Below are 57,671 nucleotides of genomic sequence, written 5' to 3'. Positions count from 1 at the left end.
TCGTTTGGCTCTGCAGCCCTTGAATTGATGGCGTTGTTGTTGGCATCGGTTACGATGGCGATGAAGCTCATGTTTTCGGCATTGCTCACCTTGGCCGGAACCGGAACCGTAAAACTGGTCGTCACGGTCTGGTCGAAATTGGTGCCGTAAATCGGGTTGCCCAAAACATGCGTCAACGAAGCACGCAATACATGGTCGTGCTCGAAATTTTGGATTACGTGCACATTGTTGTAATAGGTGGTGTAATTGATTTGGCGATAGTACAGGTCATTTTCCAAAACATAAACGACCAATTTGAGGTTCGAGTAATTCTGGGCGCATTTGACTTTGACATCCAAATCGATCTGTCCATCGGCGACAGTAGAATTCATCGCAATACCAAGTCCGCAGTTGTTGCTGGTCAGGTTGACGGCGTCTTGTGTGTTCGTATCTGGATCAACCCAAGTGATGGTGCGGTTCAATCTGGCCTGTGGCAATTCGAGGTCGTGATCTGGGGAAATCAAATCCTTCAAAGGTTGGTAATCGGCGAAGTGGTACGGATCGTTTCCGTTGTGGATGGCAACAATGTTGACTCTTTCTGTAGCGGCTTCTACCTGTTCAATTCCAAAAGAAACGCGCGTACAGTTGCCGCACCAGGTTCCGGTGTAATCTTCAATCAAAACATGTTTCTGGAATTGGCCTGAAACCGGCGGGGCATCAACGGCATCATTGACCGGGATTTCAGAGTAGATGGCGTTGGTGTCGTTGCAGGAAACCGTTACCGCCAAGACTGAAAAAAGCCCCAAAAAAGGTAAAAATTTCATAGCGTGCGTATTTGTAGTTATAGCTTGCAAATAAAGCAAAAAAAATTTTATTTTCATCTATATAATTTATTTATTTGCACTTCACAACCCAACTATTATGAGAAAAATACACTTATTATTGCTATTTATTGGATTTAGTGCATTCGCCCAAAAAGAGCTGCCGAATCTGAACCTCACTTCACTCGAAGGCAAAACAGTTTCGCTTAAAAACGACTTCGTCGAAAAAGACAAAATCTATATCTTTTCGTTTTGGGCTACTTGGTGTACGCCTTGTATCGCCGAGCTGGACGAACTGAATGATCTCCAAGCGGAATGGAAAAAAGACGTCAATTTTGAAATCGTAGCCATCTCGACCGACGATTCGAGAACCCAAAAAAGGGTCAAGCCGCTCGTCAATGGCAAGGGTTGGGAATTCAACGTGGTGCTCGACAGCAACCAGGACTTTAAAAGAGCCTTGTCGATCGTCAACATTCCGTACACGATTGTCGTCAAAAACCAACAGATCGTGCACATCCAAAACGGTTATGTGCCAGGCAGCGAAAGCGAATTGCTCGCCAAGCTCAAAGCACTCTAAGAATCAAACAACACCAAAATATCTCCATCTTGAACAAACAAATCGCTTTCTGTTTCGGGGCATTGCTCTCGCTCTCGGCCTACGCGCAGGAAAATCAGGAAAATAAAAATAAGGTAACGGTTTCGGGCGGATTCGAGACCAACTCGCAATGGTACATGAACGATCCCGGACTCGATGTTACGCATCCCGAGCCGGCCATACGATCGAACAATTACCTTTTCGTGAACGCCAAATACAAAGGCTGGACCGCCGGAATCCAAGGCGAAGGCTACGAAGATGAAGCCTTGCTCAACTACAATCCAAAATACACCAAGACCGACGTGGCGACCTATTTTGTCCAATACAAAAATGAAATGGTCGATATTACCGCGGGTTATTTCTACGAACAGTTCGGCAGCGGTTTGCTGCTCCGGAGCTGGGAAGACCGCCAACTCGGGATCAACAACGCCTTGCGTGGCGGGCGCATCATTTTCACGCCGGTCAAATGGTTTACGATCAAAGGCGTTTACGGACGTCAAAGAACCGGTTTCGATGTAGCCAATTCAGACATTTACGGCGTGGACACCGAATTTGGCATTTCAGACATTTTCAAATTGCAGACCACCGAATTGTCATTGGGCTTGAGTTACGTAGCCCGTGACGAAGAAATGCCCGCAATTCCAGACCCGAATTTCGAAACCCGTACCGACGCTTTTGCCGGCCGCATCAACTTCGCGCACCAATCGTTTTATGCTTCGGCCGAATACAACTACAAATCGAAAGACGCCGTGGTCGAAAAGCAAGACCAGGTCAAGAACAATTTTGTCAAGCCCGGGAACGCTTTGCTCGTCAATGCGGGTTATTCCAAAAAAGGCTTTGGGATTGACGGAACCTTCCGCCGTCTGGAAAACATGAGCTTCTATTCGGAAAGACGCGCGAACAAGAACGCGTTCAACGACCGCATCATGAATTACATTCCGAGTTTGACCAAGCAGCAGCACTACAACCTGGCCAACATCTACGTCTACCAGGCACAGCCGGGTGTTAACCTTCCGGATTATACCGTGCTCAAGGCAGGGGAAATTGGCGGACAAATCGATTTGTTCTACAATTTCAAGAAAGGTACGGCGCTGGGCGGCAAGCACGGAACCAAGGTTGCGCTCAACTTCGCCGAATGGCACGCGCTTTCGGGCGATTACTATTTGCCGAACAAAGACTATGATGTCGATTTCTTCGGATTCGGCAAAAGATTCTTCACCGAATACAACCTCGAGATCACCAAAAAGTGGAACGAACAATGGCAAACCGGTTTCAGCTACATCAACCAGTACAACAACCTCAAACTCGTCCAGGAAACCTATGGCAAAGTCAACACGAATATCGTGGCCGCCGAAGGAACCTTCAAGTTTTTCAGCGGTAAACGCTCGGTGCGATTGGTATTGGAACACATGTGGGCCGATGCCGACAAAAAGAACTGGGCCGCAGGAACCGCCGAATTCAACCTCAATCAAAGGCTCTCGTTTTTCACCAACGACATGTGGAATTACGGCAACGACGATCCCGATGCACGCGACGTATACTACAATTTCGGAACCGCTTACCGCTGGAAATCGCTTCGCGCGGCGTTAAATTATGGCCGTCAGCGCGGTGGATTGGTCTGTGTAGGAGGCGTTTGCAGATTTGTTCCGGAAAGTTCTGGAATATCTTTGTCGGCGAACATCGCTTTTTAAAATTAATTTATATATTTGCGCAAGCAAACGGGGATGTAGCTCAGTTGGCTAGAGCGTTTGGCTGGCAGCCAAAAGGTCGTGGGTTCGAGCCCCATCTTCTCCACAAATACAAAGTAAAGCCTGTCGCGGAAAACGCGACAGGCTTTTTTCTTTGCTAAAACAATGCTGAAACATTTATAGCTTTAGATGGATGGCAGGCATTTCCCCTTGATCGGATAAAGATACATATCCGTCAGCAGTCAGAACAAGATGGTCAAGGATGTTTATGTCGAGCAGTTTTGCGGCTTCGGCAAACTTTCTGGTCAGACTTTTATCCGCATCACTGAATTTTTTCGCCCCCGATGGATGATTGTGCGCCAAGATAATACCGCTCGCTCTCGCTTTTAAAGCCGTCGCGAACAGGATTTTACTGTCAACCATACACTCGGAAACGCCGCCTGTTGCAATGAGCGAAACACCAAGACAGCTATTTTTACGATCAAGCAGCATTATTTTGAATTGCTCCTGCAATTCCATTTTGCCTTTATCCCAAGAACTATCCAGCAACTCGTAGGCATCCAAAGATGAACAGATTTGTCTCTGCTCGCTTTGAGGCATTTTGTTCCGATAGATAAGCTCGACTTCGGTAACCTTATTAAAGCCGTCTTTCAATTTTCCCATCTTATTCCTCGCCCTTCTTTTCTTGGTTAAATAAGTGCCACTCGTTAACGCCACGATGCGGCGCGTATTTTTTGTTCATCGGTTTTAAAACAAGCTTGTTTTGACGTAGGCAGAATTCGCGAAGTGATTGTGTTGCGCGACTTCCAGCGAGGTTGTTTCCCAACCAAGAATACAAGGTGTCGTAACCGTAGCTATTCACGTAGGGATAAATTTGTGGCAGACAGGCTATAGAGTTAAGAATTATTACGTCTCCTTGCAAGATTGCAAAATCGTCATAAGATAGGGCAGAAAGGAAATCGAAATACTTTTCAAATATGTGGATGTGCTTAACTGGGAAGCTTTTTGAGCGAACAAACGAAATATTCTTCGGGCTGATATGCCCCGACACAAAGTCGTTCCAAAACTCATAACCGTTTCCCGCGTTCGGCGCACCAATCGCACAAATAACACGGTTATTCGTCGCGTCCTTTACAAGTAACTCTTTGAGCTGTTGCTTCGCAAGCGTGAGATTTATTCCCTTGTTCTTCAAAGTCTGAATTAAAGACGGGTGTTCCAGATCATAAACCGATTTCAGGCTGTAGTTCGGCATCGTCTCAATTGGTTGCTCGCCGGAGAGATAAAGCACGGAGGCGGGCGACATCATCATATTGGTCAGCCACCGTAGAGCATCTACGACCGTGTGGCTTTCGTCGCAGCTTTCAAGATAAGTGCATACAAATTCGACTACCGAGCCACTAGCCCCTGTTGAGAGGTCTTGCCAAGTGTTGGCTCCTGTGTCGATCATCAAGCTTGCAGTTTTATCGATGCGAAAGGGCGAATGATACCAATGATGAGATTTTTTATCCTTGATCGGCTTGCAGCCGAGTTTTTGCAGGATTTCAGGCATGGGTATATCGTTGGCTTGTTGCAGGTTCATAACAACACCTTTCTTGGTTTCTACGATTTTGGATTTAGTTTTAAGGTTTTAGGTCGGCGTTCAGGAACTCATCCAGCACGGATTTGTAATAATAAACCCGACCTCTAATTTTGACTGGCTTTAGATCAAAATTTTTGGTGCAGTCCAGCACAGCAAGATAGCCCGGTGACATTCGTACATATCTTGCAGCTTCTTTTCGTGATAACAGTGGGTCTTCACGTGAGTTAAAATAGTTATTCGAAGTATCTGTATCAGTTTCAGCTTTGCTTGCGTTCAACATTCATCCCCCTTGACACTCTAAGTTGTGTCCATACTTTTACTATACCGCACGTTGAAAGATTTTTTTCAAAATTTTGAGTTTATTAATGACAAATAAAGGTTCCTAAAAGAAAGATTCTTTTTTGGAAAAATTTATCCGAGAAGTTGTGAAAATTTCAGTTGGGGGGCTTGCTTTTTTGCAGCTTGGTTAAATATCAATCCGATTTTCTTTCCCTTCGCAGCAAAGTAAATTGCTTTTGTCGCAGTGCCTACGGCTGCACGTACTGGCTCTAGGTCAAGTCGTGAATAAATCGCGGTAGCATGTGGTGTTTTATGCCCCAGCGATTTGCCTATAACTAATAAGCTTGCGCCGGTCTTTGCTTGCCAGCTTCCTAACGTTCTGCGAAGGTCATGCAGTCGTAAATCTTTCAGTTCTGCCCTTTCTAAAATCCGAAGCCATGCCTTACGTGGATCAGCAAGATAACCTTTCTTACCTTCGCCGGGAAAAACGTAACTAGAGGATGCGCTGTGCTGGATACGCTTTAAAGTTGCTATTGCTTCATCAGAAAGGACGACAACTTGCGGCAATCCGTTTTTCGTAAGCGGTATAGTCCATTCTTTCCGCTGGAAACTGATCTGTTCCCATGCCATCGCCTCGACGTTAGAGCGTCTTGCGCCCGTCAAAAGGCACATCAAAATAAAATCCTTCGCGACGATATTTTCTTCCATTTCTAAGGCTTTAAAAAAGCGCGGCAGTTCGTCCGCTTGCAAGAAACGTTCTCTACTGTATTCCTTAAACTTCTTTATCCTGGCTGCGGGATTTGCTTGGCATAATTCTACGCTCATGCCCCAATTAAAAATCGAATTGATGAGTGCCAAAATACGGTTAGCCGTGACACCCGTAGTTAGACGCGTATCACTTTTTATAACGCCCTGCTTTCTTTTAACTGCCTTTCTAAATCGCGGACTTTTAACAATGTTAGAGTGAAGAGTAATAATATCACTCTTCTTAATTTCGGAGAGGCGCACTTTTCCGATTGTATCTCGCAAATAAAAATTGTACCGCCCGACATCACCTTTCCAAGTGCGCTTTCTAACCTTTGCATGTTGCTCTAAAAACGCCTGAAAGAGATCGTCGAAAGTTATCTCGTTCTTTATCGCTCTCTTTGCAGCAGCCGGGCTATTTCCTTCTGCAATGGCATCATTTACTCTGGCTGCAAGCTTTCTCGCCGACTGAACGGAGATTGTAGGAAAACGGCCTAGCGTGATTCTCTCTTTTGTGCCGTTACTTATGCGGCGAAGGACACTGAAGGTCTTTACACCCGATGATGAAATTCTGCATTCTAAACCTGCGATTTGGCTATCCTGCAAAACTATTCTTCCCTTTTCAGGAAGCTTAATTTTAGTAAGTAGTGATGTGGACAGATTGTATTTTTTCAAAATCAACTCTCCATCTGGGGTACCGCCGGGGTACCATTTTTCGCTAAAGCAAGCTAAAACGGTATAATTACTATTTTACCCCAAAATGAAAAAAAACCCTTGTCACACAAGGGTTTTCTATACAATTATAACGATGTCTAAATACTTATAAAACAACCTTTAGCAATTTGAAAATCCGCGTGTCGTTGGTTCAAATCCGACTCCGGGCACCACTTTTCAATGACTTAGCAACTTTTCTCTGTACTCCTAAATTGTCTGGGTACCGCCGGGGTACCATTTTTCAATTCGCAAAAAAAATTTTTCATTTTGTTACCATAGCGCAAAAAACTTATCATACATGCTTCGGACAATATATGGCTTTCAGAACGTATCAAATATTCCTGTTCTGGATTTTAAATGATCTTTTTCATTATATTTACATCGCATTTTCTAAAATAATGACGATTTCTTCTAAGAAACAACTTGCGGCATATTATACGCCAATTGAAGTAACTAAAATACTAAGTAATTGGGCAATTAGAGAAGGTTCTGATAAAATATTAGAGCCCAGTTTCGGCGGCTGCAATTTTTTACTTTCAAGCATTGAAGCTCTTCAAAGTCGAGGTTGTAAAACACCGGCAAGTAATATTTTTGGATGCGATATCGATCCAAACGCTTTCAAGTTTCTTAAAGAGAAAAAAATCAATAAGAGAAATTTTGTTTTAGGTGATTTTTTAAGTGTCGAATTAAAGAAGAACTTCTTAGCCGATGTAGTCTTAGGCAACCCTCCATACGTGTCGATTCATAAAATGGATAAGGAATATAAAGAAGAATTATTCAAAAAATATCGGAAAAACGAATTTCGGATAGCTCACCGTTCTAGTCTTTGGGTCTATTTCATCGTTCATTCTCTTACTTATCTTAAACCCGGCGGCAGAATGGCATGGGTTGTTCCCGATGGTATAAGTTTTACTCATTACGGCGATACGTTTTTAAAACAATTAGAGAAAAAATTTTCTGAAGTAAGAATCATTAGAATTCAAGAGAGATACTTTACCGAAACAGGAACACATGAAAAAACCTCTTTATTACTATGTGATGGTTATTTAGAAGGCAATTGTAGTGTTAAAACTTATAACTATAACGATCTTGATCAAGCATTAAAGTCTGTCGCAAACTTCAATGACATCCCATCACCAACAAATTTAGTTGAGGAACAATACGAAGATGAAGGAAGCATCCAAATATATCCTCTAAAGCATTTTTTTACTATTCATATTGGAATTGTAATAGGTGATTCAAAACGCCTAATTTTAAACGAAGAAAAGGCTTTAAATTCTCCGTACTTCCCTAAATATTTATACCCGATAATTTCAAAAGGGAAACAATTGACTGGCCTCTCGATAAATCGGAAAAAGTTACGTCATTTAAATAGTCATAGTCCTATTTATTTGGTCGATGCGATTAAAATGGAAAATGAAGATGGTGAGATGTTTGAAAAATTTTTGCTAAGTATTCCAACTGACGTATTACTAAATCAAACATTTCAAAATAGAGCAAAATTGTTTGGATATGATGACTTTAAGCATCCCGACGCATTTCTAACTTATTATTCGCAAGGTGCTCCAAAAATTATTATCAATGAAAATAAGGAATTAAATTCAACAAATTCTGTTCATCGTTTATACTTAAATGCAGGTATAAAAAACTCCGATACTATACTGAAGCTGTTCGCGCTCCAAACATTTTGTGACTTTCTGGGAGATGAAGCTATGGCGATTTCTCGCCAGTACGGAAATCATATGTACAAATTTGAACTAAGCGATGCCAGTAACATACCGCTTTTGCTTCCAAAAAAAATTACTAAAAAATTCTCCGACAAAATTGCAAACCTTTATGACGACGTTTCCACAAAAATTCGAGACGAAGAGACTGAAGTAGGCAAAAAAATGGCACGAACATTTTTCCAAAAATTATGCTCAAGCGCCATAACAAAAGTCTCTGATTAATCTTTTATTGGTATAGTTAGAAGAAGTCATATGTTGATGTAAATTATTCAAATAATTCGCCGTCAACATTTGCTCGTTCCGAAGTATGTGTGATCTCCAGTGAATATCTTCGACAATTTTATTTGTATCCTCTGACCAAAATTCGCAAAAAATTGTATCAAGAAGAATTGCCAAATTTACTGGGTAGAAATTTAGTCGGGGTAGAGAGAGCCAACTATCCAGCCGCTCGTCGCTTAACCCGGAATTTTGTATATTAGGACTTAGCTTACCTCCATATTGACAATGGTATGAAGGCACGCGCTGTTCAGTTTTGATCGACGGAAGAGCATAGTCAAAATGAAATTTTCTAATCAATTTATCTTTATTCGCCTCTTTACCGACAACCGCTAGGAAGTACGAGCATTCCGAAAATTCATGTTGTACGTTTGCACCGATTATAACACGGTGTATATCGTTCTCGAACTCCATATCAAATGAAGAATGGAACTCAAATTCCTTGAAATTATCTTTACGATTGGCTGTAAAATAATGCAGATATGCTTGCCCTATAGATTCTGAGAGATCGCCATAATTCTTTAGGAGATTCCCTCTCGAATTTAAAAATGCCAAAGTAGCATATTCGTTTTTACAAAATTCGCTAAAACTAAGATGGTTATCACTTATTTTCATTCTGCTGGTCGCATTAATCTTAAATCTTCAAAAAATAGCAAACTAGGAAAGTCCGGATGTAAATCCGACTCTCGTATTTTAATTGGTACAGCAGCGGCGTTTGGGTCGGAATCCACAAAAGCAACTGTTTCAGGAAAACTTTCACCCGTCGCGTGACAAACACTGAAATCTTCCTGTGTTATATCCTTTAATCCACGTCCGCGCTCCCATGGCAGTCCTTGCAAATCAGAATTTTCGTAGAGTGCGATTAAGGCATCGCTCTTCCACCAGCGACGCTCATTTTCGTTTGAAAAGATCCCTGTGTATTCAGCGTCGGCAAATAAATGTTCAACTTTATGAAAGCTACTTTCTTTTATACCGATTAAAGTTGACAGCCATAGCTTGTCGTATAAAAAACCTGCTCTTGCCATTAACGTAAATCTCACCCAGCGAGAAATACTAACAGCTAGAGTTTTATCGAACCAGTTGTGAACCGGAAGTACGGAAACGAAATTTATTCTATCAATATCAGGAACATTTAGCAATTCCGCTAAATCTTCACCCTTTGTAGGTCTATTAGCCCTGACCTGCTTGAAGCCGTCCGCAATTGATAATATTTGTGGGTAGTGCTCTGATATTGCATCTATAGAAATAATATCTTCGTACAAAACCTTTTGCTGATGGTCAACTTCGGAAATATTTACGCCAGAAACACAAATGATCGGACACTCGGGCCAATTATCCCTAATCGATGCAGCAACTGACGAACCCTTTTTAAATACACCAGTTGCGACTTCGTGCAAATTGTGGTCAATCAATATCAGATCTGGTTCGGGATTCGACACAATTTCAGTTAAAATTTTTGAGATATCTTGGTCTTCGACATCAATGAAATTGACATCCCATCCTTGCGAGTTTTTTAAATTGTTAGCCGCTTCTCTGCGCTCTTTTTGATCGTCTATCCAAATTACATTCACCTTATAAAACTATTTTAAGTTCAGCCTTCCAATCTTTAGAAGGTTCTATAAATTTTACATCACCGCTATGCGCCATGACGATTTCTCTAATAATACCCAGACCCAGACCACTGCCATTTCCGACAATAACTCGATCTCCTGTATCCAATCGCTTTTCTAAATTATCATATAAATCATTGTCTGGATCAGAAACAAACGGAATGAACACTTCTTCAAATTTTTCTTTTGAAATTCCAATTCCAGTGTCGCGTACAAAGATCACATTTTTACCATCCTCTCGAATAGCCTCTATTTCAATTTTTCTATTCTTCCCTGCCGCTATTACTGATTTTATAGAATTCGAGATAACATTTAGCAGTATTGAATACACTTCTGCTTCCAAGATATCTTTGATTGCAATATTGTTTGGAACCTTCGAGTAATCAATTTTAATATTGTATTTAGCAGTGATAAGAGCAAATACATTTTCAACTCTCTCAATTTTGTTTTTAAGCGCAACCTGACCTGGTTTTGCCTTCTTTTGATTAGAGCCGACGAGAGATGTTAATTGTAATAAATCGTTTAATCGATCTTTTAAGCTGCCAAAATTTGATGTTATTTCAAGAACCTTTGTACGTTCTTTTTGATCAAGCTTAGCCGCTAATAGAGTTAGTGAATTTTTACTGGTTTCCAGCATCCCCATAAGAGACTTTACCTCGTGCGAAAAAATAAGAAGTAATGTAGAGGTTGATGCTATTAAGCGCAAGTGTAGGAGTTCTGCTTGATTATTGGCGTTATGTGTTTTAATTACATCCGTCGCTCGTAAAAGGTTTTCCTGCCTTTGCTGTCTTTCGTCATCTGGCAGACCTTTTGTCAGGTTTTTGACTTCTAATTCTAAGTAGTCTACTGCCGCTTCGATATATTTTACAGGCTCTAGCTTTTCTTCTAATATGTGCTCGAACCCCTTTAATGCGTTTTGCGACTGCTTACGAGCTTCTTCTCGGATACTAAAATCACGATAGATTGTTGACCAATCGATCGCCAACCTCACGAAGTCACGCAACTCTTCGATAGCCGGGGAATCAACAAACCCTTCACGGCTTAATTTCATTTCAAATCCAGTTGCGTTCTCACCAATCTCTACTGTCCCTAAGTAACTACGCATTGACAAAAGATTTAAAAGTGACCTGGTTGGATCGACCCCCCTGAGCGTTGATGCAAAAGCTGTTAGTTCAGTAATTTTAGATGAATGTTTACGTAATCCCCTGTCCTTATCAATATTCAGCCAATCATCATCACCGTATGGGAAAACACGAAAACTTCTATAACGGACTTGAACTCCACCCCATGTAGGCAGAATAGCTTGCATACTCGCCAATGATACAGTCGAAGTATTTCTCATTTGGCTGCGGTCACCCACCATAATTCCAATTTGCAAAGAAATGTCAGTGAGATGCGGAAATTTTACATTTGATATAAATGTTTTTGTTCCGATACCTAAAGCTTCGAGCTTGCATACGGCCTGATGCTTATCATTTATGTGTGCTGTCAAAGTTCCCCAACCTGCATTAATGAAATCTTCTCTAACATCACGAACGCCTCCCTCAAAGTCAGGAGCAATAATCTTTATTGTAAATCCAGGATCATCTAAAAATCCCTTTCTACGTGTGCCTCTATTTGCAGATAACACAGACAGTTGTCGTTTAAGCCAATTCCAACCACGGACGTTCCACTCTTGTGATATTATTGAGATAATCAAAGTGGTGCCAGTTGCGCCATTTTTAATAATTTCTCTCGTTCCCTCACATTCGATTTCAGTTACATCTGTTCCGGCTTTAAATTCTTTCCACGGAAATTTTACCGTGGTTCTTTCCACCTCATCTTGCACTCCGACAAGATTTCCATCTTTTGTACCACAGCTAATAAGTTCAAGATGAGCCCCCAGTCTTCTACAAGAAAAACGTCCTATACCTTTCGCTCCCGTTAAGGGACGACCGAACACTGTAGATGTATTTTTAACTTCTTTATTTGTCGTTGCTATTCGCATCCAAAAATTCTGGATGGCTTCATAATTCATGCCTTTACCATTGTCGATAACTTTTATTTGATCATTGCCGTTTTGGTCTGTGGTAAAAACAATGTCAACTTCAGTTGAATCAGCGTCATAACTATTTTTTACTAATTCAACTAACGCGATATGAACCGTCTCAACCAGTTTCTCACCTAGTTCTTCTAATAGAGCACTATCGACAGTAAAATGCAGAGTACTTAATTTTTCTTTTTCCTCGTTTTTATCAGGCATGGTTTTGAAAAATCATATTATGTTCGGCTAATATAAAATAATCGATTAAGAAAAAGTCGCTTTCTAAGAATATTTCTACTAATCACAATAAGAAAGTCAGAATTACCTTTATTTAGTAATCCAACCTTTTGTTGCTATAGATACTTTTTATATCTCCTCAATATTGCATCCAATCGATGAATCCTGGCGCAAGTTGAGCAAAGCCGTCCGGCAGTCAATCACGCTGCCCGCTCCATTCACTGTGCTCCCGTGTTGGTGGTGACTTTCGGCCTAACGCTTTTCTCCTTGATTGCCCCGTCTCCACGGTGGAGGCAATTAAAAAAGGAGTAATATCATGAAAACTAAAACACTTACAAAAGCAGACCTCGCACAATTCACAGGTACGGAAAACTGGTACAGGCATGGACTTAACCGCAATTGTCTTTATACCGACGGCGTTAGATACATCGCTGACAAAGGCGAAGCTTACTGGCTTATCGATGAGGTTGCCTTATCTCAAATGCTAGGGACAATTCGGTATCAAGAATTTCAGGTCTGGACATTGAAAGTTAACCTGGATGAAAGCAAAGGAGTATTGACCTGCGATGATGGAAACGACAAAATTCTCTTGTCTAAACCAATTCACTTTACAGACTTTCCAATGGAAGAAATTCGTCTTTATTTCGTCGGTAATGTCATTTTGCTACCAAGTGAATACTGATAAGAAAGCCCCGCTTTATGCGGGGCTTTTATTGCTAATTATATTTCGACTTTCGTAAAACTTTTAATAACATTTCGCGCCATTGAAATCAAACATCATATCCTTTGATATTTGAATTGTTTTACCAGGATGGTTGTAACTACTGTTAACCGTATCTACGCAGAATCCTATTTTGTCGTTACTCACATCGTTGACTACTGTGCTTATTCGTTCTCTTGAAACAAGAATCCAATTTTCATTCTTTGCAGTAAAAATCAGCGAGTATATTTTAAAGCCTTCGCCGTCATCTGGTTGCTTAAAATTGATTTTTAAACAATTTACAAAACTACCCTTGTAATCTCTGGAGGCTTCCTCAAGATCGATATGGCCTTCCCGAAAGGAAAACCCATCATCATTCAAATTAATAGGATTTTCCCATTTCCAAATAGGGATATTTTTTTTGTCTTTTCTTGCAATACTGATAGTAGTCACCTTCCTAAAATTCACACCTGCATTCTTATTGATGCTTTTTGCAAACACAATTGCTTTTGGAATGTTTTCAGTAGCTCCAAAATTACTATCATTAACCATGATAGTGTTCACCACTAGAAGATCATTTAATCCTTTTTCGTCAAAAAAATAATCCTTTTTGGCATCATCGACCACAGTAAGCTTATAAGCTATGCTATCCGCTCTGGGATTAACAATTGATGGTGTTGTGCTGAATGTAGTTTTGCAACAAGAATTTAATGTAAGCAAAAACAAAATTGGGATTGTCTTAATCGCAGTCCTCATAATTAAATATTTCTTTTAAATATTCGTAATAGTTCTTTCTTTCAACCAAGCCGTTAACTCCACTAGCGGAAAAAGGCTTCTTGGTCAGTAGGTTTGGATAGTTTACTGCCGCCGAGACTTTTTCGACATTATCTTCATCTGCATATTGATTGATGTTTTCCTTGTCCCAATAGTTGAAGTCACTCATGATCTGTAAGAAAGCCGCACAGTAGGGAGCGGCTTTCTTACAGAAGTTTCTGGGGCTGAAAGTTACTTTATTGAGTAAACGCGAAATTTATCCAACGATTTATCTTTACTATTTGCTGAGTAGTTTTAGAATCCTCACTTTTGCTTTCAATTATTTAATAATTTGATAAATATAATCTGGGAAGTTTTTTCTGAATTCATCTAAAACTCCAGCACGATAATTATTTGTGTTAATTTGATTGAATTCAGGCAATTTTAGCGATTCAATGGGGTATTCATCACCAATTGTTGTTTGCCTAATAATAATTTTATATTCATTTAAAATATATTGATTTTTATCAATCTCAAAGCGGAAAGTAAAATACTCATCTACCGCTTCGCCCTTTGTTTTAGTGCAAGAAGTTTCCATTATTGTTATATCGTAATCGTGTAAAACAATTTTCTTAAAGGCGTCCGATGGATCACAAGCCATAGATGAATTTTCAGGATAAATTAAATCTTTATTTTGAGTTATAATTTTAAGTGATCCTTTACCTACTACATTACAAACGACAAATAAACGGTGTTTCGAGTAGTCTTTATCTGAGATATTTTTCTCAAAAACATAAATTTTATTTTTCATCTTTTTATAACAATGCTTTTTGTTATAAATGACTTTGTATCCCTGACTTTCATACTTACTTAAAAATTGACTTTCGGAAATAATTGAATCTGTTCCTATACGGATACCTTTATAATCTTTTGAATGAATAATTTGACTAATCAAACAAATAAATAATGCTACAAACAATTTTATTGACTTCATATTACTTTAATTCACATTTTTCAACATTAAAAACTTTCTTTGTTATTTGAGTATAATTGTCCAATCTTCGCTTTTTATTTGAAGCATCTTCCCCACTATTTATTAGGTTGGTTACTTTCCCGACAACACTATCTGCTTTATCCTTTTTAATTTTATCATTGATGTTTTTCGCTTTCCAAAACGCCATAGCAGAAAGAACAGCTAATCTAACATCAGAAATTATTTCATCAGGATCTGTAAGTATGTCTAAATCTTCGTCAAATTTCTTAAGTTCTGCATCAACCATTTCGTAATTTGTCCTTCCCGTAAGTTGTAACATTCCCTTACCTCTAAACTTGTTTCCGTCGCCAGTTTCCGGGGCGCCATTTCCCAAACGGTTAGCATATACATGATTTGCAAGCATCTCAGAATTTGCAGATTGAATCCCACGGTCATTGTATTTGTTTAAGTCTTTCCTTCCATAAAGTTCAGCAATTTCAGGATGCCTTTGGGTATACGATAAATCAATGTAGGCTGTTTTACCCTTCGTATAGTAACCGCCTTTGTTAGTTCCTACATCTCCCTTAACCCAATCTTTCGTTTTTCCTTTAGCTATCCAAGAACCATTTATTAGACCATCCGCAGGATAATTAAGGCTTTCTGGTCTTTTAATATTTATATTGGATCCGACTTCTTTTAGTACTTGAGCAAAAAAATGAGCTTTTCGTAAACAATTATCAATTTTGAAATAGTCAACTCCCTCATTAAAAGCATCTAAGACCTCTTCCTTAGTCTCTTCAGTTGCTGTCGTGAAAATTAAACTGAGTTCATCCATAGTTATTGCATTATCAGAACTTCGAGCCGACGATTGCTTTTCGTCCTTTATCTTTACAACAACAGACTTTTTGCCAATCAACTTTTCTACTTCAAATAGCTGAACAATAATTTCGTAATCTTTTTCCTCAGAAGGAATATCTAACTCTATAATAACTTCAGAGTAGTAGATATTCAATTCTTGAATTGTTGCGTTCGAATTCTGATAAATTAAATAAGATTTATCTTTGCTCGTTACTTTAATTGATTGCTTACTATTAATTTGTGCAGTTAGAGTGATCTTTACTTCAACAGTTGCCACACGATTTTCTAACGATTTAATTTTGCTAGAAACATTAAGAATTGATAATTCCTCAACTTTATCTTTTGCAATTGTGTCGTAAAATTCATCGAACGGAAAACCAAGATTACGCCACTTTTCTAATTGTTCTTTCGTCATAATAAAAATATAAAGGAGCCGCCATAAAATGGCAGCTCCAAATTAAAAATTAATTCTTATTCTCGCGCTCAAGAATATTGTCATTCTTGTCGAACTGATGATCGACTTCATCATCGCAATCATCGCTGCAAGGCAAGCCTTCCACATTCAACGCCACACCGCTTTTCTGCAATGCAATAAGGTTCGTTGGCAAAACCGTAGTCCAAGTTTCTTCGATTTCGTACTCCTGTTCCTTAAGTTCATCGACAATCGATAAGTACAACGGATCACCTAACACTGGCATTTGTCCTCCATTCCAAATTTGACCGAAAGCCATGTAATGTAACACCGCATCTTCAAATCCTGGCTTCACTGATACAACTACGCGCGCCATACCAGCCTGCATAAAGTTTCTAAAAACGGCATCATTGCTATCGAATTGATAAAGTTTTACCCAATCAGTGTCCGAAGCCCAATAGTAAGGGTAGAAGTTATAGGAAATGAGATTCCATTCGAACGCTTGCTCCATGAATTTCGCCAAGCTGCTGTAATCATCCATCTTTTGATCAAGGTTGACTTGCAGGTTTGTAAAAGATTGCGCAGGAATTGTTTTGTACATTTCCTGTCCAAAACGCTGCGGGCTGTTCAGGCTGTTATCGATAAGGTAAGAAATGCAATTTTTTCTCAAAACCATTTGCTCGATTTCACGGTAAAATAGAGGATTTGAATCTAAAATTTGTACACCGCTTGCTTTTTTCTCCTGATCCTTTTCATTGAAAATTCGCAACTGCTCTTCATATCCTTTGATGATTGCCTCAAAAGTATCTTTTTTCCATTGCTGAACGCCTTGCTGAGACAGTTCACACTCAATCGTGATTTGAAGGTTAAAGGCAAGGAAATTAGTCATGGTAACGGACACGGGAACCTCTTTAACATATTCCGCAATGTCATCATCTCGATCGCTACTGCCGCCATCCCACTCCGTGAATTGCCATGTTATTCCTCCCACGGTGAGCCAAATGGATTTGCCCCAGCCTGTCTCCCCGCCTGGAGGCGCACCTGTAAAGTTGACCATTGCGCGTTTAGAAGTATAGCGCTCATCTGGAATCTTTATGGTGGAACTTTTAGCCATTGCCGTATTTACGGCTCCAATGGCATGATCGATTGAGGAACCGACATAAATTTTGTCCGCGGGATATAATTCGACTTGCGCATTATATTCCGCTGCCAGGTGCTGGTAGTTTGCAGGCGTTATCGCGCTAAAGTCAGCATACCCGTTTTTCCTTGGGTCAAGAGGCTCAATGATATTGTTTTTGTCCTCGCCAACCAGCGTCATTCCCATCCTGTGCAATTTGCTCGGCTGGGGAACCATAAACTCATACATCAACCTTTTGCCGTAGTTGTAAATCTGGTTCCTGTATATTGCGTTGATGAAGCGGTAAACGCCGGAAACATGCTTGTCGTTTCCACGGTTATCAAAGATATGGCTGTTAATGTCCTTAAAGCTTTCGGTGATTTTTACGGTCTTTTCCTTTTTAATCCTCGACACAATCCGCTCTGTTGCTCTTTGTGTTATTTCCTGCGCTTGCATTAACGCTTGGCGATTGGATTGCTCTCTCGTGGTATTGCTGGCAAAGCTCGCGCCTGTATCAAGTGAGGTATTCGTATAATTGGCCTGGACATTGACATGCCCCTCGGCTTGCTGCTGCTGCTGCATGATTTTGGCGATTTCCGTCTGCATTTCGAATCGCTGTGTCGATACAACGTCAGACAAAGACTCTGTCTCGGTTTCCTCTGATTCAAATTCCGTTGTCTCGCGAATGTAATTTTTTTCAGTCGTCTTTTCCTTAAATTCGCTAGCCATGATGTTTTCGATGTGGGCAACTTCTCCCGCATCATAACAGCAGACCTCAGAAACAACTTTTCGATAGTCTGCAATTCCAAGCTGGCGATAGCCAAATCCTTTTGGGACAAAATTGCCAGCAGGGTCTTTTACAGGCGCAGCATCCTTATCGACAAGTTTGCCCAACTCGCAAGCAACCCCGACTTTGAATCCAAGGACATTGAATGTCCTTACCATTCCGTTAGCGAATGTTATTGTGCCAGACAATGATTTTATATTGCTGTTTGCCGAGATCGGGATTGCATTTGCAACGCCGAACATTTTGGAAAGCGTAATCGTGTTATTACTTATGGTTTGGTTGTAAGATGTGCCCGGCAGGGGAGTGGTGCTGTCAACATAAGTTAGTAAATAACTAAAGGCAACGACGCTATATGAGCTGTCTGGCATGGGGATGGTCACATATGGGTTGTAGTTGCCATTCTCGCCATTCTTGATCGAGCACAGGTTAAAGGCCATGCTTGGCCCCCTATTCTCGACAAGAGGAAAAGACACGTCACCAATCGATACAACTTGTCTGGAGAACTTGGTATTCTTAAAAACAAACTTCGTGTTTTCTGAAACTGCCTCATTCAATATGTCTTTTGCTTTCTGGAAAGTTGTTACAGGAACGTCTTTATTTAATTCATTGAGCAAATTCTTTAAGGATGAATCCACATTTTTATCAAAAAAGAGCTTTTCGTCATCCTCGGTGTATTTGAAGTCAAAATCAGGCAAGGTTGGGTAATCAATCGCAGGCTGATTGCAGAAGTCGTCCCTGTCATATCCGGGTTTCGGCGCTGTTGCGCATAGCAACCTTTTTGCATCCAAATAGTCTTTATTGTATGGAACAAGGAGCGATTTAACCTTTGCCCTATGGGTTGCCTTTGCTTCTTTATATTTTGCTGATTTATCTTTAGCAAGCAGCCCCTCTACGGTTTTTATTTTTTCAAGTGTTTGCGTGTAAAGCTCAACGTTGTGTTGCGACAGGAAAACATCATTCGCTTTTTGAAAATTATATGCTGCTAGTACCGTTCCTTCTTCTTCGTCACCGGGACTGCTTTTAGAAGCGATATTTGCATTGATTTCTTGATCGAATAAAATATTTGGCAAAACGACGCGCGCTTTGGCTAGTACAGGTATCAAGGCGATCGCCTCATCTTCGGTCTTTCCTGCAATGCCTCTCAAAAGATTTTGGAACACCAATACTTCAAGGATTGCGTCTTTAATGTAGAAGTCCTTTTGCGTGATAACCTGATAAAATAAATTGTCCCAAACATTGACAAGGTTTTCGTCCGTAACGGGCGTGTAGCCGCTTATTCTAGTGTAGAACTCCGGCACATCGAGCGACATCTTATTTTTCGCCAGGAAAATTGCATCCTCGTAATAATGGTCTGGAACAAGATTTTCAATTTCTGAAACCGACTGATAGGCTGTGAAAGTTTGAGAAGCAATTTTCATGGCCTGCCAATTGCTTTGATCAGATGGTTTGCTCGCGACAGCGTTGAAATAAGCACTGGTTACTTCCGATGGTTCGGTGACGAGATAAGGGTGAAAAACAAACCTCTGGGCTTGATTGTTTTTCTCAACTAATTCCGGGCTTCTTAGGCTGGTAAATCTAAAAAGAGTGTTTTGGTCTTTTGGACTACTCATAGTAAATATAGTTTTTAAATGTTAATTCAAATTTTTCGACTGGCGATATAAAAAGAACAAAAACATTCAGACAACCGTTACAGATTTTCTGTATTTAATGTTAAAGTTCTCCCTGCTGAAATTGTTCAGGTAATCCGTCCCAATTCCAGTCTTTTTTGGCATTTAAAAACGTTGCTTTAGAATACTCTAATGCAAATAAGAAAAGCTGAAGTGGTATTTGCTTTTATTATTTCACGTCCAAATATAACGAAGAAAGTTTTATAAAATTTTACTGACAACAATAATAAATTGTCTCCAAAAAGTAATTTCTATTTGAAGCAAGAATTTAGGCATTTTGAGATAGAATTTCTTGCAGCCGCTTTTTCATTTCCAACGGCAACGTCATCCCTTTTTGCTTACTGGATCGGTTTCTACGCCAAACAAAAATGATGAAAATTAGAGCGGTAATACTTGTCAACGCGCCAATGTCCTCGCTCTTCGTCACGGTATACGCAATTGTCGGAAACGCAATGGCAATAATTATTGCAAACAATAATCGTCCCTTTCGATCAGTTTCATTTTCAATCCTGAAATATTTTTGAAGGTAGCCACAATACACGCGGTCGAGTGTTTTGTTGTAAATCATGGCATATCCGCTATGCTGCGACGATTGCGTATTTATTGCGATAAGCGTATTGCCCGACATAGCTGAAAGATTCCAATCAGCCAAATCGATAGCAAATGCCTTACCCTCTTCATCCTCAAGGTAAATCTTTTGGTGATGAATAGTCCGCGACCTTTCAAAGCTGCTTTGAAAGGTTCCATTAACGACATGCACGCCATTATGACCAGATACCGTATTTTCGGAACGGCTTTCGATGTTCAACACTGTTCCTTTTTCAATTTTGTAATGAATCGTTTCCGATCCGATTTTCATGCTCTGCATAAATTATTCTTTAATAAAACTTTCGCTAAAACTCTCACTCCCAGTCTCAATCCGAAGCATATATAATCCTGCCGCCAGTGCCGATATGTCTAAAGCATTCCCTTGTGGTATAAGGGGAAATTGCCTGCCACCAATATCATAGGCAGCGGCAGCCTTGACATCGACACCGGATATATTGAGCCTGGCAGTGGCAGGATTTGGATAAAGGATAACCGAAATTATATTGTTGCTTTCAACCTTCAAGGGTGTGCAAGCATATTGTATCGCGCTTACTGATGGGATGCCGCTATCACCCACAAGAGCCGTATCGCCCCAAGCCCAAAAAGTGCCATCCTGCTTGACCGCCCCGCCTTGTTGAAATCCAGCGAAAGAATCAACCCAATCTGTCTCATCGCCAATTTGCGTAGGAACGGAGTAATCACCGTTGCTATTTCCATTACCGAGTTGCTGATATGCATCATTTCCCCACGCCCACAATGTGCCATCCGTTTTGGTCAGCATGGCAAATGAAGACGCTTCATAACGTTTTACGGCTATGTTCAGCCAATTTTCATCTGTTCCGACCTGTTGCGGTATTGAGCTATTGATACCAAGCCCGGTCGTGGTATTTCCCCAAGCCCAAAGCGTGTTATTCGTTTTCAATGCGAAAGATAATCTCGTTCCTGCGTCCACATGCCGCCAGTCCGAGACCGTTCCAATCTGCACCGGAATGTTGCTGTCGATGATCGTCCCAATGCCAATCTGCCCGTTATTGTTCCAACCCCAGCCCCATAACGTGCCATTGGTCTTTAATGCCAGACAATGCCTGCCATTCCCTGAAATATGATTCCAGTCCGAATCCGTGCCGATTTGTACCGGAACATTGCTAACATAATTGACGTTCGCGCCATTTCCGAGATAGCCGTTGTCATTCGTTCCCCACGCCCACAAAGTACCATTTGCCTTGATCGCTAACGTTCCGCGCTCACCCGCCGCAACTTCCTTCCAGTCATTTGCTGACCCGATTTGCACAGGCGAAGCAGCATTGCCGCCGGAGCCGTTACCTAGTTTTTCGTGACTGTCGCTGCCCCACGCCCAAAGCGTGCCGTCGGCTTTAATGGCGACAGTATGTGTTGCCCCCGCCGAGGCGTATTTCCATGAATCAGTGCTGATCGATACAGGCATTGGTCGGTCTGTTGTTGTTCCGTCCCCAATTTGCCTTTGTCCGTTTTCGCCCCAACCCCAAAGCGTTCCGTCTTGGCTGATGGCGATAAAATGCTGTTCTCCCGCAGTGATTTTTTGAAAACATTGCGCAGATAAATACCCTGACACCGCGAATAACGCGGCGGTAATGATTGCTTTCATATCGTCTTGGATTTTAGAATGATAGCAAAGATATTATTTTCGGAGAAAACTCCGAATAAAATTTTAAGTTTTTAATCATGCGATTTTGACTTTTGCTACATGCAAGGTCAATTAAATGAAATAAAAGCAGAAGTCACGCGTCGTATTCATGAAAGATTCATGGAAAAATACGGTGGTAATAAATTAAGGTTTGCAAAAGACGCAGGATGTGACGAAAAAACTTTAAGACTGCTTTTTGATGAAGGATCAGGAATGACTTTGAATCTCCTTTTTAAACTTGCAAAAGCATTGAATGTTAGCGCGAGCGAATTACTGTCAGACCTGGCCTTAAAAGACAAAATCTCCGACCTTTAGACAAAATTGTAGTCGTTAAACGTTATTCCTATTATTATTTATATATTGCATCCAATTAGACAATTGATCTAGTGGAAGTGTGACTTTTACGACATCTTGTAGATACAATAATAATCCTAAAATATAAACTATGAATTATCTTTTATTCGGAGGCACACAAGCTGTGGGCAAAAGCAATGCTATATATCGATTGGCACTATGGTTAAAAAATAAAAAGAATTTTAAGGTTTTGGCGGGCATACTTCCGGCAAGCTTTAGCGACTTTTCGGTTATAATGAGTGGTCTAGACAAGAATGGAAATGAAATCATCGTTATCATTAACGCCGCTACAGACACAGAAGAATTAATCGATCGTTTTAAGAAATTTATGACCGATCATAACTTTAAATATCATGCCGTTATATCATCGATACGTGATAAGAGCTACGACTTAAGACAATACTTTATCACAACGTTCAATCTGTCAAAAACCAAAGATGTTATCGCAGAAATCCCTCTAGCAAAAATTAATAAAAATGGAAATAACTATGATGACCGCTTCAAGTGGTACGAAGAACAAATAGACGAACTGGCAATATACCTATTAGCAAACAATCCTTTTAATATCTAAAAAATGGATATAATTATAAATAAAGGTAGAAACGCTTCCGGTGCCTATACACTGAACTTGTTGGCGAAAGATGGGAAAACTTTCGTGATGGATAATCATCTTGCGGCTGGTTGGTGCTGGCTTCAAAAATTAGACACTGAGAAACAATATAATTTATTTCACATTGATAGACATTACGATCTTCTAAATAGTCAAACAGACTGGTGGATAAATGCGCTTCAAGCGCAACAAGTTGATATTTCAACTATCAGTATTGAAGATTTGCTCACACTTCAGTATGTGAATGAAGATATGCCCACGATGGATCCTTATCAGATTTTTAGATGGGATAATTACATCACAATTCTTAATCGTTTATATCCATCACTATTTGGATATTGTAAGTTTGCCACGCATAAAGACGGAAGTACGATTGATGAAATCGAGATGTATGAAACTGATCCTTGGGATTTAACAGATAACCTATCGTATTGGATTAATGAAGGAGGCAATTCAGACTGGATTGTGAATCTTGACATTGATTACTTTTTCACAAGCTACGGAAATGGAAAATTCATCCAGTTGTTCCATGATGAATATATAGTCAAAATAGCTAAAGAGATTAAAAAAAGCATGCCACGAATAGCTGTCTTCACCATAGCACTCAGCCCTGAATTTTGCGGTGGTTGGAAAAATGCGTTTAGAGTTTTAGAAATAATTGCAGATATATTAGATTTGGATATTTCAAACTTTGATAAATAAATATGTGGAGCTTGGATAATATAATCGAAATCTGTGTTGCGATTGATATTGCAATCCTAGGTATCGCTTATCCGATTCTGATTGATAAAATCTCAGGCATTGGTGAGAAATACCAGTCAAATTATCTATCCAACGTCTTCAACGCTGAATTCCCTCAACGAGCATTTAAATTTAAATGGCGAAAAAGACCACGAGAGATTTCGGTATTCAAACTCATCCTTTACGCAACGATATGTTCATTTTTATTGCTTATAATCAACGCCAAACCTTGGTTTAGCTGGGACAACCCAATCATCAATAATTCTGCGAAAATTATTGTCTTTATTCTCTCTGCCTCCCTGACAATCTGCTTTTTCAAATGGCTTGATTTGGTAATTTTGTTCAACGGCAAAGCGACTTCCGTTTTGCATTACCTGACTTCACGCTATCAGGCAAAACCATCGGCACAGGAAGATTATCATTTAAAGACAATCAATGAGTTTGCGGTCTATGCCATCGACAGGCAGGACGAGCATTTGCAAGAAACGCTCTTGGAATTTTACTACCTCGTATTCTCAAAAATAAGGCAAGATCACGACCGGAGTAAGCCAATCGTTTACCCCTTTGATTTATATGAAATGGTCTACCGCCTTTGTTATAAGCTCAACAGCATCGAGAACAAATATTTGCTTGCGTTGGAACACCGTGCGGTAAGTGGCATCTGGTTACTTGGCGAAGACTTTGAGGAGATAGAAATTTCAGAAGAAACCTATTCATGGCTATGGCGAATTCTAAACACAATCCATGAAAGAGAAAAATTCGTGCGAATGTATTGGTCAAGAGCGCACCAGTATTACGAAATGCAAATGCCTTACATCATGTCTGAATATGACGAGGCTTTTCAAATAACGAACGAAGAAGAAGTCGAAAAAAGAAAGCGGGAAAAAGAAAGATTTCTTGAATTCCATTTTGCGCTTGGCGGCCTGTTGCTCTACCGGAAGCAGTACAGCACAATAGACTATATCTTTCACTATACCCAATCACAACCACCTAGATACGTGTTGCTTCCCGAAAGCATGACACCGATTTTTAAATGGTTTGAGCTTTTCTCAAACGAGTTCAAGCATCGGGGAGAACCGCTCGACTATAAATATTACTTTCCCGAACTGGATAATCTCGGCAATCGGAGAGCTGTGAATTACTGGATGTGTAGTTACATGGCGTTACTTTTCGTACGTCTCTACTCAATGAATGAATATTTCACCTATCAAAACTTCACCGCGCAACCGAACCTCCCTGATAAAATATATGAGTTGCGCGACTGGCTGGATGCTGTGCCCCACTTTGAACGTTGCTTGAAGAACTTGTTGGAAAATGAAGATCTTATAGAAGCACTTGGCTATGAAACCATCGTCGCAGAAAAAAGAGAAAGCTTTTTTAAATATCTTGATGAACTGAAAGCGAGTATCGTGGCGAAACTCGGCGAGCAAAAGCTCAATGCACCGTTATCGGTTGAAAAACTGAATCAGTTCAAGGCATCTTCCAGAGAAATCATTACTAATGCTTTCACAGAATATAATCAAATTGCCAATACTGGCGCATATGTTGAAGAAGACAACGACCTTAAGCTTACCATTATTGGACAGACCAATCTTACCAATAAGTCATCGTTCCTTGATGATACGGGCGTTGCGCATTTGAATTACGACACAATCCTCGCCAGTACGATTGCCTCACAGAGCATCCGTAAATACATTCCGAATTCCTTTGTCACAGCGAGAACCAGACGTTATCTCCTTAATCCCGAAAATATTGTTCAAGGCATCCAGAAACTTATTGGGAACAGGAAAGATGTCGTTATCGTGGCAATTAATTTGACATGGAATACAAGAGAAATTCTTCAAAAGTTCCAGCCTCAACTTAAGGAAATCCGAGGCTCCGAACACAGGTTGCAGGATATGCTTTTTGTCTTGAAAAGAAGCGACCTCCCTTATCTGGTTCACAAAGAACTAGGCGCAAATGTTGTCGAAGAAAAACGCTTCGAGCGCATTGATGAAGACCTGAATATTTACACGGCAGTCCTCGATCTGAGTCAGGCTGAAAATGCCTCGGTACGTGAAAAATGGAGCAAGGAAGATTTAGAAGATGAGGCTAAAATTCAGATTACGATTGCGTTGCTGACGCTCATTATCTATAAGAATAGCCGTGATATTGTTCAACTAAATATTGCGTCAAGGTATAAAGAACAAGGGATTCAGAATAGTTTAGAAGACATTGATTCATTTAAGTAGCATATTGTTTCGTGTGAAGAATTGACCATATAAATAAGTGCACTAAAAACAGAGTACTTATAGACTAAGAAACTCAATAATATGTGTAAACCATGCCTTCTTTTGATTTAAAAATTATGTAACTTTACAAGAATCAAATAATTGCGTATTATGATGACGAAGGAAAAAACTCAAGATGCTGATCTCGGAGAAAATGACGTGCCGAATAATGAGAAATCGCCAAAATCCTATAGTAAACCCACTGACCCCTATGGGTCTAGTCTTGCCTACTTCTTTAAAAAAGTTATGCCAACTAATGAGCGGCAACGAAAGCTTTATGCTGAGTTTACAACGTATGCTGATTTGAAACCCTTTATCAAAGTAGAGAAAGATAATGACGGCATTTTAATTAGCTTAGAAATTAAAAAAGACTCGGAAAATGACTATGAAGCGACAAGAGCTAGACTAATTTCTGAAGGCGTGCAACTTCCTTAAATTTTATCTATTGGATATCTCAAATACATTATTAGCTACCTCAATTTTTATATTTTTTTTGTTTCCCGGGTTTGTATTTCTGCGATCATTTTGGGCAAGCGATAAAGGTACACTGACAGCAAGTAATTTTTACAATTACTTACTATACTCAACTTTTATCTCTACAGTAATTTATCTCCTTGCCCTTAGCGCATTCAATTTATTCTCGCTAATATTATGGCCTTTATTAGATAGATATGTTGGGATTTCACTAACAAAGTTTGCAACAAATATTGCTAGTAAAAAAGTCGATTTCGACGCTCTATTTGTCGGAATTTATAAATTATTGACTTGTTCTTTCATAGCATATTTTATTGGATTTTTTTTGGGGAAATATTTTCGGGAATTAATAATTAGAAAAAATTGGGATTTAAAATTTCCAATGCTGGAATTTCAAAATCACTGGTTCTATTTACTAACAGTCAGAAAATTTCTTTATAATAATTCTATAGTTTCAAACAGCTACACCGTTGTAGTCTACATTTTATATCAAGCGGGACAGTCCTTGATACTTTACAAAGGAGAGGTGAAAACTTTTTTTCTTAAAGATGAAGAATTGGAACACATTGTCATTGATAATGTCTTTAGGACATCTATTACCCAATGGGAAGAAATAAGATTAAGATCCATTGGCCTTCATAACCCTATAACATTCGATCTTGGACTTGTTACAGCATCATGCCAATTCGATAAACATAAGGTTAGTCTGGATGGAAAAATACAAGCCATTAATCACAAACATGATGTTCTAAAAGAGATTGATAAAATCAATAACGAAGTACCTAAATACATTATTCCCAACTCACTAATCTTAAAAGCATCTGATATTCGTGGTCTAACAATTTCATATGTAGATCGACTTTCGTGATATCGCGTTGTATACTGGGGATTCATTGCAAATTATTAGGCGATTGTTTCAATAAAGAATATAAAGAAGTCCAAAAAACAGTCCCAGTGCAAGTGAGGCCATTATCATTCTTGTAAGCCTTTTTGCAGGTAGTGTTCCAATATCATAATTTCCCTCGTCAACCCGCAAAATAAAGTATTGCACTCCAACAATACAGATAATAGAACAAAGAGCAAAGCAAATTACAGACATAAAAAAACTCGCCTTAGTGACGAGTGAAGTTTGTGTTTGACCGTAAGATAAGATTCCCGCGATCATTATGGCGCTTAAACCTGCGTAAAGCTTAAATGTTTCGATAAGCAGGTTTAAAGCTCGTTCTTTGTGATTTGTTGTTTCCATTAGTGACATAAGCCAAATATTTTAAAGTTTTCGCAAGCCGTCAAATTATTCTTGATCTCTTTTAAAGTACCTCGTCCTTCTTTCTTTACTTCAGCACGTTTTTCGATAATGAGTTTGACCAGTTCTCTTGTAGCTTGTTCGGCATATTTTTCAGCTTTTTGTAATTCTAAAGCTTTAATTTGCTGACGCCGATTTTTGCTCAACCCTCTTAATCTTTTAGAGTATATTTTTGCATGAACATTTTTCTGCAAATCTTCTACGTGAAAGACATCTTCTATCTCTTCACGAAGGCCCAATATAAAAATTACACTTTTACGTTCTTCTTCAGTTAATTCGTTTGTCAATTTATCAAATTTGCTTTGGAACACTCTCCAAAGGCGTTCGGTAAAGTTTGGTTGCATCTTCTACTTGGTTAAGGCTAATTTATAAAATAACTCGATGTGTCGCAGAGCGCGATATTTTTAAGTTCCTAACAAACTTACTAACAATATTATAAAAATCAACATTAACTGCAAAGAATTTTATTACTTTTTGCAATAATTAGCATTATTTACTTCAATTAACGTCTCGTGACTACATTATATTGTATGAAGGTTACACTTGTGTTTCAGTAATCGTAATCTCTTCCACATAAATTTCATCTTCCAATTTAGTTGCTTCATAACGTTTTTCCTTACAGGCAATCTTTTGAGGAATTTGATGCAAAAGCTTGTCGTAAAGTAAATCCAGCCTACTTCCTTTAAGTGTTATCGCAGCTATACCGCGAAAGTTCAGAACAAGCGTATTTTCCTCCGGCGTAAAGATGCCGTTCGTCAGATCGCTATAATTGAAGAACTGCTTTTGACCATCAGCCAAAACGAACGCAAGATTGCGGATATGACCTGGCTTAACGAAGTTTTCGTTTTCGACTTCGCTTTCCTCTGACGGTTTTTGCGGGCTGATCTTGCCCAGCTTCCGTTTTTTATGCTGATCGAATTTATCTGTCAGGCTCATGGTTACGGTTCTTTTGAATTGTTATTGTTTGCTGCTGCTTGAATTCAAGCGAAAGGTTTCTATCCCTGTGCCTGCCGTCCATTAACTCCAGAGCGGACTGGCGGTCGCCGGGTTCCTTTACCTGTTCCAGTAGTTCTCCCTTGTTATCGGTAAACAGATGCGCCTTTTGTTTTCCGCGCGAGATAGAGACGTAGAATTGCTTTGCGTTGCTCGCATTGAAGGTCGTCGAAGGTTGGTAGATAAAAACTTCATCCACCGTTTTGCCCTGCGACGCATGTGAAGTAACGCATTGTCCGTAATTGATACAGCCAAAACCTTTATCGATGTGATAGGTGTTTTTGCTTTTCTCATGCTGTAATTCGATCTCTCCGTTTTTTAAGACGCGTGTAACGGTGAGGATTGTGCTGTTTTCAAGTTTCTTGCCGTTTCGGTCAGTGCTTCCCTCGGTAATCACCACCCGGTCGCCTTTGGATAGCGAAATTTTCTCCAAAGCATAAAGCTGAAAATCCTTGCTTCTTTTGGTTGGCACGGGCTTTCTCTCGCCGTCGCTATTGACAAGCAGAACTTCATTGCCGTTCTTTTCGACCGTCCAGAGGCTTCCCCGCGCAAATCCTGGCACATTTTGCTGAAACTTGACGATTTGACCATCTTCATAGTTGCGGGTATCTGCACGCTCGGCTTCGGTCAGATTCAGGTTCTTCAGGCGCAGGACATCGATTTCCTTGCGCCCAAGCATTCCGTCCTCTCTCATCCGCGCCCGTATGCGCCCGGTAATCTCTGACCCCTGCGCGTGGGTCGGGCAGACGACCAGTGCCGACTTGCCGGACTTCAACGCATCCATATAACCATCGACCAGAGCATCGTCTGCGGAATCCCGCTCAATGGCCTTGATGAAGCCGAGTTTATCGAGTTTGCTGAAACCGTTTGCGACTTTGCCATCCGACAAATCCTTGACCGCGCTTTTATATTCCCGGCTTTCCTGACGGTAAATTTTGGTGACTTCGGCAACACGGACATTGGCGAATTTGTTAAGGATTCGCAATGCATCGCCCCGAACCACGCTTGCATGCTGCCTTGTATCACCGCCGAGGATAAGCTGCGCATTTTGCTCGGTTGCGATCTCCAGAAGAGAAGTCATGTCCTTTGTGCCGAGCAAACCCGCTTCATCCACCCATAGCACTTGCCCCTTAAGCCGCGCCTGCATTTCCTTGTCCATCAGCAGCCGCGCAACGGTGTCCGCGCCGGCAATACCTTCGTCCTCTCTAAGAACACCGCGGGAAGCCTGTGCCGTTGGTGCAACTACGGTAACTTCCTTACCCTTTGCCTCGAATTTTTCCATCGCTTCGCGCAAGATTGTTGTCTTGCCAGTTCCCGCCGCCCCGCGAATAATCGAGACGCGGTTAGCCGTTGTCAGGATATGCTCGACCGCCGCCGCCTGCTGTCCGAACAAGGTCAGTTCCGGCGCGGTGTCGTAAAGCGGTATCAGCTTGCCCTGACCTTGCTTCGCCAGTTCGACCATGCGCTTTTCTTCGCCGAGCACGCCAATTTCCGTACACATGCGGCGCGATCCTTCCATGACATGAATCAGCTTGTTATCGGCATCGAAAGCTGCCCTGATTTCGCCGCTGCCTATTTTTGTGCCGATGCTGTGGCGGCAGGCCGTTTCCAGCATCTTCCGCTCCGGTACGACCGAAGCCCGCTCGAAATGATGCCGCTTCGCATGTTCAAGGCACAGTGTCGCCGTCAGGACAGGAATCGCGGCGGGGCTGGGTGCAAAGCGCACAACCCCGCCGCTTTTCCCGTCTTCTCCAAGCCGCTCGATTTGCTGTCGCCATTCGCCTCTAAGCTCTGCCATATCGCGGCCTTTTTGCTTGGAAGCACGGCTTCGCGCACCGAGCTGATCCAGTTCCTTAGCAGTGCTGATGCCCTTTTCCTTGGCAATGCGTCCGATCTCGTCCGTGCGCTTGCAGAACAGGTCTATGACCTTTTGCGGCACGCCGTCGATTTCAAAGGATTTATCGGTTTTGCGGATATTGTAACCTAAATCCGAAAGTCGGTCGGAAAGCGACTTGTGGAACATGGCTTGGTAATAGGGCATATCCCGTTTGATGTCGCGGAATTCGCCCGCCTTAATGCGTTCTTCCGTCGCATCCCAAGTTGCATTGAAAACGAAGCAATGACTATGCAGATGCGGGTCTGGCACTTGCCCTTCGATTGGCCTTGCCGTCTGATGGGTAAAATGCGCCCAGGCAAGCTCGCTGGTGTCTCTCGTGCCTTGTTGCCCCTTCATGCGCACCAGCGTCTTTGCATCGTCCTGTATGGACTGCATTGCCTCTGTGACGCTATACTGAAAAGCTTTGAGGATATGGTCATCTTGGCTAAAGGCGTGAAGAATGGAAACCGACTTCGGGCAATGGAAATTGATGTCATAGCCGATCTTGCGGTTTTCTTTGGTACGTGGCGTGAGGTTATCGCCCGTTCCCGGATGCTGATTCTCGCAAAGCGCAAAAAACGCATCCTTCATTTCGAATGTGTCCAAGCCCAATCGGTCAGCCAATCGTCCTTGCCAAAACCCCGGCAATTCCTGATCGCTGACGTAATAGTCGGATTTCGCCAACGCATCCTTGAAATAGGATTTGGCATGTCCGGCAGACTGGCTTTGGATCATTCGTATCATATCTTAAGCTTATAACGACTTTACGGAAATCGGCCTCGATTCCCTCCGCCGTTAATGACAAAGAAAGGTCGCCATTGCCCGAAAGCTGTCCTAAGCACAGCCCCCGACACAAACCGCCCACCCCTCATTTAAGTAAAATTAGTATCAGACATCTCGTCTAAGCAGAGCTTGAGACTATTCAGCGACGAGCGTTTCTTCATTTTCCATCATCAGAGGCATAATCTTTTGGAGGTATTCCTTCGAGTCCGGGCGACGACCCCGGAAGCGAAAACCGCGTGTTTCTTCTTCGGTTGCGCCGTTGATGAAGGAGTTTTCAAGTTCCTCGTTACAGATGATTTCGTCGATTTTATCCATGATAAAATTATCTCCGCTATCCCATGCAGCAATATAGCTCGTGCTGTATGCCATGCTGCAAATAACCAGAAGCCATCCCAGATATTGCCCGATAAGAAGAAAAGCGCAGCCTGCTATGAAGAATACTGCGGGTTCAAGCAAACATTCTGTTAGGCGATAATTTTTTGACTTTTTAAAGAACGGCAACCGATACATGAAAGGGTTCAAAGTACCGTCGCTAAGGCTGAAGCGTTTAAAATAAAAAACGCCGGGCTTCCGTTGTTGATCCCTGTGATGCTTTAAGGACAGTATTATGAATGCCACTAGAAATACATACCAAAGGATATAATGTGTCCACAGCGAGCCGGAGGATTCCACCATAGGTGGTTGGGAATATGTGTCTAAGCTTTGTATGTCGAAAACCTCTTCCTTATTGCCGACAGCAGCCAATTTAGCGGCAAAGCGCATTAAAATGATGGGTAACGCGCCGACAATTACCGCGACTGTAATGGCGGATGATAGCCTGAAATAACGCTCTCCAAAGTTATGCCGGATGAACACTTCTAAGAGCAGCCGTGCGTATGATGATATATAGCCGAAAGTTGAAAGAATAAGCTGCCGGATGATATTTTCTCTTTTGTGGACAGAGCGGTAGTAAAGATTTTTCTTCATGTTTGTTGGTTTTTGGTTGGACTATAATTTTGGTCAAAGCTGACCTTAGAGAAATTCTGATTATCCTTGAATGCGTCGCCTTGAATATGCAGAAAGGCTTCGACCTTGAAGTTATTGGTTGGACTGCCTGTTTTTAGGCGCACAAACGCCTCTGGTCTTACTGCGCGGTCGATTTTAAGGCTTCGCGTGCGGGAAGAGGAGAAGTTGCCTGCTGCCGTCGCCGACCGTGATGTTTCTTCGTAATATTCATCACCAATCAATTCGGAAGCGTAGCGATTGGTTTCCACATCGGCATTGGCGTGGAAAATCTTTGTCGCCAATGTGCCGAGAAAGCTTTCCACCTTGAATTTGGACTTTGCGCCGCCCATATTGGCGTGATAATTCGGCAGGTTCTGCGAGATATAAACCGTTGCGATCCGGCTGCTGCGTGCCGTCGCCTGATAATCCGCGTCATGCTCATGGAGGAAATTTTGCGCCTCGTCCGCCCAAAGAAAAAGTGGACGTTCATTGACCTTGATGTCGCGCCTTTCCATTGCCCGCTGCCAGATATATTTAAACATGATCTGGCTGTCGCGGCCTATCTTTTGATGCAGCTTTACGGGCAGATTTATCAAGATAATCTTCCCGTCAAGGCAGACCTCTGGCGTGAATGTCGATGCACGGCTGCAAAAGAGCGTATAAACGGGATCGCGCAAAAGCCGATAGAGAAACCCTGAAAAAGAAAAATCGATGATCGAGCGCGTTTTTTCGCTTAGATTGAAATATGTCTCGCCAAAGAATTCATCGACAAGTTTGAGCGTTCGGGCATCGGATATTGCCTCACAAGTAGCCTCGTCATGTTCTCGTTCGGAAGTAAGGCGCTGCAAGTTTTCCACTGACAGTCCGTTTTCCCATTCATCGACCTGCTTTAAGACATTCTTCTTTGCCTCTTCAAAAGCATGCTCATAAGCCGATACTTGTTCATCACTAACGTTGTCCGGCTTTGGTATGGATTGCACGATGTCATACATGCGCCGCACTGATACTTTGCCGTAGGCCAGTTTGCAAAGGTCAATCACATTAAAAATCAGCATGTCGAGCGCATTTTCCCAAAAAGGATCGTCGCCCTTGCCGCCGCCCTTCTCATCCGATGCACGTATGACGGTTTTAAGAACCTCTACAATATTTTCCGTCATGCCGTCGCCCCTGCTTTCATAGTCGAGGAAATTGAAATAGTGCGGGCATCCGGGTTCGATAATCATCAAGTCCTGTTCGCGTCCGGCAAGTCTGCAATATTTCTCCCAAAGTTCTTTCTCGTCGGGCTTTACCGTGAGGACAAGGCCGCCGAATCCGGCGGAGAGATATTTAACAGCAAGCATCCGACCGGAGCCGGAAGTCTTGCCTGAGCCTATGCCACCAAATATTTGAACACCTTCTACGGCATTTCGTAACGTCCAGCGGCTATGTGCCGACTGATTCCCGCTGAAATTGATAAGAGTTGTGTCCAGATCGAATGCCTCCATGTAATTTTTATTCTCTGTCAAAATCCCTTTCTTGGGATTTTTCTGCTTTGCTCGGCGTTTCCTTTGCTGCCCACTTCGCGCGATTGTTTCTTACCTGATCGAGCGCATATTGCTTTCGACCATCCTTGAAGCCGCCGACACGCGGCACATCAGTTTCGATTGTCGCCAGTCTGTCGGCTAGGTCAGGTAGATGCTGCGTTATCAGATAGCCCTCATTGAAGCCCTTGATGTATTCCGATGTTTCTCTGTCTTGTTCCGGCATGGTCAAAAAGTGTTGCGCGCATGTTTTTCGAGATAGTCATTAATGCTATCCCGATCATACGAAATGAGTTTCTTTTGCGGCTGTGAATAACGTATCTTTCCCTCGTCGCGAAGGTTTTGCAGCGTCGTTTTGGACTTGATATTAAGAAGACGCATGGCTTCCTCGTCGGAAACCCATTTATCTTCCTTTAAACCGTTTTCTTTTTTGAGACGTGCATAGACCTCCTCAACAAGCGCGTAAAAGGCCGCTTCTTGCAAGCAGATGACTTCCATAAAATTTTAAAATGTGAATAGGAATCCTTTTAAAAAAAGGACAACTAAAATTTTGACGAGCAGCATGTGTGATAAGACTTATATTAATTTTAATTAGCACTACCAGTTAAAACATAAATTAAGGGGTTGAAGTGGCAGAAAATAGATTGCGTACAATCATAATATCCAGTTTAACTCCAAATGCCGTTGAAGTTTTCCATCTATTATTTTGATAAAACGCAAACTGTTCGCTCGTAACGGGCGTCACTCCAGCTACAAAATTTGGCATTTCGAACGTATTTACCTTACCGTAGTGCCATCCACCAAAAATACTAAGCCCTCTTGCTAACTCCCAATTAATACCGTAGAAAATATTTTCAAAGGATTTATCGCTAACCCCAACTCCAATTGTTGGATAAAATCTTTCATAAATTTTATGGTCATCCAAAAAATTTCTACCTGTAAGTTTATAAAATGGTATCTTGTCTTTATCAAAAAGACTTTCGAGCAAAATGATTGGTGACACATAAAATGAAGCCATCACAGTTACTACACCTTTTGGACTTTCATCAGTTGCCTTAACGACTTGATCTGTTGAACCTGGAAGTTGCACAAGGTTATAAGTCGGATTCGAGAGTTCTGTTTTAACAAGACCAACATCAAAAGAGCCATGATAGGTGGGACTCATTTTTATATCATAAGTATTTAAAACAGTTTTCTCTATCTTATCATCTTTTGTAACAGCGACGATATCAAATGTTATATCGTCGGTCGATGTGGCAAGTAAAAATTTCCTTTCAATTACTTTGTCAAACTTTTCACCACCTTGAAGACTACCCAAGTTCGAACGTATATTGGTATTGTTGAATAACAATGCAGAACTAAATGATCCCGTTTTCTGCTTTATTGAATAACTTACCTTATTAGGTTCAGAAAGTGTAATTGGGTAAATTATATGTACCATGTATTGAGCATTTGATATGCCGGAAGGTACCGTGCCTAGTAGGCTGTTGCCGAGATAATCAAAAAAAACATGTACTATTTTTTTTTCAGCACCTTTAGCTTTGGGATTAATATACCCAAAAGGTGTAATCTCAAGATGGGAATAGTACTGTGCTAAATAGAAATCAATCGAACCTTCCACGCTCAAATTTCCTTTATCGCCTTGTGGTATATCAATCTCTTTTTTCTCCAATATAAAGCGAAATTTGATTAGATCAGTGCGAATTTCAGTTGATGTTGCGTCGAAATGTTTAATAACCATCTCTTTGTCTAAAATATTGATGCCGAAATCTAATTCTGTTTTATTTGCTGTTTTTAGCTCCACAGTTTTACCTCCTACCGTGAATTCTACTTTATGATTCGCAAGCAAATTTGCACATCTTACTGTGATTTTTTTTAAATCCTTATTTTCCTCTGGAACCGGAACATCTTTTCCCTTTACAAAAATGCTGGTAGTCTCCATTTCATTTTCAATAGAAATATACTCAATCTGAAATTGTGAAAATGAATGTAGAGATGTTAAAAGAATAATGCTTAATAGTAACCATTTTGTTCTCATATCATAATATTTAAATTAAAAATAATTGCTTAAAGTCTTCGATTTTATAGAATGGGATAGCAAAGCTACTTTGATCGTCTCCTCCGACAACCAAGCCTAAAACAGCAAATCTTGGTGTTAGAACAAGTCCCCCCGAATCGCCGGATTGAGTAATTTTTGGCGTAATCCGAATTAAATCCTCAAAATAGATATGTGGGTTTTTAGTGTAAAAAACTGCCGAATTATCTGCAATGAATCCGTTTCTCCCGTTTTTATTGTGGAAGGAATAGACTATCAATGGCTTATCTTTAAAAGCTGGTGGATATGGTCTTGCGGTAACTTTCCCTCTTACACGATTACCACCGGGTAAAGCATTCATTGATCCATTAGGCCGCACGGGCAACTCTACGAAGGCAACATCAACTTCATGTGAAATGATACCTTCTTCAAATCGTCCATCTAAATGCGTCGTTGAATTCGTTCTAATACGAACATTGCTTTGACGTTGATCGTCAGGGCGTCTGTAATAGTAATCACCATTTCGAATCATATCTTCTGCAACAACATGATAGTTGGTTATCATAAAAACTCGGCCTTCATTATCCGTTACAAATAATCCTGCGGAACCATATAAGTTACTAAATCTACTATCTACTTGGCTCGCAATACCGTATTGCAATTCAAAATCGCCTGTCATTACTACATCTGTTTTTATGACCCTCTTTTTCCCATCGGGAAATTCAATTTTGAAATGTGGAGGAATTTGTGCATTTACAGATAATTGACTATTATCCTGCTTTTCTCTTACGTGAAAAACAATTGAATAATTTCTTCTTTCAATTTCACCAGTTTTTTTCCTCGCTATTGTAAATCCCACAATATTTTCAGGATGCTTTTTGTGCCACTCTTTGTGCCACTCCTTGATATAATTTTGAAGAAATTTGATTTTTGCGGATGTGGACAGTCTTTTCATTGTAAATATTTATTAAGTTGTGAAAATATGTCGAACAAAAAACCGATAGCCCAAATTTTTCTATGCCGTAAAGCACAGTAAATCAAGGGTATCGGTGGTATTTCAAATAAATATACAAAGAAAAAGTTCTCTTTGAAAAATATTCGTTAAAACGCGAATTTAATCGATGAAATTTAGTTTCAAATTATTCATTTTGAGAATAAACTTTCATTTTTAAATATAATCACAAGTCTAATTGAGAATATTTATCATATCTGCGTTTCATAAGGTTATTTTAAAGATGTGTTTGGAAAATTAAACTTATCCAATCACAAACATAAGGGCGTCATCCGCATCTTTATGAATGAAATTGTTTTGATATCCAACAGTAGTTCTCAAATCACTATGGCGATATAATTTTTGCAACATCTGTACAGGGATTTTATCGGCGGCAATTGTCGCAAAACTATGGCGGGCAATATGTGTCGTGATCTTTCCGTTAATTTCCGCAGCCGGAGCAACTATATCTTTCAGGACTTTGTTTGTCCGGTTAACATGATAGGCGATTTTCTTTTTGACTTCAAATTTGTCTTTGAAATCTTTCACGCCTGTTAAATTGGGGAATACAAGGTCATCATCTGATTTTTTCTGCGCTTCGTATTTGTCCAAAATCAATCTGGCCTTTTCATGGACGACGATAGAGCCAGGCTTATTGTTCTTGCCCATTGTATAATACAGCCTGCCGCTTTTAATATCTGCCCACCGGAGGCGTAAAACATCGGATATACGCATTCCGGCGAAATAATAGGAGGTAAGCCATAAATTGCGCGCGAGGTCATGGGCAGAGTTGTCTAAGGCTACCGCTTCCAGCTTGGCTATATCGTCAAGATCAAGTCCGATTTTGGCTGATGATAGTCTTTTGATCGAAACCTTGTCGGCTCCGAACGGGTAAAATTTGGCATCAATGACGTTTTCTTTGATAGCTTGACTATAAATAGCCCGAATGAGCATGAGGTGATTTGCGATTGTTCTTTCGCTGTTTTTCCTGATGCCTGATAGGTAACCTTTATATCTTTCAAGAAGTGATATTGTAATATCAGAGAAAGCGACATCTTTATCGCCAAGAAATTCTTTAAAAACTTTGAGGCGCGACGTATTGGCGAAATAGGCGTTATAGCTTCCCGCCGCCCTGTTGGTTCCCAAGTAATGTTGCGCTTGCGCAAAAAATGTTGCCGTTGCTTTCGGCTTGATTTTTTGTCTGATAGCGGAAACCGAAACCTGATTTTGCTGTGTTTCCGTTTCAATGATCCTATCGTTCGCTTCGGCTTTTTTTTGGAGGAGAAAATTATTTAGTTGCTTTGAATTTGGATGCGAAGACCTGACGGCTTCTTTTTCTTCATTCCAATCTTCTTCTTTGATGGCATATTCGAGGAAGATATAAGACGGTTTCCTGTCTTTGGTAATTCTTAGCGCAAGCGGGAAAGTGCCATCTTTTTTTGCGCGATATTTGTAAAGGATAATCTTTAAAGTCGCCATAAATGTTCAGTGTTTACAGCAAATATAAGAAACCTTGCTAAAACAATGCTAAAACAAAAATGCTTTTTTTGTGATTTTTGATGACGAGATAAAATATAAAATCCTTTATTTGTAAGGGTTTTAAAGCCAAATCAAACCATATAGATATATAAAATTTGGGTTCGAGCCCCATCTTCTCCACAAATCCTGGACTTCGGTTCGGGATTTTTTGTTTTTAGGGCGTTCCCTTCGGGCAGTCGGCTTGCGGCCTCGTGTCCGTTCGGGTCGCGCTTTCTGTTGCAATCTTTTTATCGTATTTTGGTATGTCATTTCGACCGCAGGGAGAAATCTCATAAATTATAACGCTATAAAAAGGATTTCCACTGCAAATGCGTAGCATTCACTGAACACCTCTAAAGAATATCGACTCAGTGAAGTAATCGCTAACGTGCCCAATACTAGAGATGTTTCTCAAAAATTGCCATTTTTTAACACGCAAAAAATCAATCAAATCGTAACTTAGAGAGAAATCTACCGGTTATGAAAAAATTATTCCTTTTGTTGATACTGTTTGCAATTTCCGCACACGCACAAACACCCGAAACCAAGCGCTACACCAAAGTCCCCAAAGGCTATTTGATGGTGCTCAAACAAGGCGACGACCTATTCAAGGAACTCGAAAAATTTGCCATCACCGAAAACATCCCATCGGCCAATTTGACCGGAATGGGTTTCGCTTCGAGTGTCACTTTCGGCTTCTTTAATTCCCAAACCAAACAGTTCGAGCGGCAGGAATTCAAGAAAGTCGAAATCGCGAGCTTAAACGGCACCATTGCTCAGAAACTAGGAAAATATTCGATCCACGCGCATGGCGTCGTTACAGGCCGTGATTTTACCGCACACGGCGGGCACATGTTGTTTGCGACGGTCGGCACGGGTTCGGTAGAAATTATGATTCTCGTCCACGACAAAACCTTCGTGCGCCAATACGATCCCAAGATCGGCGCCGATGTATTGTGTCTCGAGAATTGTAAGTGATTATTCTGCCTTCTTTTCGGTGGCCGGATCGCTGACGGTAAACTGCGATTCAGTCGTCTTGGCTGGCTCGGCTTTCTTTTCCTCGGTTTTTGGCGGTGAATTCAATGGCGCACCCACGGCAATATCGCAACGGTGACCCGGTTGTCCATGCGGCGGATTCATCCCTGGAGCTGTCGCTGCCACGGCGGTATTGGCATTGGGAGCCAAGATGGCCGGCGCTGCACCGGTTCCGGCAGGCGTAATCCTCGTGCCGGTTTGGGTGGTTTGTCCAGGTGTGATGGTCATCGGCTGGGCTGGTGCTTTGCCCGGAGGCGAATTCAATGGGGCGCCCACGGCAATGTCGCAACGGTGACCCGGCTGCCCATGTGGTGGATTCATGCCCGCTGCTACTTTTACCGGTTGGCCCGGAGTCACCTGGGTTGTCATTTGTGGGGCGGCCACTTGTTGCGCTACGGGTTGTTGGCCAGGAGCGGGAGCGGCATTGGGTTGGGTCGGTGTCTGTGCCACATCGGCAGATGGAGTAGCCGAGCTGGGTTGTGGTTCGAGTTCTTTTTTACAGGAAGTCAGGGACAGGCCCATCAAAAGTATGCCGAATAAAGATTGTATTTTCATGAGGTTTTCTATTAAGGAAACCAAATATAACTTTTTATCCGTTCGTTTGATTTTTTCTGTCCACTTTTAACTTGTTGCCGAAGGCGTAAAAAAAGTGCGGCAAATGATACCGCACTTTTTTGGAATGATTATCTATCGATCGGCTGCCTTGGTTGCTTTGTCTTCTACCTTGGCTGCGGTACGATTGACGTCTTGCCTGACCGCTTTGCTCTGTGCTACTTTTTTCTTGTGGATTTCGCGCGCTTTCTGGTCGGCTTTCACGGCTGTTTTTTCAATCGCGTCTCCGGCTTTTTGGGCAGCCGCTTCGGTTTTGGCCGCGGCTTTGTCGGCGGCTTTTTCCACTTTGGTCTCCTGGGCGTGCACCGTGGCCGAAAGCAACAATGCCAACGCTGGTAAAATCAACTTTTTCATAACTTTAGATTTATAGGTTCTATACTTCCAAAATTAGCCGATGTGACGGGCGACCTTTTCAACAATGTCGAAAATAGTTTATATAATTCCGATCAGTCCTGGATGTACGTCTTGTTCCCGTTCTTGTTGATGTAATAGCGCCCGCCCCGTGGACCGGTGTATACTTTTTTACCGTTGTAGGTTCCGGTAACTTTATCCGGTTTGCGCGGTGCTTTTTCGTTGGTTTCCTTGATTTTGGTTGTGGTCTTTTTTGCCTTGGTTTCGGTTTTGGCTACCGCTTTTTCTGTTTTGGCGGCGGCTTTCTTTGTTTCAGCCTTGGCCTCTTTGGTGGCCTTTTTGGTTTTATCGGCGACTTTATCGGCAGTCTTGTCTATTGCCTTTCCTGTTTTCTTGGCGGCTTTTTCAGTTTTATCGGTTACTTTATTGGCCGTCTTTTTGACCTCTTTCTTAGCCTTTTCGGCTTTGGTCTGTTGGGCGTAGGTCGAAAATGACAAAGCAAGCGCAAGGCATAATAATACTAATTTCTTCATGACGTTTGATTTTAGGATGAACTTCCGTAAATGGCTCACTTAAAGGTAACAATAAAAAGAATCCGATTCGCGGTTGCTTAAAAATAAGCGCGCAATTGCACGCTTCCCGTATGAACCGTATCGCTTGTTTCGCTTTTGCGTCCTTGGTAGTTGACATTGACATCGAGGTATTGTGTCAAATTTTTCTGGATCAGCAAACGCCAGGTCAGGTTCTGTCCGGGCTGCAATCCTTCGAAGCATCTGGAAGGCGGCGGGTAGCAAGGCATTTCCGGTAAATTTGTTTTCGTACAGCGAGAATTCGCCGTTCATCGTCAGTTTCTTTTGGCTCGCGTAAGAAAAAGAAGTCCCGACGCGTGTCTGTTTCAAATTCTCGACCCCAATCTGGTTTTTCTTGTCCTGGAATTCATAGAAAACATCCCAACTCGCATTTTGGGAAAACAGGTACGAAATCTTGGGCGCCAGTTGATAGGCATCGATGCGGTAATTGCGCGATTCGAAATTTTCGACTTCGGTTTCGGTGCGTACGGCCTGAGTCTGGTAAGTAAACAGCCAGCTTTTCTGGTACAAATGCGCGTACTGCAATTGATGCGAACGACTCGCGCTTTGCTGCGACCCAATCGTAAGCAGGTTCCGCGCATGGCTATCGACATAATTGTAAGTGACCGAATGGTCCTGTTTGCCGCGGTTGTAAAACAGACTGTTGCGGAACGCCGTGCTGAGTCCGAGCAAGTCTTCATCGGTGGGCGAACCAAACGGATTGAGGTCAAAGTTGCTGCCGTCGCGCTTGATTTTGCGGTCGACCAGAAACGAAGTCTGGTTGTAAAAATAAGACAGGAATTTCTGGAGACCGTCCTTGTTCTGCCATTGCAACGGATTGAGCGTGACCGAGGTCGAGAATTTGTTCTGGTGGGTTTTAATGAAAACCTGATTGGGCAGAAACACACGCACATATTTCGCCTGGTCGGGAAACGGCGCAACCTCAAATTCCTGCAATTCCTGGACACCGTTGCCGTTGTAATCGATCCACATGTAGACGCCTTGTCCGGGCTCGACTTCTAAATACGTAAACTCCTGTTGTGCAATCGTCCCCGATGAATTTTCATAAGCGGCCGTGAGCTGGATCAATTGGTCGAAATAACGGTCGTTGTACAAAATCCTGGAGTTCAGCGAAGGCTCGTCCTCGCGTGCCGGATCGGTGAAATTGAGGTTGCGGTAATTGACGAACACCGACAAATCGGTCTTGTCGGTCTGGATCAGCTTCGATTTGGCGTAATACGAATTCGATACGTTGACGCGTCTGAGCAAACCGTCCTGCAAGCTGTCGTTGACCCGGTTCAGATAACCCAATTCGACATACACCTTGGTGCTGTCGCCACGCCCCACAAAAGCGCCGTATTCATGAAACCGTTGGCTGATGGTCGAAAGCGAATTCGTGAGCTTAATCCTTTCCTGATTGTCTTCCATACGGAAAGAACCGCCGACCCAATTTTTGCCGAAATGGTAACGGGCCTGGGTTTGGTTGCGGACAAATTTCGAAGTCGCCGTCGTGCCGTCGCTTTTCATAAAACTGCCGTTTTCACGCAACGTCCATCGGTTGAACTTGAACAAGGCATCGGCGATGTGGCGGTTTCCCGAAAAGCTCTTTGAAAAATCAAGGTTCTCGAATTGATACGTGAATTTTCCTTTTTCGGGCAGTTTCAAATCGATACCTGAGACCAACAAACTCTGGTTCGCATTCGAGATTGCCGTCAGGTTCCAGTCGCGGTCGAACTCGATGTTGAACAGCCGCTCGATTGTACGAAATTCCTTTTGGATGAATTGATAATTCGCAAAACCATCCACCTGCCACTTCCCGGAAAAAAGCCGTTGTTTGGCGTTGATTTTTCCGGCCAAACCTTGGTTGTCGCCATCGCCCATCGAAGAAAACAGGTTGAGGTCGTTGTTGCTGATGCCCATCTCAAAATCGACTGCCGTTTTCTCGGACGGATTGTACTTGCCCATCAGGGTCGCAATCTGGATTTTTGTCGGCGGAATGAGCCGCGTGATCGGGTCGTAATTGCCTTGTTTGATTCCATCAACGGGCGGCACATATTCAAAGACACGGCCCACCGAGGAAGCATTCGACAAAATGTAATCGCCCTGGTTGTTGCCGACCAAAGTAAAGCGCACATTGTAGAGCACCTCGGTGGGATTGGTCGAATATTCGAAGACTTCGGTCGTTCCGAGCAATACCTTTCGGTACAGGATCTTGTTTTCGGAAAACGAATCGATATAGGCCGATGGTGCGGTCATTAAATCGGGATCGTCACCGGCCGCCTTGAGGATTTGGGCCTGTTCGGGTGAAAGATTTTGCTGCAACGGTTGGTTCTTGACGTCGTTTTCGGAATAGACGTAGGTGCCGATGCTCCAATCGCTGCGTTCGTGCGTCGCGCCGAAATAGGTCACAAATCGGGTGTAATTTCTATCGGAAAACTGGTATTCGACATTGATACGCATTTCGGAAGTGATCGGGAACAAAGAGGTAAAAATGATTTCGCCCGCGTTGTAATCGATGATGTAATCGTTGTTTTCGCCGCGTTTGAGCAAAATCCCGTTGACATAGACGCGTTCGGAACCCGAAATCACGAGGATGAACAATTCGCCGTTGGCCCCGCGCAATTTATACGGTCCCTGATTGCCCTCCTGTCCGACAAACGTACTTTTGGCGTACTGTCCGCGGACCAAAGCGGCAGACGCGAACACATTGGTTTTGTTGCCTTCTTTTCCAAAATTGAAACTCGTAGCCAATCCTTGGACTTTCTTGTTGAAATTGAGGAAACGCGACTTGCGGTTTTCGAGAAACAAATCGCCGGCGCGGATGCTCCATTTATCGCTAAAGAGTTCGATGAAAATCTGGTCGAATTCATCCAATTTCTGCGAATAACCGCCATCCTGGAGCGGAATGTTGCTGTCCTGGATCGAGGCGCGCAGGCTGACCTTGTCGGAGATTTTTCCCGTAATCTGTAAATCGAGATTCGAGTTGACAACCGCATTTTGATTGTTGCCGATCGTAATTCCACGCGTGATGCTGCCCGAAGTATTGAGCCCTTCAAAAGGCGTAAACCGCTTGACGGGATCGTTGGTGACCTTGTACAAATTGCGCATGCCCGAATTAGAAACCACACGGCTGTCGTCGTAGATGCTGTACTGCTTGGTCAGGTATTCGGGAAACTTGAGGAATCGCACCGTGAGCGTATCGTTGGTCAACGGATAATTTTCACGGAAAATCAAGCGGCCTTTCTGGAAATCCATTTTGTAAAAGGAGGTATCGATGGGTTGCGCATTGGCACCAAGCAATTTGAAAAAAGTGGGATTGACGCTCACCGAATCGATGCGGATCGTATCACGTGTCGCGATGATTTTTTTGGATTGGTACGGGGTCTTGATTTCCTGTGCCTGAAGGCCCGAAAAGCAAACGATCGAGATCCAAAAAAGTAGTTTTTTCAACATAAGGAATATAACGCCAAGACATCAAAAGTAGTGTATTCTGATGAGAATGTTTCGATTGCAAAATGGTCGCTATCGTTAAAATTTGTTTCCCAAATCCATAATCCATTTGAATTGTTATTTTTGTAGACAACTTAAATCTGCACAATGAATTATAAGCTCAGGTTGCGCCAATTGGCATTGGCATTCATCGCCGTTTCGATGGTGGCTTGTTCGTCTGATGATGGCGAAGAATATGTTCCGGTTGTTCCGGCTTTGGAGTCGCCGGTGGTGGTCGACCTCGCTTCTGTTCCTTATGAAAAACTCTCGGAATACCAGTTTTTCGAAGGCGAAATGAAAAACCAAAAGCCAGCCTATGGATTGATTCCTTATGCACCGGCAAGCCAATTGTTTACCGATTATGCCGAAAAGAAGCGTTTCATTTGGCTGCCCAAAGGAACAAAGGCGAGCTATGACGGCGATGGGAAAGTATTGCAGATGCCCGTCGGTGCTGCGCTTGTCAAGACATTTTATTACAACCATGTACAGCCGTCGAATACCACCAAACTGATCGAGACCCGCGTGATGATCAAGAAGGCGAGCGGTTGGATTTTTGCGACCTATGTTTGGAACGATGCACAAACCGAAGCCTATTATTTGGCGGCAGGCGGGAGTAATGTTTCGATTACGTGGACGCATACGAACAACGAAACCAAAACCGCCGATTACCGCATTCCGTCACAGGACGAGTGCCTGATTTGCCATAAAATCAACGAGACCGCTTTTCCGATTGGCATCAAGCCGCAAAACCTCAATGTGAATTACAATTACGCGAATGGCCCGAAAAACCAACTCCAAAAACTCATTGAATTGGGATATCTCACCGACAATCTTCCGGCCAATATTGTGACGACTGTCGATTTCAACGATGTCACCAAACCGCTTAATTTGCGCGTGCGTTCTTATTTCGACAGCAATTGTGCCCATTGCCATAGTGATGGCGGTCAGGCATCGTTTTATGCCTTGCGTTTTCCTTTTGGCTTGACCGAGAACCTGACCAATATGGGGGTTTGTGTCGAGCCGAATCATTATGTCCCGGGCTTCGAGGGCCGATTGGTCGCGCCTGGAGATGTAACCGAATCGATGGTCTATTACCGCATCACGACCGATGATTTCTTCTACCGCATGCCAATGCTGGGACGTTCGATCCCGCATCAGGAAGCAATTGCGTTGGTGGGCGATTGGATCAATTCGATTACTGATTGCCCTTAAAATTGTAACCGCACCATGAAACCCGTTGTCCAGAAAAGAATGCTTGTGTGGACCGTCTATTCGATGGTTGTCTTTTGTGTGGTCTCGTACCTGTCCGTAATGGTTTCTTTGCTTTCGCGGGTGGGTACTTCAGGCAAACCGACGGCCAATATCGGGTTTCCATTCCGGTACTATTTTCAATTTTGGGCCAGTGGCAACGACTTTCCGAATTGCGGTTGGAGGGCCGACTATTTGATTATGGATTTTGCGCTCACCTGGGTTTTAACCACGGCTGTTTTTGTTTTCTGGAACAGGAGAAAAGGAACATGAGAAAATAAAAAAAGGCCCGTTCACAAAAACGGGCCTTTTCTAGATTGCATAAGTCTGTTATTTCTTGATGATTTTCACAGACGATTTTTGATTGCTATCGGTATTGAAACTCAGGATGTAAATTCCAGCACTTAAATGGGAAACGTCGATGTTATGGTCGCCGGCAACGAGGTTTTGTCTGTTGACCGATTTTCCGTTGACGTCGAACAATTCCATCTGTACATTTTTAGAAGCCTTGATCTCGAGGTTGTTTTCCACTACACTTGATTTCACCACAGCACCAGTTGATGTTGTGTTGAATGCGGTCGTAGAAAGACCATTTGGATCGTAACGGTAGATCACCGTGACATTGTTCCCCACCGGATCGCCCATCGCATCTTCCATGTAGAATTTGAAGACGTAATCGGTGATGCCGCCGTTGTTTGGCGTGGTGTTGAGGAAGTGGTCGAACTGAGAGTTGGTTCCGCCCGGCGCGATCGCTACGGCAGTGCTTGGATAAGCATGTCCAGGGCTTACAGAAGCCAAGCAAACGTCGCCAAAACAAAGTTCCATCCCTGCACCGGTTCCGTTGATTACATCAACACATTCGATACGGGCTGTGATGGTTTGTGCAGAGTTGTTGTGCACGAGGAACCCGAAATAGGCATCCTCATATTCAAGCGAGTTGAACGAGAATACTTGTCCGTTGCTCACTGGGGTTCCATCAGATTTGGTGATGCTCATCTGCGCTTGTGTGGCAGATACCGCTAACATTCCTAAAAACAGTAGTACTTTTTTCATGGTCATTTTCATTATAAAAGTTCAGGGAACCAATGTGATTCCCTGAAGTAGGTTGTATTATTTCAAGATTATTTTTTGGGTTTGCTCCGAAGTTCCGTTGCTCATTTTGGCCAAATAGATTCCTGTTTGGAAAGCCGAAAGATCGATAGCTGTTTCGCTGGTTACTTGATTTTGGGTAAAGATTACTTTACCGGTCAAGTCAGAAACCGTTACATCAACTGGTGTGGCAGAGCTGATTCTGACGATACCAGTAGTTGGGTTTGGATACATTTTGATGGCCGATTGGGCGTCAAAATGTTTGTTGCCCAAAGCCTCGACTGCATAAGTCGATTGCATGATCGATTTGCCAGCGCTTTGGATGAATACCACCACGGCCAAATCTTCCATTTCTTCTACGTTTGTTCCGTCCAAAGAAGCCGAAACCTGTACGCTTTGTTGGACATCGCGTACGCAGTTGATGGTAGTTCCTGCTGCGTTTGGAACCATTTTCATCATCACATTGTGGAATTCAGTTTCTCCGTTGGTCGCGATGTTGCCAGTAGTTACTTTCTCAACTACGGCAGCACGCAAAGTGTAAGTTCCTGAAAGGTAAGGAGTAACGTCTACGTTTACAGTGATGTTGTCTCCTTCGAGGATGTGGGATGCATTCATGGTAAAGAAAGCTGGTCTCACCATTGCGGCATTCAAGTCAGCTTGCAACAAACTCGTGTTGAAGTTGGTGCCGTCTTTAGAGTCGATGAACAAAGTCGGGGCAGCATTTACGCTGTAATAAGTAACACGGTTGCCTACTTCAGTCGTGTAATAAGGGTCTCCGGCGCCTGGCCAGTTCACTTGGTAGTTGATCAAGGCAAAGTTGTCGTGGTTGGTTTCGAAAAACCCGTTGAAGTAACCACCGTTGAAAGAAGCACAAGGCGCGCAAGTGGCGCTTGAGAACTTCTCGTACAAAGGATATCTCGTAGCGGCGTTGCTGGCCACAGAAACGATTTTGGTCACTTGGTTGTTCGTATTGTCGCTGTCGGTAGTTCCGTTAGGGTTTTCTGTCCAAACTTTGACATTGTAGTTTTCGCCCGGTGTATCATTCCAAACATCGGTATGGTTGTAAGTATAGCTGGCTCCTGGAGTCACATTGAGTCCGGTCAGGTTTTGGGTGTGGATGGTTCCATCGTTTACCTGCCATTTCAAATCTACCGAAGTCAACGCATTGGCGCCCATGTTTTTGAATTGTCCGGTAATGGCAGTGCTTCCAGTGGTAGCGAAGATATCGCTCATCACCACGCTGCTCATTTCGGCATCGTTCTCTTGGATTTGGCTCACAGTGACATCGTCGATAAAAATACGGTTTCCATAGGCCGATGTAGCCAAGAAAATGACATGCCCGTTTCCGTTCAGGTTGGCCGGAAGATCGAATGAGTAAGTGTACCATCCGCCTTCTGCAACGGCTGGAGACAATGCAATCGAACGGTTTACGGTTCCGAGCAATTGCGCGCCAGTGGTGTTAGGGTTGGCGTTGTACATGACGCGAATTCTGTCGCCATCGGTTGGATAGCCACCATCGCGGAACATTTTAAATTTTACCCTGTATGAAGCGCCGCTGAAAGCAATGGCAGGTGATACCAAGCTGTAGTTGTTTCCTACGGCAATGTTATAAGCGTCGAATTGCGCCATACCGGCACCTTGTGCAGGGGTGCAGCTCGGGTTTGTTCCGCTTGTAACTCTCGTCCAGCCTACACTGGCCGAACCTCCTGTGACGTGAGTAACCGTCCAATTCAGGGCCGTGTCAAAAGTCTCCGAAAGGAGTACTTGAGCTTCAGCCTGTAGTCCCGCGAAGAGCAGCGCGAGAGCCAAAGTAATTTTTCTCATAATGTTTAGGTGTTTAATAGTTTGAATAGATTGTTGTATTAGGTTGCAATAATAGTAAAAAAGTTTGTTAAAAGCTTCAACTTTCGGCAAATAAATCAAAGAAAAAAGCAAAACCGTTTTGACTTTGGTTTTGCTTGTATTTTTTGGGTCTATGTTTTTGATTTACAATCGACCAACTGTTATTTTTATTGTGCCTCTTTGGTGACGATTTGCATCGTTTCCCGGCTGACTTGTTTGAGCAAAACCATTTTGTCCTGCTCGACCATTTTGGTGGCTTTTTCGTCGAAATGGCGGATCGTATACAGCGAAACATTCTCATTGTACGACACCTTGAATTTTTTCGAAAGCACATTCTTGAGTTCGTTGAAATTGCCAAACTTGTCGTCCACGCAAACCGAAAAACTGATCGCCGAATTCTGGATCAAATGTACCTTCATTTTGTACTGGTGCAACAGCGCAAAAATCTCGCTGATGTTTTCCTCCATGATGAACGAAAAATCGATCGATGACAACGACACCAAAAGCTGCTCTTTCTTGACGATGAAACACGGCAAATGCGGTTCGAGATCCTTGCCTTTCGAAACGGCCGTCCCAGGCAATTCCGGATTCAGGAACGATTTGACATAGAGTGGAATTTCCTTGCGCTGCAAGGGCTGCAAGGTTTTCGGGTGAATCACCGTCGCGCCGTAAAACGCCAATTCGATGGCCTCGCGGTAGGAAATCTGGTTGAGCAAACGCGCATTTTCAAAATACCGCGGATCGGCATTCATCACGCCCGGCACATCTTTCCAGATCGTCACGCTTTCGGCGCCAAGACAATACGCAAAAATCGCCGCCGTATAATCGGAGCCTTCGCGGCCCAAGGTCGTCGTAAAATTGTTCTCGTCCGAGCCCAAAAATCCTTGTGTAATATTGAGTACTTTCTTTTTGACATTTTTTGAAATGTTCTTCTGCGTCAAATCCCAATCGACATTGGCGTCGCGGTACGTATTGTCGGTCTTGATGAAATTGCGCACGTCGATCCAATTGGTTTTGATGCCTTGATGGTTCATAAAATGCGCGAGAATCGTCGTCGAAATCAATTCGCCCATGCTCACGACCTGGTCGTACACGAAATTGTAATTGGGTGATTTGTTCTGCGCGAGGAAAAAATCAAGGTCGGCAAACAATTGGTTGACCGCCGCAAAAACCGCATGTTTTTCATCCTCGAACAAATCGAGCAAAATCTGGTTGTGGTATTTGCGCACTTCCTGTGCCGAGGATTTGAGCGCGGGCGATTTTCCGAAATAATCCTTGATTACGACTTCGAGCGCATTGGTCGTCTTGCCCATGGCCGAAACCACAAGCAATACATCGTCATATCCCGTTTGTTGCAATACGCTGTACACATTGCGCACGCCGGCCGCATCTTTGACCGAAGCGCCGCCAAATTTGAAGATTCTCATAGTTTAGATTTGTAGAGCCAAGAATCAAGAGTCAAGATTTTGAAAGTCTTGGTTCTTGGCTCTTGGTTCTATAATCTGTTTAAAAAATTGTCTATTCCGTTTTCATCCATATTCACCACGCGCCAAGTCGGCAGCAGCTTCGCGCCCGATTTCTCGTAAAAGTCGATGGCAGGCGTGTTCCAATCCAGCACATTCCATTCGATGCGGCGCACCCTGTCGCGTTTGCCCTGTTTGATGATTTCCGAATACAACTCAAAACCGAGTCCTGAGCCGCGCATTTCTGCTTTGACAATCAAATCTTCGAGATGGATCGTTTTGCCTTTCCAGGTCGAATAGCGGTAATAATAGAGCGCCATGCCTACAATTTTGCCCTCTTTTTCGGCGATAAACGTATGGAACAACGGGTTTTCGGAAAAACCGTCGCGTTCCAGATCGGCCACGGTCACGACCACGGCGTCGGGTTCTTTTTCAAAAATCGCGAGTTCGGTGATCAGTTCGAGAACCGCGGGCATGTCGGCTTGGGTGCCTTTTCGGATGTTCATTTTGTTTTCTTTTGGCCACGAATTCCCAAATTGCCACAAATGATTCTTGCCTCATTCGTGAATTCATGGCTGATTTTTCAGGAGCATGATCCCGCTTTCGCCTTTATCTTTGTTATTTTGGTATGCCTCTGCTGCGCTCCGGCGTATCCAAAATAAAAAGGATATCGGCTCTATCGGGGCTAGGATTAATCGTTCGGAAACAAATATAGCTTACAAAAAAGAAATCCCCAATTCGAAATCCCAAGTTTTGAGTCGAATGTTGAAAATTCAGATTTGAAAATTGGATTTTCCCACTATCTTTGCCGACAACTACAACGATTTCGCCATGGAAGAACGCAACAGGACGCTCGGTGAATTTATCATCGAGAAACAAAAAGACCACAATTATTCAACGGGAGAGCTGTCCAAGATCATCAACTCGATTAGGCTCGCGGCGAAAGTCGTCAACTACAAGGTCAACAAAGCCGGACTCGTCGACATCACAGGCGCAGCGGGCGAACAGAACATCCAAGGCGAAGACCAGCAAAAGCTCGATGTTTACGCCAACAATATTTTTATCCAAACCCTGATCAACCGTGAAATCGTGTGCGGTATTGCTTCGGAAGAAAATGACGATTTCATCACCGTCGAAGGGCTCGACAGCGGGCACAACAACAAATACGTTGTCTTGATGGATCCGCTCGACGGTTCGTCCAACATTGATGTGAATGTGTCGGTGGGAACGATTTTTTCGGTATTCCGCCGCGTCACGCCAGTCGGCACGCCGGTTACTTTGGAAGATTTCCTGCAACCCGGAACCGCACAGGTCGCCGCGGGTTACGTCATTTACGGTACTTCAACCATGCTCGTTTACACGACCGGTCACGGCGTCAATGGATTCACGTTGAACCCGGCCATCGGGACATTTTACCTGTCGCATCCGAACATGCAATTCAAACCCGACGGCACTATTTATTCGATCAACGAAGGGAATTACGTCCACTTTCCGCAAGGCGTCAAGGATTACATCAAATATTGCCAGCTCGAAGAAGGCGACCGTCCGTATACGTCGCGCTACATCGGCAGTTTGGTGTCCGACATTCACAGAAACATGATCAAAGGCGGCATCTATATTTACCCAACGAGCGCCAAAGCCCCGAAGGGTAAATTGCGCTTGCTCTACGAATGCAACCCGATGGCGTTCATCGCCGAACAGGCAGGAGGAAAGGCTTCCGACGGTTTCGGCCGCATTATGGAAATCCAACCGACCGAATTGCACCAGCGCGTACCATTTTTCTGCGGCAGCAAGAACATGGTCGAGAAGGCCGAGGAGTTCATGGCCAAGGCCAAATAAGTACCTGAGAAAAACCAAACCAATTATATTAACCAAAAAGCCGGACTTCAACTTGAAATCCGGCTTTTGTATTTTTGCACTCAGGCACTCAGGCACTCAGGCACTCAGGCACTCAGGCACTCAGGCACTTCTTATTTATTCATGTGTTCCATCTCATACATGAACACATCCGAATCTACTTTTTTATCGATCAGAGACATCGCTTTGTTGACGATGTGGTTCACGTTGCCAGGCGTAAATCCGAGTGCCAACGCAAATTTGCGTAACAAAATGTCCTGTTTGTCGCCCAATTGGTGGTCGATGTGTACCATACGGCCCAAATCGTACAAACGCTCGAGGCGCTGCGAGTAGAGGTAAGGCGGGTTGATGGGATATTTCAAAGGATTCTCGAGAATCTCCTCATATTCGTCTCTGGTGATTTCTAATTTCCCGGCGAGTTTGTCCAAAAACGTTTTTTCTTCGGGATGTACGACACCGTCGGCAAGCGCAACGCGTACAATCGCAGAGAAATGACCTTTGTTTCTGGTCTTGAATTCGCTATCAAATAAATCTGAAAATGACATAATTGTTGGTTTTAAAGGATGAGCAAATATATTGCATTTCCGTTGGATTTGAAATCGAAATTTTAACTTTTTTGCCTTGTTAAATGCGCCTTTCCAAAATGTTAAACCGCAAGGTGCGTTAATAAAATAAATTGTAAGTTTACAGACCCTAAAATCTATTGTTAAATACCATTTGGAATGTCAGAATTTTTGATATATCTCGAAATTGGCCTACATCATGTTCTGGACATCAGGGGCTATGACCACATTTTATTTTTGATGGCGCTCACCGTGCCGTATGCCTTTAAGGATTGGAAGCGCGTGTTGTTGCTGGTTTCGATTTTTACGATCGGACACACCTTGGCGCTCGTGCTTTCGGTATTCGGCGTGATCATGATCAAGGCGGCTTTGGTCGAGTTTTTAATCCCGATTACGATTTTGATTACCGCGGTTTATAATTTATTTACTGCGGGTAAAGGCGGGAAGAAAGACGGAATCAACATCGTGGGTTTCATCACACTGTTTTTTGGGATCATCCACGGACTCGGGTTCTCGAATTATTTCAAGTCGATCCTGTCCGGCAATGCCTCCGATAAAATTGCCCCTTTGCTCGAGTTTGCGCTCGGGATCGAAATCGCCCAACTGATTGTGGTTTTGGTTGTGCTGCTGATTTCGTTTGTATTGCAACATTTCGCGCGTTTTTCCAAGCGCGATTTTACGCTGGTCACCTCGGCCTTCGTGATCGGAGTAGTCGTGCCGATGTTGCTCGAAAGCGACGTTTGGAACTAAACAAAACATGGAAACGGTAAAAAAGAACAAATACGACAAAGCCTACCTGCGCATCGCCAGGGAATGGGGCCAGTTGTCTTACTGCAAAAGAAAAAAAGTCGGCGCGATTATCGTGCGCGACAAAATGATCATCTCCGACGGGTATAATGGAACGCCCACAGGCTTCGAAAACTGCTGCGAGGACGAAGAAGGACTCACGCAATGGTACGTTTTGCACGCCGAGGCGAATGCGATTCTCAAAGTCGCCCAATCGACGCAATCGTGCGAAGGCGCCACCTTATACATTACGCTTTCGCCCTGCCGCGAATGCAGCAAACTGATCCACCAATCGGGAATCACACGGGTCGTTTACCAAATGGGCTACCGCGATACCTCGGGGATTGATTTTCTCCAAAAGGCCGGTGTCGAAGTCGAACAAATCGAAGTACTCGACTAAATGCGTCTCAAGAGTACATACGTCATCCTTCTGGTTTCGTTGGCTTTGGCCATCGGGGTTCTGCTGGGCGGATTCCTCAATTTTCCGGTCGAGAAGCCTTCGTTTTCGAAAAAGAATTACAAAAGCAAGCTCAACCGATTGCTTGATTTTATCGATAATGAATACGTCGATGACGTCAATACCGATTCGATTGTCGAGTTGACCGTCAATGACATTTTGGGCCAGCTCGATCCGCATTCGGTCTACATTCCGCCGAGCGAACAAGTGGCCGAAGCCGAGAGCATGCGCGGCGATTTCGTCGGGATTGGCGTGAATTTTTACATGTACAAGGACTCGGTGGCGGTCATCAAACCACTCGAAAACGGACCTTCTGAAAAAGCCGGAATCAAACCCGGCGACCGCATCTTATACGCCGGGAAAGACAAATTGTTTGGCAAAAAATTACCGTCGGATACCTTGTTTTCAAAATTGCGCGGTACGCCAGGTTCCGAGCTGATGCTGACGGTGTACCGCAAATCCGAAAACCGCAAATTCAACGTCAAGATCAAACGCGACGTGATCCCGATCAACAGCGTCGACGCGGCGATTCTGGTCAATCCATCAACCGGCTACATCAAAATCAACCGTTTTGCTGAAACGACCTACGATGAATTCCAGCGCGCGCTGACCAAATTGCGCAACCAACAAATCAAAACTTTGATTATTGACGTACGCGACAACGGTGGCGGTTACATGGAAATGGCGGCAGAAATTGCGGACGAGCTCTTGAAAGACAAGGAACTGATTGTGTTCACCAAAAATAAAAAAGGCCGTATCGATAAAACATTTGCGACCCAGCGCGGGGATTTCGAACAAGGCAAAGTCTATGTGTTGATCAACGAAAACAGCGCCTCGGCGAGCGAAATCCTTGCCGGTGCCGTACAGGACAATGACCGCGGAACCATCGTCGGGCGCCGTTCCTTTGGTAAAGGATTGGTGCAACGCGAGATGCAATTCGATGACAATTCGGCGGTGCGGTTGACCGTGGCGCGTTATTATACACCGTCGGGCCGTTCGATCCAAAAAAATTACGCCAAGGGCAATGACGATTATTTCGGGGAATTTGCCAAACGTTTCGAACACGGCGAATTGTACAAAAAAGACTCGATCAAGATCGCCGATACGCTCCAGTTCAAAACCAAATCGGGGCGGATTGTGTATGGGGGCGGTGGCATCGTTCCTGATATTTTTGTCCCGCTCGAAGTAGAACACGGACAGGAAACCACCGCTTATCTGATGCAATCGGGCGTGGTGGGGCATTTTGTTTTCGAGGAATTGGACAAAGACCGCAAGGCATTTGCCGGTTACAATTTTGCGCAATTCCTGGCCAAGATGGACAAAACGGATGTGTATTTCGACCATTTCCAGAAATACGTGATCGAAAATGGGGTCGAGGTCAACCTCAGTAAAAACAAAGCCTTAGTCAAACGCTACCTTGCGGCTGAATTCGCCCAGCAGCTTTTCGACGACGAGAAATACTACGAAATCGTATTGCGCGAAGACCCGATGATCCGCGCGGTGCTCAACAACGATAAAAAATAAGCGTTATTTTTTGATGGAATCGTGGCTTTGGCTTTGGTGGCCATTGTTCCACAGCGTCAGGATGTCGGTTGCGACTTCGGCACCACTTCCGGCGGCGATGGCGAGTTGGCTTCTTTTTCCAGACAATGTTCCGGCCACATAAATGCCTTCGGTGACTTTGTGGTCGACATTCTTGAGTTGGATCCTTTGTTTTTCGGGAACCGATTTTTGGTGCGGCTCGATGTATTGCATCAACCCTTCAATCATAAAGGTATTGGTATAACCGACGGCCACGACAATCAATTTGGTCTGGTAGGTATTTTTGTTGGTGGTAACGGTGAAGTTTCCGTTTTCGCCTGCCACTTTCATGACTTTTTCATTGGCGATTTGCGTCACATGCGGATATTGGGAAGCCAATTGTTCGGTACTTTCAACCAGCAATTCCGAGCCGAGTTTGCCTGGGGCGATTCCATAAGCATTGTTGAACAAGGCTTCCTGAAGGTTAGAGGTTTTCTGGTGGGTAAAAATGCCGATCTTTTTGTCGGCGGCAAAAGTTTTTTTGTGGGCCGAACCCAAAATCAGTGCGCAGGACATACCTGAAACGCCCCCGCCGATCAGCAATACGTCGAACATTAAGAATTGTTTTTGGTTTTCTCCTCGATCATTTTGGACATCCTGAAGATGAGCAGGATGAAAATCGCACAGAAAGAAGCAGCGATGCCGATCAGTGCAACCATCGAATTGCCTTCGAACAAATGGTCAAAATCGAGAAGTGTAATGTTGAAAATAATAAGTGCAATCGCGACGATTACCAATATGGAAGTAAAAATTTTCATTCGTGGAATTTAATTTTTAATGAAATTACTAAAATTGGCTTACATGAACAAACCTTTAACATTCGCCGCAAATAATTTAACAGCGATTGCCAGCAGTACCACGCCAAAGGCTTTCCGGATGACGCCGAGTCCGTTTTTGCCCAACATTTTCTCGATTTTGGCCGATGAGCGCAACACCCCGTAAACCAGGATGATGTTGAGCACAATGGCAATGACGATGTTGATGGATTCGAACTGCGAGCGCAAAGATAATAAAGTTGTCATTGTCCCGGCACCGGCAATCAAAGGAAACGCGAGCGGGACAATCGAGGCGCCGCTGGCTTCTTCGTCTTTGTAGATCCGGATGCCCAGGATCATTTCGAGGGCGAGGAAAAACAGCACAAACGAACCGGCCACGGCAAAGGAATGCACATCAATGCCGATCAATTTGAGGAATTCTTCCCCGATAAAAAGAAATACAATCATAATGACGCCGGCGACTGCCGAAGCTTTTTCCGATTCGATGTGGCCATGCCTGTTGCGCAAATCGACAATGATCGGAATGGTGCCGACGATATCGATGACCGCAAAAAGGACCATGCTGACGGTGATAATTTCCCTAAAATCCAACTGCATAAAGTATGTGTTTAGCGCCGCTCTGGTTGCCTAAAAGCGGCTCGGGTTTGAGGCTGCAAAAGTACTCCATAACAGCCGAAGTATTAGCCAAAAATAAGTTAAGTTTTACGTTGCTTTTTTATTGGGGGTAGAAAGATAAGATTCTGAAAATCAATTGGTATATTTAGGTAACTAAAAAACACAACCGATGAAAACAAAAGCAATTGCCTTTTTTCTACTGCTCGGATCGTTCTCTTTTGCGCAGCAATCGCCTGATATGGCCAGTATGATGGCCAATAAAGTTGACGCCGCCCAGGTGCCCGATGCCTATCCTTTTACATGGAAATACAAGATGGATCTCAATACCGATGGCAAATCCTTCCAGGCCGATTACCTGTTGGAGCCCAATGCGAAATATTTTGGGATGAATATGTCCCAATCCGGAAACGATGTAACGATGGTCATGGATACCAACAAAAAACTGACGGTTATGGGATTTGGGAAAGGTGCCCAAAAAATGGGCATGGCCACCAAAATGCGCGATTATTTGAGTACAGGAAACAAAGAAGGCGCCCAAAAGTTTGCCTACAAATCGTTGCCCGACAAAACGATTTTGGGTTACAAATGCAAAGGAGTCGAAGCCTCCAATACCGAGATGACGATGGTTTTTTATTTCACCAATGAAGCGCCGGTCAATTTTGTCGATTGGTTCAAGGCGCCCGGTGCGCAAAAGATTCCTGATGCCTTTGGGGCTTATTTCAAGCCCGGAGACAAGCCGTTGGTGCTATCGATGGAATTTACAGACAAAGCCAACGGCAAGAAGACTTCGATGCAATGTGTGGCATTGGAAAAAAATGCATTCACATTTAAGAAATCGGACTATAAGTTCATGTAAAGTTGCCTTTTTATGCTCTGCGAGATGATTCCCCAATTTCAATGTCAATAGAGCACGAGGAGTCAGATGAAAAACTCACGATGGATGCTATTGGGGTAAGCTCGTCTCGGCCGATGGGAATAAATCGGGCCATAAAATCCTGGTCAGCCACTAAAGGATTAACATACAATTGCACAACGCATTTGTTTAAAAACACTACTTTTGCCGAAATTTACCCTTGTATCCGATGTTTCAACTGGG

General features: G+C 42.9%; 54 protein-coding genes, 1 tRNA gene and 1 pseudogene (2 of these 56 cut by a window edge). 20 read left to right on the top strand and 36 right to left on the bottom strand.

Translation table 11 applies throughout. The annotated features are described in order from the left end of the window. Positions 1 to 803, bottom strand: partial view of an Omp28-related outer membrane protein gene (locus tag QM717_RS03010; protein ID WP_415034692.1) — the 5' portion only. The gene continues 28 nt to the left of window position 1, outside the view; the window shows 803 of its 831 coding nt (coding positions 1-803); the start codon lies at positions 801 to 803; the stop codon falls past the left edge of the window. A 97-nt stretch (positions 804 to 900) separates the two neighbouring features. On the opposite strand from QM717_RS03010, the gene QM717_RS03005 reads away from it, so the two are divergent. The 3 genes from QM717_RS03005 (at position 901) to QM717_RS02995 (ending at position 3,189) form a co-directional block, all read left to right on the top strand. Beyond that, a complete protein-coding gene (locus QM717_RS03005) occupies positions 901 to 1,377 on the top strand; it encodes a TlpA family protein disulfide reductase (protein ID WP_415034690.1) in 477 nt (158 codons plus the stop codon). A gap of 29 nt (positions 1,378 to 1,406) precedes the next feature. After that, the gene (locus QM717_RS03000; protein WP_415034688.1) at positions 1,407 to 3,086 is read left to right on the top strand and encodes a DUF6029 family protein; all 1,680 of its coding nucleotides are present in this window, start codon (positions 1,407 to 1,409) and stop codon (positions 3,084 to 3,086) included. A gap of 29 nt (positions 3,087 to 3,115) precedes the next feature. Continuing rightward, positions 3,116 to 3,189: transfer RNA gene (locus QM717_RS02995), tRNA-Ala, on the top strand. Between the two features lie 71 nt (positions 3,190 to 3,260). Here the strand turns inward: QM717_RS02995 and QM717_RS02990 are convergent. From QM717_RS02990 to QM717_RS02980, 3 genes are all read right to left on the bottom strand, one after another. Continuing rightward, positions 3,261 to 3,746 (bottom strand): JAB domain-containing protein, encoded by a 486-nt coding sequence (locus tag QM717_RS02990; protein WP_415034686.1) that lies wholly within the window; start codon positions 3,744 to 3,746, stop codon positions 3,261 to 3,263. Between the two features lies 1 nt (position 3,747). Beyond that, entirely contained in the window at positions 3,748 to 4,662 is a 915-nt protein-coding gene (locus tag QM717_RS02985; RefSeq protein ID WP_415034684.1) for a hypothetical protein, read from the bottom strand. 411 nt (positions 4,663 to 5,073) lie between these two features. Next, positions 5,074 to 6,360 (bottom strand): tyrosine-type recombinase/integrase, encoded by a 1,287-nt coding sequence (locus QM717_RS02980; protein ID WP_415034682.1) that lies wholly within the window; start codon positions 6,358 to 6,360, stop codon positions 5,074 to 5,076. 353 nt (positions 6,361 to 6,713) lie between these two features. Between QM717_RS02980 and QM717_RS02975 the strand changes: the two genes are divergently transcribed. Then, positions 6,714 to 8,348 (top strand): HsdM family class I SAM-dependent methyltransferase, encoded by a 1,635-nt coding sequence (locus tag QM717_RS02975; RefSeq protein ID WP_415034680.1) that lies wholly within the window; start codon positions 6,714 to 6,716, stop codon positions 8,346 to 8,348. Positions 8,349 to 9,013: 665 nt separating this feature from the next. Here the strand turns inward: QM717_RS02975 and QM717_RS02970 are convergent. Beyond that, a complete protein-coding gene (locus QM717_RS02970; RefSeq protein WP_415034678.1) occupies positions 9,014 to 9,973 on the bottom strand; it encodes a hypothetical protein in 960 nt (319 codons plus the stop codon). A gap of 1 nt (position 9,974) precedes the next feature. After that, the gene (locus QM717_RS02965) at positions 9,975 to 12,254 is read right to left on the bottom strand and encodes a sensor histidine kinase (RefSeq protein ID WP_415034676.1); all 2,280 of its coding nucleotides are present in this window, start codon (positions 12,252 to 12,254) and stop codon (positions 9,975 to 9,977) included. A 334-nt stretch (positions 12,255 to 12,588) separates the two neighbouring features. Here QM717_RS02965 and QM717_RS02960 point away from each other — a divergent pair, with 334 nt between their 5' ends. After that, the gene (locus QM717_RS02960) at positions 12,589 to 12,954 is read left to right on the top strand and encodes a DUF6876 family protein (protein ID WP_415034674.1); all 366 of its coding nucleotides are present in this window, start codon (positions 12,589 to 12,591) and stop codon (positions 12,952 to 12,954) included. Between the two features lie 63 nt (positions 12,955 to 13,017). On the opposite strand, the gene QM717_RS02955 is transcribed toward QM717_RS02960, so the two are convergent. The 7 genes from QM717_RS02955 to QM717_RS02925 all read right to left on the bottom strand — a co-directional run bounded on the left by QM717_RS02955 (position 13,018) and on the right by QM717_RS02925 (position 21,751). Continuing rightward, positions 13,018 to 13,728, bottom strand: coding sequence for a hypothetical protein (locus QM717_RS02955; protein WP_415034672.1), 711 nt, complete (start codon positions 13,726 to 13,728; stop codon positions 13,018 to 13,020). Continuing rightward, positions 13,712 to 13,915 carry a hypothetical protein gene (locus QM717_RS02950; protein WP_415034670.1) on the bottom strand — a complete coding sequence of 68 codons (204 nt, stop codon included), beginning with the start codon at positions 13,913 to 13,915 and terminating at the stop codon, positions 13,712 to 13,714. The genes QM717_RS02955 and QM717_RS02950 overlap by 17 nt, the downstream gene beginning before the upstream one ends. 150 nt (positions 13,916 to 14,065) lie before the next feature. Further along, a complete protein-coding gene (locus QM717_RS02945) occupies positions 14,066 to 14,719 on the bottom strand; it encodes a hypothetical protein (RefSeq protein ID WP_415034668.1) in 654 nt (217 codons plus the stop codon). A gap of 1 nt (position 14,720) precedes the next feature. Further along, entirely contained in the window at positions 14,721 to 15,971 is a 1,251-nt protein-coding gene (locus QM717_RS02940) for a glycoside hydrolase family 19 protein (protein ID WP_415034666.1), read from the bottom strand. Positions 15,972 to 16,020: 49 nt separating this feature from the next. Next, a complete protein-coding gene (locus QM717_RS02935) occupies positions 16,021 to 19,482 on the bottom strand; it encodes a hypothetical protein (RefSeq protein ID WP_415034664.1) in 3,462 nt (1,153 codons plus the stop codon). 325 nt (positions 19,483 to 19,807) lie between these two features. Beyond that, complete coding sequence (locus tag QM717_RS02930) at positions 19,808 to 20,398, bottom strand: hypothetical protein (RefSeq protein WP_415034662.1); 591 nt, start codon at positions 20,396 to 20,398, stop codon at positions 19,808 to 19,810. A 12-nt stretch (positions 20,399 to 20,410) separates the two neighbouring features. After that, complete coding sequence (locus tag QM717_RS02925) at positions 20,411 to 21,751, bottom strand: T9SS type A sorting domain-containing protein (protein WP_415034660.1); 1,341 nt, start codon at positions 21,749 to 21,751, stop codon at positions 20,411 to 20,413. A gap of 99 nt (positions 21,752 to 21,850) precedes the next feature. Between QM717_RS02925 and QM717_RS02920 the strand changes: the two genes are divergently transcribed. The 6 genes from QM717_RS02920 (at position 21,851) to QM717_RS02895 (ending at position 27,107) form a co-directional block, all read left to right on the top strand. Beyond that, positions 21,851 to 22,105 carry a hypothetical protein gene (locus tag QM717_RS02920; RefSeq protein ID WP_415034658.1) on the top strand — a complete coding sequence of 85 codons (255 nt, stop codon included), beginning with the start codon at positions 21,851 to 21,853 and terminating at the stop codon, positions 22,103 to 22,105. Between the two features lie 130 nt (positions 22,106 to 22,235). Beyond that, complete coding sequence (locus QM717_RS02915; RefSeq protein WP_415034656.1) at positions 22,236 to 22,715, top strand: hypothetical protein; 480 nt, start codon at positions 22,236 to 22,238, stop codon at positions 22,713 to 22,715. A gap of 3 nt (positions 22,716 to 22,718) precedes the next feature. Then, entirely contained in the window at positions 22,719 to 23,456 is a 738-nt protein-coding gene (locus tag QM717_RS02910; RefSeq protein ID WP_415034654.1) for a UPF0489 family protein, read from the top strand. A gap of 11 nt (positions 23,457 to 23,467) precedes the next feature. Continuing rightward, positions 23,468 to 25,726, top strand: a complete 2,259-nt coding sequence (locus QM717_RS02905; RefSeq protein ID WP_415034652.1) for a hypothetical protein — start codon at positions 23,468 to 23,470, stop codon at positions 25,724 to 25,726. Positions 25,727 to 25,876: 150 nt separating this feature from the next. After that, complete coding sequence (locus QM717_RS02900) at positions 25,877 to 26,200, top strand: hypothetical protein (RefSeq protein ID WP_415034650.1); 324 nt, start codon at positions 25,877 to 25,879, stop codon at positions 26,198 to 26,200. Between the two features lie 10 nt (positions 26,201 to 26,210). Continuing rightward, entirely contained in the window at positions 26,211 to 27,107 is an 897-nt protein-coding gene (locus QM717_RS02895; protein WP_415034648.1) for a hypothetical protein, read from the top strand. 48 nt (positions 27,108 to 27,155) lie between these two features. On the opposite strand, the gene QM717_RS02890 is transcribed toward QM717_RS02895, so the two are convergent. The 11 genes from QM717_RS02890 to QM717_RS02840 form a co-directional block, all read right to left on the bottom strand. Beyond that, positions 27,156 to 27,494, bottom strand: a complete 339-nt coding sequence (locus QM717_RS02890; RefSeq protein ID WP_415034646.1) for a hypothetical protein — start codon at positions 27,492 to 27,494, stop codon at positions 27,156 to 27,158. After that, positions 27,485 to 27,886, bottom strand: a complete 402-nt coding sequence (locus QM717_RS02885) for a hypothetical protein (protein ID WP_415034644.1) — start codon at positions 27,884 to 27,886, stop codon at positions 27,485 to 27,487. Before QM717_RS02885 ends, QM717_RS02890 begins: the two co-directional genes overlap by 10 nt. Positions 27,887 to 28,079: 193 nt before the next feature. Then, positions 28,080 to 28,478 (bottom strand): hypothetical protein, encoded by a 399-nt coding sequence (locus QM717_RS02880; RefSeq protein WP_415034642.1) that lies wholly within the window; start codon positions 28,476 to 28,478, stop codon positions 28,080 to 28,082. Then, positions 28,462 to 31,155, bottom strand: coding sequence for a MobF family relaxase (mobF, locus tag QM717_RS02875; protein ID WP_415034640.1), 2,694 nt, complete (start codon positions 31,153 to 31,155; stop codon positions 28,462 to 28,464). Before mobF ends, QM717_RS02880 begins: the two co-directional genes overlap by 17 nt. A gap of 174 nt (positions 31,156 to 31,329) precedes the next feature. Continuing rightward, positions 31,330 to 32,160 (bottom strand): hypothetical protein, encoded by an 831-nt coding sequence (locus QM717_RS02870; RefSeq protein ID WP_415034638.1) that lies wholly within the window; start codon positions 32,158 to 32,160, stop codon positions 31,330 to 31,332. Then, entirely contained in the window at positions 32,157 to 33,662 is a 1,506-nt protein-coding gene (locus tag QM717_RS02865; protein ID WP_415034636.1) for a type IV secretory system conjugative DNA transfer family protein, read from the bottom strand. Before QM717_RS02865 ends, QM717_RS02870 begins: the two co-directional genes overlap by 4 nt. A gap of 7 nt (positions 33,663 to 33,669) precedes the next feature. Continuing rightward, complete coding sequence (locus QM717_RS02860) at positions 33,670 to 33,924, bottom strand: hypothetical protein (RefSeq protein WP_415034634.1); 255 nt, start codon at positions 33,922 to 33,924, stop codon at positions 33,670 to 33,672. Between the two features lie 2 nt (positions 33,925 to 33,926). Then, complete coding sequence (locus QM717_RS02855) at positions 33,927 to 34,196, bottom strand: helix-turn-helix domain-containing protein (RefSeq protein WP_415034632.1); 270 nt, start codon at positions 34,194 to 34,196, stop codon at positions 33,927 to 33,929. Between the two features lie 118 nt (positions 34,197 to 34,314). Next, a complete protein-coding gene (locus QM717_RS02850) occupies positions 34,315 to 35,736 on the bottom strand; it encodes a hypothetical protein (protein WP_415034630.1) in 1,422 nt (473 codons plus the stop codon). 10 nt (positions 35,737 to 35,746) lie between these two features. Further along, the gene (locus tag QM717_RS02845) at positions 35,747 to 36,688 is read right to left on the bottom strand and encodes a hypothetical protein (protein WP_415034628.1); all 942 of its coding nucleotides are present in this window, start codon (positions 36,686 to 36,688) and stop codon (positions 35,747 to 35,749) included. Positions 36,689 to 36,988: 300 nt separating this feature from the next. Next, positions 36,989 to 38,203, bottom strand: coding sequence for a tyrosine-type recombinase/integrase (locus QM717_RS02840; RefSeq protein WP_415034626.1), 1,215 nt, complete (start codon positions 38,201 to 38,203; stop codon positions 36,989 to 36,991). A 519-nt stretch (positions 38,204 to 38,722) separates the two neighbouring features. Here QM717_RS02840 and QM717_RS02835 point away from each other — a divergent pair. Next, a complete protein-coding gene (locus QM717_RS02835) occupies positions 38,723 to 39,220 on the top strand; it encodes a PPC domain-containing DNA-binding protein (protein WP_415034624.1) in 498 nt (165 codons plus the stop codon). Here the strand turns inward: QM717_RS02835 and QM717_RS02830 are convergent, their stop codons facing one another. The 4 genes and pseudogenes from QM717_RS02830 to QM717_RS02815 all read right to left on the bottom strand — a co-directional run bounded on the left by QM717_RS02830 (position 39,221) and on the right by QM717_RS02815 (position 44,262). Beyond that, positions 39,221 to 39,832, bottom strand: coding sequence for a hypothetical protein (locus QM717_RS02830; protein ID WP_415034622.1), 612 nt, complete (start codon positions 39,830 to 39,832; stop codon positions 39,221 to 39,223). Between the two features lie 132 nt (positions 39,833 to 39,964). Further along, on the bottom strand, positions 39,965 to 40,243 hold the full coding sequence (locus tag QM717_RS02825) for a hypothetical protein (protein WP_415034620.1): 279 nt from the start codon (positions 40,241 to 40,243) through the stop codon (positions 39,965 to 39,967). 92 nt (positions 40,244 to 40,335) lie between these two features. Next, positions 40,336 to 40,773, bottom strand: a complete 438-nt coding sequence (locus QM717_RS02820; protein WP_415034618.1) for a hypothetical protein — start codon at positions 40,771 to 40,773, stop codon at positions 40,336 to 40,338. 77 nt (positions 40,774 to 40,850) lie between these two features. Further along, positions 40,851 to 44,262 (bottom strand): annotated as a pseudogene (locus tag QM717_RS02815) (hypothetical protein). Between the two features lie 144 nt (positions 44,263 to 44,406). On the opposite strand from QM717_RS02815, the gene QM717_RS02810 reads away from it, so the two are divergent. Next, positions 44,407 to 45,510 (top strand): hypothetical protein, encoded by a 1,104-nt coding sequence (locus QM717_RS02810; protein ID WP_415034616.1) that lies wholly within the window; start codon positions 44,407 to 44,409, stop codon positions 45,508 to 45,510. A 15-nt stretch (positions 45,511 to 45,525) separates the two neighbouring features. Beyond that, positions 45,526 to 45,819 (top strand): hypothetical protein, encoded by a 294-nt coding sequence (locus tag QM717_RS02805; RefSeq protein ID WP_415034614.1) that lies wholly within the window; start codon positions 45,526 to 45,528, stop codon positions 45,817 to 45,819. Positions 45,820 to 45,876: 57 nt separating this feature from the next. Here the strand turns inward: QM717_RS02805 and QM717_RS02800 are convergent, their stop codons facing one another. The 4 genes from QM717_RS02800 to QM717_RS02785 all read right to left on the bottom strand — a co-directional run bounded on the left by QM717_RS02800 (position 45,877) and on the right by QM717_RS02785 (position 50,446). Then, positions 45,877 to 46,599: a T9SS type A sorting domain-containing protein gene (locus QM717_RS02800; protein ID WP_415034612.1), complete on the bottom strand. Its 723-nt coding sequence runs from the start codon at positions 46,597 to 46,599 to the stop codon at positions 45,877 to 45,879. A gap of 57 nt (positions 46,600 to 46,656) precedes the next feature. Beyond that, positions 46,657 to 48,459 carry a T9SS type A sorting domain-containing protein gene (locus QM717_RS02795; RefSeq protein ID WP_415034610.1) on the bottom strand — a complete coding sequence of 601 codons (1,803 nt, stop codon included), beginning with the start codon at positions 48,457 to 48,459 and terminating at the stop codon, positions 46,657 to 46,659. Positions 48,460 to 48,644: 185 nt separating this feature from the next. Next, a complete protein-coding gene (locus tag QM717_RS02790; protein WP_415034608.1) occupies positions 48,645 to 49,904 on the bottom strand; it encodes an aspartate kinase in 1,260 nt (419 codons plus the stop codon). A 68-nt stretch (positions 49,905 to 49,972) separates the two neighbouring features. Beyond that, positions 49,973 to 50,446: a GNAT family N-acetyltransferase gene (locus tag QM717_RS02785; protein ID WP_415034606.1), complete on the bottom strand. Its 474-nt coding sequence runs from the start codon at positions 50,444 to 50,446 to the stop codon at positions 49,973 to 49,975. Positions 50,447 to 50,771: 325 nt separating this feature from the next. On the opposite strand from QM717_RS02785, the gene fbp reads away from it, so the two are divergent. After that, positions 50,772 to 51,779: a class 1 fructose-bisphosphatase gene (fbp, locus tag QM717_RS02780; RefSeq protein ID WP_415034918.1), complete on the top strand. Its 1,008-nt coding sequence runs from the start codon at positions 50,772 to 50,774 to the stop codon at positions 51,777 to 51,779. A gap of 131 nt (positions 51,780 to 51,910) precedes the next feature. Here fbp and QM717_RS02775 read toward each other — a convergent pair whose 3' ends face one another. Further along, positions 51,911 to 52,342, bottom strand: a complete 432-nt coding sequence (locus QM717_RS02775; RefSeq protein ID WP_415034604.1) for a TerB family tellurite resistance protein — start codon at positions 52,340 to 52,342, stop codon at positions 51,911 to 51,913. A gap of 177 nt (positions 52,343 to 52,519) precedes the next feature. Here QM717_RS02775 and QM717_RS02770 point away from each other — a divergent pair, with 177 nt between their 5' ends. The 3 genes from QM717_RS02770 to QM717_RS02760 are packed head-to-tail and all read left to right on the top strand — an operon-like array spanning position 52,520 to position 55,127. After that, positions 52,520 to 53,110, top strand: coding sequence for a HupE/UreJ family protein (locus QM717_RS02770; RefSeq protein WP_415034602.1), 591 nt, complete (start codon positions 52,520 to 52,522; stop codon positions 53,108 to 53,110). 7 nt (positions 53,111 to 53,117) lie between these two features. Then, on the top strand, positions 53,118 to 53,546 hold the full coding sequence (locus tag QM717_RS02765) for a deoxycytidylate deaminase (RefSeq protein ID WP_415034600.1): 429 nt from the start codon (positions 53,118 to 53,120) through the stop codon (positions 53,544 to 53,546). Beyond that, positions 53,547 to 55,127: a S41 family peptidase gene (locus QM717_RS02760; protein WP_415034598.1), complete on the top strand. Its 1,581-nt coding sequence runs from the start codon at positions 53,547 to 53,549 to the stop codon at positions 55,125 to 55,127. A gap of 3 nt (positions 55,128 to 55,130) precedes the next feature. Here QM717_RS02760 and QM717_RS02755 read toward each other — a convergent pair whose 3' ends face one another. The 3 genes from QM717_RS02755 to QM717_RS02745 are packed head-to-tail and all read right to left on the bottom strand — an operon-like array spanning position 55,131 to position 56,557. Continuing rightward, positions 55,131 to 55,739 (bottom strand): FAD-dependent oxidoreductase, encoded by a 609-nt coding sequence (locus tag QM717_RS02755; RefSeq protein ID WP_415034596.1) that lies wholly within the window; start codon positions 55,737 to 55,739, stop codon positions 55,131 to 55,133. Next, positions 55,739 to 55,942 (bottom strand): hypothetical protein, encoded by a 204-nt coding sequence (locus QM717_RS02750; protein ID WP_415034594.1) that lies wholly within the window; start codon positions 55,940 to 55,942, stop codon positions 55,739 to 55,741. Before QM717_RS02750 ends, QM717_RS02755 begins: the two co-directional genes overlap by 1 nt. A 39-nt stretch (positions 55,943 to 55,981) precedes the next feature. Next, a complete protein-coding gene (locus tag QM717_RS02745; RefSeq protein ID WP_415034592.1) occupies positions 55,982 to 56,557 on the bottom strand; it encodes a MarC family protein in 576 nt (191 codons plus the stop codon). A 187-nt stretch (positions 56,558 to 56,744) separates the two neighbouring features. Here QM717_RS02745 and QM717_RS02740 point away from each other — a divergent pair, with 187 nt between their 5' ends. Further along, positions 56,745 to 57,431: a hypothetical protein gene (locus QM717_RS02740; RefSeq protein WP_415034590.1), complete on the top strand. Its 687-nt coding sequence runs from the start codon at positions 56,745 to 56,747 to the stop codon at positions 57,429 to 57,431. A 226-nt stretch (positions 57,432 to 57,657) separates the two neighbouring features. Next, positions 57,658 to 57,671: the start of a DUF3109 family protein gene (locus QM717_RS02735; protein WP_415034588.1), read on the top strand. 553 nt of this gene lie beyond the right edge of the window; 14 of the gene's 567 nt are visible here — the first part of the coding sequence; it begins with the start codon at positions 57,658 to 57,660; its stop codon lies beyond the right edge, outside the window.

The organism is Flavobacterium sp. (genome assembly GCF_047602195.1).
In the GTDB taxonomy this organism is placed as follows: Bacteria; Bacteroidota; Bacteroidia; order Flavobacteriales; family Flavobacteriaceae; genus Flavobacterium.
This window is presented reverse-complemented; position numbering and strand designations above follow the sequence as displayed.

Coding starts and splice junctions, on each gene's coding strand:
- mobF (WP_415034640.1), bottom strand. CDS start 31,155: ATGATACGAATGATCCAAAGCCAGTCTGCCGGACATGCCAAATCCTAT.
- QM717_RS02890 (WP_415034646.1), bottom strand. CDS start 27,494: ATGTCACTAATGGAAACAACAAATCACAAAGAACGAGCTTTAAACCTG.
- QM717_RS02845 (WP_415034628.1), bottom strand. CDS start 36,688: ATGAAAAGACTGTCCACATCCGCAAAAATCAAATTTCTTCAAAATTAT.
- QM717_RS02790 (WP_415034608.1), bottom strand. CDS start 49,904: ATGAGAATCTTCAAATTTGGCGGCGCTTCGGTCAAAGATGCGGCCGGC.
- QM717_RS02755 (WP_415034596.1), bottom strand. CDS start 55,739: ATGTTCGACGTATTGCTGATCGGCGGGGGCGTTTCAGGTATGTCCTGC.
- QM717_RS02925 (WP_415034660.1), bottom strand. CDS start 21,751: ATGAAAGCAATCATTACCGCCGCGTTATTCGCGGTGTCAGGGTATTTA.
- QM717_RS02775 (WP_415034604.1), bottom strand. CDS start 52,342: ATGTCATTTTCAGATTTATTTGATAGCGAATTCAAGACCAGAAACAAA.
- QM717_RS02865 (WP_415034636.1), bottom strand. CDS start 33,662: ATGGAGGCATTCGATCTGGACACAACTCTTATCAATTTCAGCGGGAAT.
- QM717_RS02820 (WP_415034618.1), bottom strand. CDS start 40,773: ATGAAGAAATTAGTATTATTATGCCTTGCGCTTGCTTTGTCATTTTCG.
- QM717_RS02965 (WP_415034676.1), bottom strand. CDS start 12,254: ATGCCTGATAAAAACGAGGAAAAAGAAAAATTAAGTACTCTGCATTTT.
- QM717_RS02860 (WP_415034634.1), bottom strand. CDS start 33,924: ATGCCGGAACAAGACAGAGAAACATCGGAATACATCAAGGGCTTCAAT.
- QM717_RS02830 (WP_415034622.1), bottom strand. CDS start 39,832: ATGAAAATACAATCTTTATTCGGCATACTTTTGATGGGCCTGTCCCTG.
- QM717_RS02750 (WP_415034594.1), bottom strand. CDS start 55,942: ATGAAAATTTTTACTTCCATATTGGTAATCGTCGCGATTGCACTTATT.
- QM717_RS02840 (WP_415034626.1), bottom strand. CDS start 38,203: ATGGCGACTTTAAAGATTATCCTTTACAAATATCGCGCAAAAAAAGAT.
- QM717_RS02990 (WP_415034686.1), bottom strand. CDS start 3,746: ATGGGAAAATTGAAAGACGGCTTTAATAAGGTTACCGAAGTCGAGCTT.
- QM717_RS02985 (WP_415034684.1), bottom strand. CDS start 4,662: ATGAACCTGCAACAAGCCAACGATATACCCATGCCTGAAATCCTGCAA.
- QM717_RS02855 (WP_415034632.1), bottom strand. CDS start 34,196: ATGGAAGTCATCTGCTTGCAAGAAGCGGCCTTTTACGCGCTTGTTGAG.
- QM717_RS02870 (WP_415034638.1), bottom strand. CDS start 32,160: ATGAAGAAAAATCTTTACTACCGCTCTGTCCACAAAAGAGAAAATATC.
- QM717_RS02910 (WP_415034654.1), top strand. CDS start 22,719: ATGGATATAATTATAAATAAAGGTAGAAACGCTTCCGGTGCCTATACA.
- fbp (WP_415034918.1), top strand. CDS start 50,772: ATGGAAGAACGCAACAGGACGCTCGGTGAATTTATCATCGAGAAACAA.
- QM717_RS02945 (WP_415034668.1), bottom strand. CDS start 14,719: ATGAAGTCAATAAAATTGTTTGTAGCATTATTTATTTGTTTGATTAGT.
- QM717_RS02825 (WP_415034620.1), bottom strand. CDS start 40,243: ATGAAAAAGTTGATTTTACCAGCGTTGGCATTGTTGCTTTCGGCCACG.
- QM717_RS02900 (WP_415034650.1), top strand. CDS start 25,877: ATGATGACGAAGGAAAAAACTCAAGATGCTGATCTCGGAGAAAATGAC.
- QM717_RS02805 (WP_415034614.1), top strand. CDS start 45,526: ATGAAACCCGTTGTCCAGAAAAGAATGCTTGTGTGGACCGTCTATTCG.
- QM717_RS02950 (WP_415034670.1), bottom strand. CDS start 13,915: ATGAGTGACTTCAACTATTGGGACAAGGAAAACATCAATCAATATGCA.
- QM717_RS02745 (WP_415034592.1), bottom strand. CDS start 56,557: ATGCAGTTGGATTTTAGGGAAATTATCACCGTCAGCATGGTCCTTTTT.
- QM717_RS02760 (WP_415034598.1), top strand. CDS start 53,547: ATGCGTCTCAAGAGTACATACGTCATCCTTCTGGTTTCGTTGGCTTTG.
- QM717_RS02795 (WP_415034610.1), bottom strand. CDS start 48,459: ATGAGAAAAATTACTTTGGCTCTCGCGCTGCTCTTCGCGGGACTACAG.
- QM717_RS02770 (WP_415034602.1), top strand. CDS start 52,520: ATGTCAGAATTTTTGATATATCTCGAAATTGGCCTACATCATGTTCTG.
- QM717_RS02935 (WP_415034664.1), bottom strand. CDS start 19,482: ATGAGTAGTCCAAAAGACCAAAACACTCTTTTTAGATTTACCAGCCTA.
- QM717_RS02915 (WP_415034656.1), top strand. CDS start 22,236: ATGAATTATCTTTTATTCGGAGGCACACAAGCTGTGGGCAAAAGCAAT.
- QM717_RS02800 (WP_415034612.1), bottom strand. CDS start 46,599: ATGAAAAAAGTACTACTGTTTTTAGGAATGTTAGCGGTATCTGCCACA.
- QM717_RS02960 (WP_415034674.1), top strand. CDS start 12,589: ATGAAAACTAAAACACTTACAAAAGCAGACCTCGCACAATTCACAGGT.
- QM717_RS03005 (WP_415034690.1), top strand. CDS start 901: ATGAGAAAAATACACTTATTATTGCTATTTATTGGATTTAGTGCATTC.
- QM717_RS02850 (WP_415034630.1), bottom strand. CDS start 35,736: ATGAGAACAAAATGGTTACTATTAAGCATTATTCTTTTAACATCTCTA.
- QM717_RS02785 (WP_415034606.1), bottom strand. CDS start 50,446: ATGAACATCCGAAAAGGCACCCAAGCCGACATGCCCGCGGTTCTCGAA.
- QM717_RS02955 (WP_415034672.1), bottom strand. CDS start 13,728: ATGAGGACTGCGATTAAGACAATCCCAATTTTGTTTTTGCTTACATTA.
- QM717_RS02740 (WP_415034590.1), top strand. CDS start 56,745: ATGAAAACAAAAGCAATTGCCTTTTTTCTACTGCTCGGATCGTTCTCT.
- QM717_RS02975 (WP_415034680.1), top strand. CDS start 6,714: ATGGCTTTCAGAACGTATCAAATATTCCTGTTCTGGATTTTAAATGAT.
- QM717_RS02810 (WP_415034616.1), top strand. CDS start 44,407: ATGAATTATAAGCTCAGGTTGCGCCAATTGGCATTGGCATTCATCGCC.
- QM717_RS02920 (WP_415034658.1), top strand. CDS start 21,851: ATGCAAGGTCAATTAAATGAAATAAAAGCAGAAGTCACGCGTCGTATT.
- QM717_RS02835 (WP_415034624.1), top strand. CDS start 38,723: ATGAAAAAATTATTCCTTTTGTTGATACTGTTTGCAATTTCCGCACAC.
- QM717_RS02765 (WP_415034600.1), top strand. CDS start 53,118: ATGGAAACGGTAAAAAAGAACAAATACGACAAAGCCTACCTGCGCATC.
- QM717_RS02940 (WP_415034666.1), bottom strand. CDS start 15,971: ATGACGAAAGAACAATTAGAAAAGTGGCGTAATCTTGGTTTTCCGTTC.
- QM717_RS02880 (WP_415034642.1), bottom strand. CDS start 28,478: ATGAGCCTGACAGATAAATTCGATCAGCATAAAAAACGGAAGCTGGGC.
- QM717_RS02930 (WP_415034662.1), bottom strand. CDS start 20,398: ATGAAAATCGGATCGGAAACGATTCATTACAAAATTGAAAAAGGAACA.
- QM717_RS02885 (WP_415034644.1), bottom strand. CDS start 27,886: ATGCAACCAAACTTTACCGAACGCCTTTGGAGAGTGTTCCAAAGCAAA.